The 57,671-nt window shown below is 62.2% G+C and carries 46 protein-coding genes (1 of these 46 running past the window's edge); 20 read left to right on the forward strand and 26 right to left on the reverse strand.

What is annotated here, in order from left to right:
* Positions 1-71: 71 nt before the first annotated feature.
* Both ASG92_RS24655 and ASG92_RS24665 read right to left on the reverse strand, forming a co-directional pair.
* A partial coding sequence (locus tag ASG92_RS24655) for a sugar ABC transporter permease (RefSeq protein WP_157372482.1) occupies positions 72-1,009 on the reverse strand: 938 nt, incomplete at its 5' end.
* 196 nt (positions 1,010-1,205) lie between these two features.
* Complete coding sequence (locus tag ASG92_RS24665) at positions 1,206-2,567, reverse strand: sugar ABC transporter substrate-binding protein (RefSeq protein ID WP_056634899.1); 1,362 nt, start codon at positions 2,565-2,567, stop codon at positions 1,206-1,208.
* A gap of 199 nt (positions 2,568-2,766) precedes the next feature.
* Between ASG92_RS24665 and ASG92_RS24670 the strand changes: the two genes are divergently transcribed.
* A complete protein-coding gene (locus ASG92_RS24670; protein ID WP_056634902.1) occupies positions 2,767-3,738 on the forward strand; it encodes a sugar-binding domain-containing protein in 972 nt (323 codons plus the stop codon).
* A gap of 349 nt (positions 3,739-4,087) precedes the next feature.
* Entirely contained in the window at positions 4,088-4,342 is a 255-nt protein-coding gene (locus ASG92_RS28770) for a hypothetical protein (RefSeq protein ID WP_157372478.1), read from the forward strand.
* A 141-nt stretch (positions 4,343-4,483) separates the two neighbouring features.
* On the opposite strand, the gene ASG92_RS24675 is transcribed toward ASG92_RS28770, so the two are convergent.
* From ASG92_RS24675 to ASG92_RS24710, 8 genes are all read right to left on the reverse strand, one after another.
* Positions 4,484-4,714: a hypothetical protein gene (locus ASG92_RS24675; protein ID WP_056634905.1), complete on the reverse strand. Its 231-nt coding sequence runs from the start codon at positions 4,712-4,714 to the stop codon at positions 4,484-4,486.
* Between the two features lie 459 nt (positions 4,715-5,173).
* Positions 5,174-5,755 carry an adenylate kinase gene (locus ASG92_RS24680; protein ID WP_056634907.1) on the reverse strand — a complete coding sequence of 194 codons (582 nt, stop codon included), beginning with the start codon at positions 5,753-5,755 and terminating at the stop codon, positions 5,174-5,176.
* A 190-nt stretch (positions 5,756-5,945) separates the two neighbouring features.
* Positions 5,946-6,722, reverse strand: a complete 777-nt coding sequence (locus ASG92_RS24685; RefSeq protein WP_056634909.1) for an enoyl-CoA hydratase-related protein — start codon at positions 6,720-6,722, stop codon at positions 5,946-5,948.
* Positions 6,723-6,754: 32 nt separating this feature from the next.
* Positions 6,755-7,576 carry an enoyl-CoA hydratase/isomerase family protein gene (locus tag ASG92_RS24690; protein WP_200952085.1) on the reverse strand — a complete coding sequence of 274 codons (822 nt, stop codon included), beginning with the start codon at positions 7,574-7,576 and terminating at the stop codon, positions 6,755-6,757.
* A gap of 3 nt (positions 7,577-7,579) precedes the next feature.
* The gene (locus ASG92_RS24695; RefSeq protein ID WP_056634911.1) at positions 7,580-9,163 is read right to left on the reverse strand and encodes an AMP-binding protein; all 1,584 of its coding nucleotides are present in this window, start codon (positions 9,161-9,163) and stop codon (positions 7,580-7,582) included.
* 2 nt (positions 9,164-9,165) lie between these two features.
* Positions 9,166-9,717 carry an OsmC family protein gene (locus tag ASG92_RS24700; RefSeq protein ID WP_056634914.1) on the reverse strand — a complete coding sequence of 184 codons (552 nt, stop codon included), beginning with the start codon at positions 9,715-9,717 and terminating at the stop codon, positions 9,166-9,168.
* 55 nt (positions 9,718-9,772) lie between these two features.
* Positions 9,773-11,137: an MFS transporter gene (locus ASG92_RS24705; protein WP_056634916.1), complete on the reverse strand. Its 1,365-nt coding sequence runs from the start codon at positions 11,135-11,137 to the stop codon at positions 9,773-9,775.
* Between the two features lie 441 nt (positions 11,138-11,578).
* Positions 11,579-12,463 (reverse strand): LysR family transcriptional regulator, encoded by an 885-nt coding sequence (locus ASG92_RS24710; protein WP_056634918.1) that lies wholly within the window; start codon positions 12,461-12,463, stop codon positions 11,579-11,581.
* A 321-nt stretch (positions 12,464-12,784) separates the two neighbouring features.
* On the opposite strand from ASG92_RS24710, the gene ASG92_RS24715 reads away from it, so the two are divergent.
* The 8 genes from ASG92_RS24715 (at position 12,785) to ASG92_RS24750 (ending at position 20,988) form a co-directional block, all read left to right on the forward strand.
* The gene (locus tag ASG92_RS24715; protein ID WP_277310739.1) at positions 12,785-13,915 is read left to right on the forward strand and encodes an iron-containing alcohol dehydrogenase; all 1,131 of its coding nucleotides are present in this window, start codon (positions 12,785-12,787) and stop codon (positions 13,913-13,915) included.
* Positions 13,916-13,934: 19 nt separating this feature from the next.
* Positions 13,935-14,954, forward strand: a complete 1,020-nt coding sequence (locus ASG92_RS24720) for an enoyl-CoA hydratase/isomerase family protein (protein WP_056634924.1) — start codon at positions 13,935-13,937, stop codon at positions 14,952-14,954.
* Between the two features lie 57 nt (positions 14,955-15,011).
* The gene (locus ASG92_RS24725; RefSeq protein WP_056634927.1) at positions 15,012-15,983 is read left to right on the forward strand and encodes a zinc-binding dehydrogenase; all 972 of its coding nucleotides are present in this window, start codon (positions 15,012-15,014) and stop codon (positions 15,981-15,983) included.
* 95 nt (positions 15,984-16,078) lie between these two features.
* A complete protein-coding gene (locus tag ASG92_RS24730) occupies positions 16,079-17,593 on the forward strand; it encodes a CoA-acylating methylmalonate-semialdehyde dehydrogenase (RefSeq protein WP_056634931.1) in 1,515 nt (504 codons plus the stop codon).
* 136 nt (positions 17,594-17,729) lie between these two features.
* A complete protein-coding gene (locus ASG92_RS24735) occupies positions 17,730-18,176 on the forward strand; it encodes a hypothetical protein (RefSeq protein ID WP_082579739.1) in 447 nt (148 codons plus the stop codon).
* The gene (locus ASG92_RS24740; protein ID WP_056634937.1) at positions 18,140-19,180 is read left to right on the forward strand and encodes an IS3 family transposase; all 1,041 of its coding nucleotides are present in this window, start codon (positions 18,140-18,142) and stop codon (positions 19,178-19,180) included. The genes ASG92_RS24735 and ASG92_RS24740 overlap by 37 nt, the downstream gene beginning before the upstream one ends.
* Before the next feature lie 147 nt (positions 19,181-19,327).
* The gene (gene trxA, locus ASG92_RS24745) at positions 19,328-19,651 is read left to right on the forward strand and encodes a thioredoxin (RefSeq protein ID WP_056634939.1); all 324 of its coding nucleotides are present in this window, start codon (positions 19,328-19,330) and stop codon (positions 19,649-19,651) included.
* Between the two features lie 863 nt (positions 19,652-20,514).
* A complete protein-coding gene (locus ASG92_RS24750) occupies positions 20,515-20,988 on the forward strand; it encodes a hypothetical protein (RefSeq protein ID WP_056634942.1) in 474 nt (157 codons plus the stop codon).
* A gap of 568 nt (positions 20,989-21,556) precedes the next feature.
* On the opposite strand, the gene ASG92_RS24760 is transcribed toward ASG92_RS24750, so the two are convergent.
* The 6 genes from ASG92_RS24760 to ASG92_RS24785 form a co-directional block, all read right to left on the reverse strand.
* The gene (locus ASG92_RS24760) at positions 21,557-23,632 is read right to left on the reverse strand and encodes a DUF4357 domain-containing protein (RefSeq protein WP_082579722.1); all 2,076 of its coding nucleotides are present in this window, start codon (positions 23,630-23,632) and stop codon (positions 21,557-21,559) included.
* 72 nt (positions 23,633-23,704) lie between these two features.
* Positions 23,705-26,929 carry a type I restriction endonuclease subunit R gene (locus ASG92_RS24765; protein WP_056634947.1) on the reverse strand — a complete coding sequence of 1,075 codons (3,225 nt, stop codon included), beginning with the start codon at positions 26,927-26,929 and terminating at the stop codon, positions 23,705-23,707.
* A gap of 1 nt (position 26,930) precedes the next feature.
* Positions 26,931-28,028, reverse strand: a complete 1,098-nt coding sequence (locus ASG92_RS24770) for a PDDEXK nuclease domain-containing protein (RefSeq protein WP_082579723.1) — start codon at positions 28,026-28,028, stop codon at positions 26,931-26,933.
* Positions 28,025-29,212, reverse strand: coding sequence for a restriction endonuclease subunit S (locus tag ASG92_RS24775; RefSeq protein ID WP_082579724.1), 1,188 nt, complete (start codon positions 29,210-29,212; stop codon positions 28,025-28,027). The genes ASG92_RS24770 and ASG92_RS24775 overlap by 4 nt, the downstream gene beginning before the upstream one ends.
* Positions 29,209-30,840 carry a class I SAM-dependent DNA methyltransferase gene (locus ASG92_RS24780; protein ID WP_056634952.1) on the reverse strand — a complete coding sequence of 544 codons (1,632 nt, stop codon included), beginning with the start codon at positions 30,838-30,840 and terminating at the stop codon, positions 29,209-29,211. Before ASG92_RS24780 ends, ASG92_RS24775 begins: the two co-directional genes overlap by 4 nt.
* Entirely contained in the window at positions 30,840-32,903 is a 2,064-nt protein-coding gene (locus tag ASG92_RS24785) for a hypothetical protein (protein WP_082579725.1), read from the reverse strand. Before ASG92_RS24785 ends, ASG92_RS24780 begins: the two co-directional genes overlap by 1 nt.
* Before the next feature lie 236 nt (positions 32,904-33,139).
* On the opposite strand from ASG92_RS24785, the gene ASG92_RS24790 reads away from it, so the two are divergent.
* The 3 genes from ASG92_RS24790 to ASG92_RS30165 all read left to right on the forward strand — a co-directional run bounded on the left by ASG92_RS24790 (position 33,140) and on the right by ASG92_RS30165 (position 35,841).
* On the forward strand, positions 33,140-33,841 hold the full coding sequence (locus tag ASG92_RS24790; protein WP_056634954.1) for a hypothetical protein: 702 nt from the start codon (positions 33,140-33,142) through the stop codon (positions 33,839-33,841).
* A gap of 56 nt (positions 33,842-33,897) precedes the next feature.
* Complete coding sequence (locus tag ASG92_RS24795) at positions 33,898-34,584, forward strand: DUF4352 domain-containing protein (RefSeq protein WP_056634956.1); 687 nt, start codon at positions 33,898-33,900, stop codon at positions 34,582-34,584.
* 354 nt (positions 34,585-34,938) lie between these two features.
* On the forward strand, positions 34,939-35,841 hold the full coding sequence (locus ASG92_RS30165) for a hypothetical protein (RefSeq protein WP_240987295.1): 903 nt from the start codon (positions 34,939-34,941) through the stop codon (positions 35,839-35,841).
* A gap of 548 nt (positions 35,842-36,389) precedes the next feature.
* Here ASG92_RS30165 and ASG92_RS24805 read toward each other — a convergent pair.
* A complete protein-coding gene (locus tag ASG92_RS24805; RefSeq protein ID WP_056634962.1) occupies positions 36,390-36,779 on the reverse strand; it encodes a hypothetical protein in 390 nt (129 codons plus the stop codon).
* A gap of 15 nt (positions 36,780-36,794) precedes the next feature.
* Positions 36,795-37,964 carry a patatin-like phospholipase family protein gene (locus ASG92_RS24810; RefSeq protein WP_056634965.1) on the reverse strand — a complete coding sequence of 390 codons (1,170 nt, stop codon included), beginning with the start codon at positions 37,962-37,964 and terminating at the stop codon, positions 36,795-36,797.
* Between the two features lie 393 nt (positions 37,965-38,357).
* Here ASG92_RS24810 and ASG92_RS24815 point away from each other — a divergent pair, with 393 nt between their 5' ends.
* From ASG92_RS24815 to ASG92_RS24825, 3 genes are all read left to right on the forward strand, one after another.
* Entirely contained in the window at positions 38,358-42,470 is a 4,113-nt protein-coding gene (locus ASG92_RS24815) for a TIR domain-containing protein (protein WP_056634975.1), read from the forward strand.
* A gap of 668 nt (positions 42,471-43,138) precedes the next feature.
* Positions 43,139-44,629 carry a histidine kinase gene (locus ASG92_RS24820; protein WP_240987296.1) on the forward strand — a complete coding sequence of 497 codons (1,491 nt, stop codon included), beginning with the start codon at positions 43,139-43,141 and terminating at the stop codon, positions 44,627-44,629.
* Positions 44,626-45,303, forward strand: coding sequence for a response regulator transcription factor (locus tag ASG92_RS24825; RefSeq protein WP_056634983.1), 678 nt, complete (start codon positions 44,626-44,628; stop codon positions 45,301-45,303). Before ASG92_RS24820 ends, ASG92_RS24825 begins: the two co-directional genes overlap by 4 nt.
* 38 nt (positions 45,304-45,341) lie before the next feature.
* On the opposite strand, the gene ASG92_RS28775 is transcribed toward ASG92_RS24825, so the two are convergent.
* The 3 genes from ASG92_RS28775 to ASG92_RS24840 form a co-directional block, all read right to left on the reverse strand.
* Complete coding sequence (locus tag ASG92_RS28775) at positions 45,342-45,581, reverse strand: hypothetical protein (RefSeq protein WP_157372479.1); 240 nt, start codon at positions 45,579-45,581, stop codon at positions 45,342-45,344.
* Between the two features lie 317 nt (positions 45,582-45,898).
* Positions 45,899-47,722, reverse strand: a complete 1,824-nt coding sequence (locus ASG92_RS24835; protein ID WP_056634985.1) for a glycoside hydrolase family 15 protein — start codon at positions 47,720-47,722, stop codon at positions 45,899-45,901.
* A 120-nt stretch (positions 47,723-47,842) separates the two neighbouring features.
* Positions 47,843-48,367 (reverse strand): DUF2087 domain-containing protein, encoded by a 525-nt coding sequence (locus ASG92_RS24840; RefSeq protein ID WP_056634988.1) that lies wholly within the window; start codon positions 48,365-48,367, stop codon positions 47,843-47,845.
* 83 nt (positions 48,368-48,450) lie between these two features.
* Between ASG92_RS24840 and ASG92_RS24845 the strand changes: the two genes are divergently transcribed.
* Positions 48,451-49,245 carry an APC family permease gene (locus ASG92_RS24845; RefSeq protein ID WP_056634993.1) on the forward strand — a complete coding sequence of 265 codons (795 nt, stop codon included), beginning with the start codon at positions 48,451-48,453 and terminating at the stop codon, positions 49,243-49,245.
* Between the two features lie 94 nt (positions 49,246-49,339).
* Entirely contained in the window at positions 49,340-50,308 is a 969-nt protein-coding gene (locus ASG92_RS24850; RefSeq protein WP_056634998.1) for a dienelactone hydrolase family protein, read from the forward strand.
* Between the two features lie 297 nt (positions 50,309-50,605).
* Here the strand turns inward: ASG92_RS24850 and ASG92_RS24855 are convergent, their stop codons facing one another.
* The 3 genes from ASG92_RS24855 to ASG92_RS24865 all read right to left on the reverse strand — a co-directional run bounded on the left by ASG92_RS24855 (position 50,606) and on the right by ASG92_RS24865 (position 53,995).
* Positions 50,606-51,499 (reverse strand): ribonuclease Z, encoded by an 894-nt coding sequence (locus ASG92_RS24855; RefSeq protein ID WP_056635001.1) that lies wholly within the window; start codon positions 51,497-51,499, stop codon positions 50,606-50,608.
* A 548-nt stretch (positions 51,500-52,047) separates the two neighbouring features.
* Positions 52,048-53,097 carry a glycoside hydrolase family 16 protein gene (locus ASG92_RS30170; RefSeq protein ID WP_240987297.1) on the reverse strand — a complete coding sequence of 350 codons (1,050 nt, stop codon included), beginning with the start codon at positions 53,095-53,097 and terminating at the stop codon, positions 52,048-52,050.
* A 520-nt stretch (positions 53,098-53,617) separates the two neighbouring features.
* Positions 53,618-53,995 (reverse strand): cupin domain-containing protein, encoded by a 378-nt coding sequence (locus tag ASG92_RS24865; RefSeq protein ID WP_056635002.1) that lies wholly within the window; start codon positions 53,993-53,995, stop codon positions 53,618-53,620.
* A 251-nt stretch (positions 53,996-54,246) separates the two neighbouring features.
* Between ASG92_RS24865 and ASG92_RS24870 the strand changes: the two genes are divergently transcribed.
* Complete coding sequence (locus ASG92_RS24870) at positions 54,247-54,891, forward strand: DNA alkylation repair protein (RefSeq protein ID WP_056635007.1); 645 nt, start codon at positions 54,247-54,249, stop codon at positions 54,889-54,891.
* 2 nt (positions 54,892-54,893) lie between these two features.
* On the opposite strand, the gene ASG92_RS24875 is transcribed toward ASG92_RS24870, so the two are convergent.
* Positions 54,894-56,273 carry an ammonium transporter gene (locus tag ASG92_RS24875; protein WP_056635010.1) on the reverse strand — a complete coding sequence of 460 codons (1,380 nt, stop codon included), beginning with the start codon at positions 56,271-56,273 and terminating at the stop codon, positions 54,894-54,896.
* Between the two features lie 379 nt (positions 56,274-56,652).
* Here ASG92_RS24875 and ASG92_RS24880 point away from each other — a divergent pair, with 379 nt between their 5' ends.
* Positions 56,653-57,144: a DUF1810 domain-containing protein gene (locus tag ASG92_RS24880; protein ID WP_056635013.1), complete on the forward strand. Its 492-nt coding sequence runs from the start codon at positions 56,653-56,655 to the stop codon at positions 57,142-57,144.
* A 377-nt stretch (positions 57,145-57,521) separates the two neighbouring features.
* On the opposite strand, the gene ASG92_RS24885 is transcribed toward ASG92_RS24880, so the two are convergent.
* Positions 57,522-57,671, reverse strand: partial view of a metallophosphoesterase gene (locus tag ASG92_RS24885; RefSeq protein WP_056635016.1) — the 3' portion only. It continues 357 nt past the right edge of the window; the window shows 150 of its 507 coding nt (coding positions 358-507); its start codon lies off the right edge, out of view; the stop codon is at positions 57,522-57,524.

Below are 57,671 nucleotides of genomic sequence, written 5' to 3' on the forward strand. Positions count from 1 at the left end.
GCGGCGAGAACCGGTGCTGGGGGCCGTCGGGCCGGGGACGGAGTTCTTGGGTGCGGCAGGAGTGAGCGTGCTCATCGTGCTGCCTCCTTCTTGAAGAGCGAGAAGACGGTGCGGAGCGCGAAGGTCGCCACGATGATGGTGCCGATGACCACCACGACGCCGGCGGCGGACGCCAGGCCGTATTCGTTGGCGAAGTAGAACGTTTGGTAGATGGCGTAGGGCAGGTTGGCGGTGCCGAGGCCTCCCGAGGTGAGGGTGAAGACGGCGTCGAAGTTCTGCACGATGTAGATGGCTCCGAGCAGGCCGCCGAGTTCCAAATACTGGCGCAGGTGCGGCAGCGTCAGGTGCCTGAAGATGTCCCAGGGGCTGGCACCGTCCATCTGGGCGGCTTCGACGGTGTCCATGGGCCGGGACTGCAGCCCGGCGAGCAGGATGAGCATCATGAACGGGGTCCACTGCCACACCAGGGAAACGATTACGGCCATCAGGGGCGCCTGGGACAGGAGATCCGGCTGGGGCGGCGTGTCGCTGCCGAACAGGGACCAGATCCAGGTCAGCGTGCCGTTGATCAGGCCGTAGGTGGGGTTGAGCAGGGCGTGCTTCCAGATCAGTGCCGCGGCCACGGGGACCACGAGGAAAGGTGCTATCAGCAGGGTCCGGGCCAGTCCCCGGCCGATGAACTTCTTGTCCAGCAGCAGGGCCAGTCCGAGGCCGATGACCAGGCTAGCCAGGACCACGGAGACGGTGAGGACGATGGTGGTGAAGATCGCCTGGCGCAGATCGGCGTTGGTGAGGACCTGGATGTAGTTCTCCAGGCCGGCGAAGCCGGTCTGGTCGGGRCGGAGGCTGTTCCAGTTCAGGAACGAAATGATCAGGGTCACCACGAACGGAAGCTGGGTGACGATGATGAGGAAGATCAGGGCCGGCAGCAGCGGCGCACGCCGGGCCCAGGCCAGAGCACGTTCACGGGATCTGGCGTTCTTGGAAGGTTTGGTTGCGCTGCGCCCGGNTGAGGAAGATCAGGGCCGGCAGCAGCGGCGCACGCCGGGCCCAGGCCAGAGCACGTTCACGGGATCTGGCGTTCTTGGAAGGTTTGGTTGCGCTGCGCCCGGKGCGGGAGATGCGCGCTGTTGCGGTAGTCATAGTAGTCTCCTGCGGTTCGGTGGCCCGCCCGTAAGCGGGCCACAGCACCGGGTGGTGGGTKGTTACTTCTTGTACTTGTCGCCGATTTTTTGCGCGGCTTCCTGGCCCTTGGCCAGCGCGTCGGCCACGGTGCCCTGGCCGGCGATGGCAGAGCTGACACCCTGGGAGACCGTGGTGCCCAGGTCGGCGAACTCGGGGATCCCGACAAACTGAACGCCGATGGCAGGGCGCGGCTGCAGACCGGGGTTGTTCGGGTCGGTGTTTTCAATGGCCGTTTTTTCGGCCTCGAAGAACGGCGCAGCCTTCTGGAACTCGGCATTCTGATAGGTGGAGGTTCGCTTGCCGGACGGGACCTTTGCCCAGCCGAGTTTGGACGCGACCAGTTCTTCGTATTTCTTCGAGCTGGCCCAGGCAATGAACTTCCCGGCAGCGTCCTGCTTCTTGGACGCGGCCTGCACGCCCCAAGACCAGGTCCACAGCCAGCCCGAGGACTTGGTCTCCTTCACCGGCGCCTGGGCGTAGCCGATCTTCCCCTTCACCGGGGAACTGGATGCTTCCAGCGACCCGGCTGCCGAGGTGGCGTCGTACCACATGGCGGCCTTGCTCTGTGTCACGTTGTTCAGGCACTCGGTGAACCCTGCCTGCGCAGCGCCAGCCTCGCCGTGTTCGCGCACGAGCTTCGTGTAGAACTCTGTGGCCGCGGTGAACTCGGGGGCGTTGACCTTCGCGTTCCAGTCCTTGTCGAACCAGGTGCCTCCGAAGGTATTGACCACCGTGGTCAGCGGGGCAAAGACCTGGCCCCACCCCGGCTGGCCGCGCAGACAGATGCCCTTCATGCCCGCGGCTGCACCGTCGGCCTTGGCGGCAAGATCGGCCACCTGGTCCCAGGTGGGCTTCTCCGGCATAGTCAGGCCCTTGGCGTCGAAGATGTCCTTGCGGTACATCATGAAGGAGGACTCCCCGTAGAACGGCTCGCCGTAGAGTTTCCCGTCCTTGCCCGTCAGGGATGCGGTGTAGGCCGGCAGGATGTCGTCCTGGTTGAACTCCGGGTTCTTGGCCACGGTGTCGTCGAGCGGGGCGAGCCAGCCGTTCGCGGAGTAGAACGGGATTTCGTAATTAGACAGGGACGCCACGTCGTACTGGCCGGCCTGGCTGGAGAACTCCTGGCTGATCTTGGCCCGGACGTCGTTCTCGGGCAGCACGGTGTAGTTGACCTTGATGCCGGTGTCCTTGGTGAAGTTCTCCGCCGTCAGCCTCTGCAGGTCCTCCATCTGCGGGTTGTTCACCATCAGGACGTTGATGCTGTTCTGGTCGCCGGCTGCCGTGCCGCCACCGGCACCGGAGCAGGCAGATAAAGCGAGAGCGCTGACAATTCCTATCGACAATGCAGACGCGATACGCGCCGACCGACCAAAAATGGCCATGGGATCCTCCTTGATTCCGGTGGCTACCGGAGCAGTAACAGAATGAGCGATTCGTTGTGACCTTGACGAGCACGCCCGCCCGAGCACTAGCGTGTTTTTCATGGTCCGCTCATTTGTGAGATATGCCTCACATGAGAGATTAGGTGCGTTTTTATATCTGAGCAACTATGCTCATATGAGCGACTTAGAAGGAGTGATCATGTCGGACAGTCCAACGGCGAACGAACCACTACAGCAGCGGGTGTTGATGGCCGACGTGGCTCGTGCGTACTACCTGGAATCACAATCCAAGGTTCAGATTGCCGACCGATTCGGCCTGAGCCGCTTCCACATAGCCCGGCTACTGGACAACGCACTGGCTTCCGGCATCGTCACAATCCAGGTCCACGATCCGCGCACCCCGGCCGCTCCCCGAGAACGACAGCTCGCAAAGATCCTAGGCGTGCAAACAGTGCGCATCGCGGGCGAGGAAGACGCCCCCGAGTTGCATGTGGAGCGCGTCGGAGGAGCGGTGCTGAACCAGCTGGCGGAAGACATCCGGCCAGGTATGACAGTTGGTCTGTCCTGGTCGAGGACCCTGGACAGGGCGGCCCACCTGCTCGCCGCACTTCCGTCATGCACTGTCGTACAGCTGACCGGTGCATTTGAGACCACGGGTGGCGGGACCTTTCGCCGGCTCCTGGCTCAACTCGATCGTCGCAGCGGTATCACCACGTACCCCTTGTACGCCCCGCTCGTCGTCGACCGGATCGAGACAGCACAGGACATCCGCCGGCAGCCAGTAGTGGCAGACGCACTGGCAAGGGCAGATTCCCTGGACATCGCCGTGGTGGCAATCGGCGCGTGGCGCGCGAAGGAATCGTCGGTGTGGGAGAAGGCAAGCCCGGCGATGCGGACCGCGGTCAAGGAAGCGGGTGCTGTAGCCGAGTTCTCTGGGCTATTTATCGGCAAATCAGGGGAATCCGTAAGCACTCCCCTGGACGGGCGGGTAATCGGCGTCAGCCTCCAACAGCTGCAAACGGCGCGCCAGGTCATTGGCTTTGCAACCGGAGCTGATCGAGCAGAGGCTGTCAGCGCTGCGGCATCGTCGTCGATATTCTCCTCCCTGGTTATCGATGTGGATTTGGCAAACGCCCTAATGAGAACAGCCGACTCGCAGGGGCTCATCTAAGGGTGTCGGGAGATAGCGTGCAGGCGAGAGGGGGCCAATAGTGTTAGCGGCCTCTTCGAAAAGGGTCAACTAGATTGGAAGAATGGGTTCTTCAAGTGATTGAAGATTTCCCGGCCACAGCGGGGTCAACTATGCGGAATGGTTCAGATAGCTCGGAATCTCACACGTCGTCCGCCGCGCGCCGTCGTCCTGGTGCCATCTCGTCATTGACCGCCGCCGCCCGTCAGTTGACCTTGTTCCGTTCTACTTGACGTGATTCCGATCTACTTGGCCATGTTCCGTCTTGGCCATGTTCCGTTCTAGTTGACCGTGTGAAGCCGCTCCCGCCGCCGCCCCACACGTTATGCTCATGGACCCGAAAATCCGCTTCCGCTTCCCGCATCCGACCGGCCTTGTCTACGAGGAGGATCAGCTCGAACAGATCGCCGAGTGGGGCGGGGCGCCGGATCTGGGTGATGTCCGACGTCTTTTGCTCGGACGGGTGCTGCAAGCACCCGTGCGGCGAGCCCATCCTTCCCTTTCAAGAAAAAGGAATGGAAAGGCTGGCCCTGCCCCCTTTATCGGCACATCAGGACAAGCCGCAGATGTGTGGACGACAAACTGACCGCTCTCAGAATCGCCAGTCGTCAGGCACGGCTTGGAACTGGTCGTATGCCCAGTCCTCCACGGCCTGCAGCGTGCCGAACTGCTCCTAAAACGCAACCCAGTAACAGCAACAGCAGCTATTCCGGTCGGCCTTTGGCGGTCACCCCACCAATATTTGACCCGACATTCCACGAGTATCGGCAAATACACGGTTACCGGCTGCCCGTTCGACCATTTCACGAGTGGCAGGACCTTCGGCCGCTATCCACAGAATTGAATTGTCAGGCATCACGGCCTCGACCGTCCCGGTGCGGAGGGTCTCGCCATGGAGGCGAATCTCGACAAACTGACCTACCGTGCGTTGCCAGTCTGGTTGCTCGTGGAATTCCATTGACTCCTGCTATTCCGATGGATGCGGCTGTGTGCGCCCTTCATCGATTCGTTGACGAAATAGCGCTACATGCGAGGGGGAGCGACGAGGCACTGAGTATTGTTGCGATAGATGGTGATCCGGGTGATCATCCAGTGCCTCGCCGCAGACCAGCGGCGGCTCTAGGCCGCGTCAAATGCCGCCCGTCAGGGCCGTTGTTGGCGTTTACTGGGGGACAAGGGAGTTGCCGCTTGCTGTTCCATGGCGTGTGCGGCCCTGCCGGGATCAACATGTCCGTGACCTCTTCGGCCATGCGTACTGGAACTGCGGCAACCTTCGCGATCTTGAATCCGCGTGGGTCTTCGCGGGCCAGGTTCTCGTCGCTCTTGTAGACGCGGACGTTGTGTGGGGCCGTCACAGGTTCCTTTCAATGGGGCCCTAATTACCCGTGGGAGCCGGGAGCGGCGCTCACGGGCAGGTTCAACGTGTCGAGGCGATGCTTGTCATGGCTAATGCGGTCATCGTTCGGTCGGTGATGTCGTTGACGGGGCCGAGTCCGTCGACGGTCGTCAGCAGGCCGCGTTCTGCGTACTCCGAGACGACGGCGTTTGTTTGCTCGTGGTAAAGATCCAGCCGATGGCGAATCACCTCTTCGTTATCATCGCTGCGGTCATCGGCGCGGGCGAGGAGTCGCTGAACTACCTGTTCGTCACTAACACTCAACTCAAGGACTGCGTCAAGACGCAGGCCACTGGAGGCAAGCATGCCGTCCAACGCTTCGACCTGCGCAAGCGTCCGGGGGTAGCCATCAAGCAGGAACCCATCCTCTACATCGGGCATTGCCAGGCGTTGCCGGACCATGTCGTTTGTCAGGTGGTCGGGTACGAGATCCCCGTTGTCCATGTGCCTCTGGGCTTCGGTCCCCAATACGGTCTGCTCCAAAACGTTCATCCGGAAGATGTCGCCGGTCGAGACGGGCACAATCTCAAGGTGCGCTGATAGCCGCTGTGCCTGGGTCCCTTTCCCGGATCCAGGAGGACCGATAATCAATAGTCTCGTCATGCAAGAATTCCTTCGTAGGGGCTGGTTAGGAAGCTTTGGTCTGTGTCGACTGGGCAACGCAAATGAGCAGTGTTTTTGTATCGAATCCACTCTGGCGGGGGACTGGATGGGCGGCGGCGGGCGGGTATCCGGATAGTTCCGCCCGCCGACCGCTTTCATCCCGGAGAGTCCCAGGTCTCTGCTGCTTGATCTAGCGGTTCGAAAACTTCGGCTTCCGCTTCTCGATGAAGGCTGCCATGCCTTCTTTTTGATCGTCGGTGGAGAACACGGACTGCGAGGAGCGGAGTTCGAACCTCAGCCCTTCCGAGAGCGGGCTCTGGAATGCGACGTTTATGGATTCTTTGACCATACGAGTGGCGATCTGCGACTTTCCTGCCACTTCCAGTGCGAACTTCTCGACTTCGCTCTCGAATGTGTCTGCAGAAAACACGCGTGCAACAAGGCCGTATGACTCGGCTTCAGTCGCGGAGATCATGCGTCCTGTGAGCATCAGGTCCATGGCCTTGGCTTTGCCGACGGCTCGGGTCATGCGCTGCGTTCCACCCATGCCGGGCATGATTCCGAGGTTAATCTCCGGTTGGCCGAATTTCGCCGTCTCACTGGCAAGGATCAGGTCACACATCATTGCCAGTTCGCAGCCACCGCCCAGGGCGTAGCCGGATACAGCTGCAACCAGGGGCTTGCGGATGTTCGCGAGGGCGTCCCATCCGGAAAAGAGGTTGATGGTGTACGCGTCCGCGAATGACAGAGTTGCCATCTCTTTGATGTCAGCGCCGGCAGCGAATGCCTTCTCCGAGCCGAGGATGAGAATGATTGACACGTTGTCGTCGTCATCCATCACTCGGGCTGCGTCGCAGACCTCGTTCATCACCGTGCGGTTAAGCGCGTTGAGTGCCTCAGGCCGATTGAGCGTAATGTAACCGACATTGTTGTCATCGATCCGGGTGATTATGGTCTCGTAGTTCATTGGTTTCTCCCGTGGTGTCTGAACGGACGTCATTAGCCTTCGAGGGACCCGTAGCGTTCGTCGCGCCAAGCCAGAGCAGCCCCCAGTCCCTTGGATGACACCAGCTCGGTGAACTCCTGGCGCTCGATGCTGTGCACAGAATTCAGAACCGCGGCGATGTCGAGGTTCGACTTGACTGCTTCCCTGAGCCCCATTGCTTCGTAGGCACGGTTCAGAGCCAACTTTGTAAAGCGCAGCACCGGCAGTGGAGTAAGCGCCACCTTGCGTGCCAGCTGTTCCACGACCTGGGTTAGCTGATCCGCCGGCACGACCTTGTTGACCAGGCCAAGGGCCAGCGCTGTTTCGGCGTCGATGACATCGCCGGTATAGAGGAGTTCGTTTGTCTTCTTCTGGCCAAGCACAAAGGGCATGAGCAGGGTAACGGGGCCGGATCCGAATCGGATTTCGGGCTCGCCGAACTGGGCGTCCTCGGTGGCGATCAGCATGTCGCAGGCCATGGCCAGTTCACAGCCACCCGCCAAAGCCCAGCCGGAGACTGCACCGATCACAGGCTTGGAAAGGGCCCATATCTGCATGGTGAGGCCTACGTTGTTTGTCAGGCCGGCGTGCCACTGTTCGGCTGTCGAAACCCCCAGTTCCACCTCTTCGGCGATGTCGTAGCCCACGCTGAAGGACTTGTCGGTTCCGGCGAGAACGACAACCTTTACGGAAGAATCATTCTCTACTTCAGTAAGAACGGCGGACAGCTCTCCCATGAGGGCCGTGGAGAGAGCGTTCAGCTTCTTCGGCCTCTCCATGGTGATCCATGCGATGCCATCGACGTCTTTTCGGGTGATGAATTCGTTGATTTCCACTACTTACACCTTTTCTTTCTGGGATTCTGCAATTTTCCGGAGGGAACGCTTGTCGAGTTTGCCGACCGCCGTGATGGGAAGTTCGTCCACAATGACGATTTGGTCCGGAAGCCACCAGCGTGGGAAGGCATGGGCCAGGTGCGCGGTGAGGGCTTCTTCAATCAATTCCCCAAATTCGGGTTCTCGGTGGAGGACGACGAAGGCTCTGGGCCGTTCGATCCATTTCGGGTGGCTTACCGGAATGACTGCAGCCGCGACCACATCGGGATGTGTGCAGAGATGCTGTTCAATTTCCGCGGGCGCGATCCACTCGCCCCCGGATTTGATGAGGTCGTTCTCCCGGTCCCGAAGTGTCAGTGAACCATCTTCGTCGATGGTCGCTATGTCTCCCGTCGTGAACCAGGCGCCGGGTTCCGTTGTGTTGCCGATGACGAAGGGCCCCCTGACCCGCAGCCGACCCGGTGGGGTATCCAGACCGGCCGTCGATGCCACTGTTTCCTGAAGATCGAGTTCGACCAGCGGAATTGGTTTGCCGGCGCGTTCGTGTGGGCGCTCCCGTTCATAGGTGCTGCAGGCCATGGTTTCTGTCATTCCCCAAGCGGTTGCGACGCCAGCGCCCAAGGTTGACCGGATGCTCTTCCAAACAGACTCCGGGAGCGGGCTGCCGCCCGTAAGAACTTCCCGCAGAGCAGAGGGTCGAGTTGCTTCGCCGCGCTCAATGGCCGCGCAAACATCGAACCAGACGGTTGGCACAGCAGCGGCCACGGTGACGTTCTCCTGTTGCATGACCTTGGCTATCCGGGCCGGATTGAGATCCCCGCCGGACAGCACCAGGGATGCGCCCGTGAGTGCAGCCGTGAGGGGCAGCCCCCAGCCGTTCACATGGAAGAAGGGCGCGAGGGGGAGGACACGGTCCCGGCTGGACAGTCCGGTTGCTTCTACTGTCGCCTGGCTGAGGCAATGTAGAACAGCGGCCCTGTGCGTGACCTCGTAGCTCTTGGGCAGACCCGTTGTTCCGCTGGTGTGGAAGATGAACGCAGGAGCATTCTCATCCTCCAGGACTTCTTCCCAGCGGCGGCCAAGATTGGCCTGGATCAGCGACTCGTAGGAGATCGTGTCAGGAGCCGTTGGCCTTCCACCTGGCGGCGTGATAGCAACAGTGATGACACCGGTGCTGCGCATTTCTTCAACCAGGGCTTGTATGGCTGATCCAACAGCAGGATGGTCAAAGAGGTCGCTGCTGACGACAACCGCTTTCGGCCGGGGGTTGCGGGCTAGGTGGGACAGGGTTTCCCCTCCGAGGCGGAGGTTAATGCTGTTGACCTTTGCGCCGGTCAGTGGAACGGCCAGAAGCAGTTCCAGGTGCTGCTGGTCGTTCCAGTCAAGTACGGTTACCGTGTCGTCAGGGCCGAGTTCGATCTCGTCCCTGAGCCCGTGAGCCAGAGCTTCCATGCGCCATGCCAGCTGTTCGTAGGTGCATCTGGTTGATCGAAGGTCGTTTGCCGGGCCCGTGACTGTGACGACCTCTGACGTCGGGTGGACGGTCAGCATCCTCCACAGCAGGTGATGAAGAGTCAAAGGGAGCATGGTCAGTGCTTTACCAGCGTCGTCTGGACCTCGACGGGACCCATCAGCGTATCCCGGATGGGGGAACGTTCCTCCACAATCCTTGTTAGCTCCTCCAGTCGTTCCTGGGAGGCATTCGGAGAAGTCGCGTGGACCTGGATGCGGATCTGCTGCAGACCTGGACGGACGTCGGCGTTCAAGTTGAGGAAACCCCGCAGATCAATGTCCGTAGTCATTTCAAGGCGGAGTGAACTGAGCTCGATGTCGTTGACGGTTGCGTTCGCGGCGTATGTCACCGCGTAGCAGCCGGCCAGCGCGTGGAGGATGAACTCCGCCGGGCTTGCAGCCATGTCCGTGCCGAGCAGGGCCACTGGCTCATCAGATTCGAGAACGTAAGTCGCCTCCCGGGATTCGACGACATTTCCGTTCTGGATGACGTCGCCGGTGGTTGCGCGTTGGCGGCAACCCTGGAGCCACTCGGAAGTGAGGTTGAAGGAAACCTGTGCAAGTTCCGGCTGGTTCTTCACTGCGTCGATCGTGGCAAACAGGGCATCTTGGTCTACGCCGTTGATCATGTGTATCTCCTGAGTTTGATTGTGGTCGTTCTTAGGTCTTGGTGGGGTGGGCCCGTCAGTGTGCTGTCTGGGGGGATGGTTCTTGCACAGTTCTTCCGAGATCCGTGTCATCGTCGATGTCTCGGAGGTTTGTTTCCGGGGCCAGATAGGCGCAGACGACGGTGATGCAACTAAGGAAGAGGAAGTACACGACAATCAGCCAGGGGTTCCCGCCGCCCAGTGCCAGCAGCGCCGTTGCGATGAGCGGGGAGAACCCGCCGCCGAACACAGATCCGAGCGAGTAGCTAATGGATGCCCCGCTGTATCGGACCCCTGTTGAAAACAGTTCGGAGAAGAAGGCCGCCTGGGGTCCGTACATTGCGTCGTGGAAGAAGTTGATTCCCAGCACCATGGCGGCAATGATGAGCACCGGGTTGCCGGTGTCTGCCAGCATGAAGAACGGCATGACGAACAGTCCGCTTCCCACGGATCCGAAGATGTATAGACGGCGTCGTCCGAAGCGGTCCGACAAGGCGCCCCAGATCGGGGTGGAAATGATGCCCAGCGCGGAGGCAATCATCACTGCCACTAGTGAGGTGTTGCTGTCTGATCCCAAGGATCGGCCTATGTAGGCCACCGCGAAAACGGTGTAGAGGTAATAGACGGCGTTCTGGGAGATTCGCATGCCTGTGGCCAGCCACATGTTCCGCTTTTCGTTGCGGTACATGTCGACGATGGGCCGGCTCGATAGGGTGTTTTGCTCCTTCATCTCCTGGAACTTCGGCGGATCCTCGAGCTTCAACCGGATAAGCAGCCCCACGACAATCAATAGGGCGCTGGCAAGGAACGGCACTCTCCAGCCCCAGGCCAGGAATGTTTCGTTGTTGAAGACCGTGCGTGCGGCAGCAAAGGAACCGGTTGCCAGGAGCATGCCGATGGGGACACCGATCTGGGTGAAACTTCCATAGAATCCACGCTTCTTCGCGGTCGCGTGTTCCACGGACATCAGTGCAGCTCCGCCCCATTCAGCACCTGCCCCGAAGCCTTGGATCAGTCGAAGGAGGAGCAGGAGTGCCGGGGCCCAGAAACCGAGTTGGGCGTAGGTGGGGAGTAACCCGATGAGGGTTGTGCTGGCACCCATGATGAGCAGCGAGGCAACGAGCATCGCTTTTCGGCCGATGCGGTCGCCCATATGGCCGGCGACGATGCCTCCAACCGGGCGGGCCAGGAAGCCGACTGCGAGAGCCCCGAATGAGGCCATGAGACCGACCAGCGGGTCGGCGCCGGGGAAGAACAGCGGGCCAAAGACAACGGCGGCCGCGGTTCCGTACAGGAAGTAGTCATACCATTCAATGGACGTACCGATCAGGCTGCCGATGGCAGACCTGCGGGCAATCTTCGTGCTCTTACCGCTGGGTGCGGGATTGTATTTTTCAGGCATTACCCCTGCTTTCAGTGAGAATGCGCGCCGGGGGAGCGTGGTCGGGCATTCAGGGAGTGACGGTGGTCCGGATAGAACGGCATTGTTCTTTTCCGGCCGTGGGCCGTGTGATCGGGAGTCCGAACAACATCGGCAAGTGGAGCGTGAGAGAGCTTGTGAGTTGAGTCTCATGCCTTTGGCGGCTCAGGACAAGAACCAAATGAGCACTTTGCTGTGCATTGATGCACACATCAGTGACAATCGCCTTGCGGTGGTCGTGGATGCGCGGGGAGCACGGACGGATTGTTTTGGCGGGCGCGTTTAACGATTCCGGTGCGCCGGTGCGGCCATCTCCCTGGTCACGGCGCGCCGCTGTGGGTCTCGCGTCGTTACCGTGACGTCTGTCGGCGGAATGCTTGCGGCGGCGCTTTGTGGGGCGCTATCGGGCTGGTCTCCGGGCGGTTAGTCATCCGTTGAATGTTCCAGGGCTATGGCCTGGATCAACTCTGCTGCCGCCCGTACCCTTGGCAGCCGGAGAAGTCCCCGCGGTACGACAATCCAGTACGTTCGGCGTACTTCGACTTCGCCCGGCAGTACCCGAACGAGGTTCTCATCGACATCGCCTATGTAGCTGGGCAGGGGTGCGATGCCCAGGCCGGCGGCGGTGGCTTTCCAGTGTCCTGTGATGTTATTGATCTGAATCATTGCCGTATAGCCTGGAAGGATTTCGCTCATTATCCTCAGGGGGTCAATGTCCAATGTCTCATCGACGTAGAAGATGAGTGTATGGGCGTGCAGGTCCTCAATCGTTTTGATCTCCGGGTAGCGCGCAAGGTAGTCGCGAGAAGCGTATAGACCCAACGTGTACCCGAGAAGCGGCCGGCTCCAGACAGAGCGGGGCGAAGGTTCCAGCAGGACTACGGCAATGTCGAATTCGCGGGTCGTAAAGGATGACTTCTGGCTTGAGGTCATGATTTCCAGCGTCAGGTCCGGATGCTTGCTGCGGAGGGGACCGAGCCCCGGCGCCAGTAGGAACGCGCCAAAACCGTCGGGTGTGACGATGCGAACGGAACCGCTCAGGGAAGCGTGCTCCTGTTCGGAAACATTGGTTGCTGCGTTGAGGGCATCCTCGATCGTTTCGGCGTGAACGAGGAGCCGGTCGCCGGCCTCCGTCAACGCCCATCCGCTGCTTCGGCGACTAAAAAGCCGTACACCGAGATCAGACTCCAGCTTTACGATGCGTCGGCCGACAGTCGTGTGATTCACTCCCAGGGCATGACCAGCGAGGGTCAAGCGTTGGTGACGGGCGACCTGGAGAAAGTAGCTCATGTCGTCGGCGGAAATCATGGGTCAGCCCCACCTTCGTTGGAGTCAGTTCGTGCATTGACCCTGGTCTCTTCATTGAGGCCGGGCTCGGAAAGCTGGTGATCAAGCATAGATCCCACGTGTGCATATTTGCACTGCACTGTGGCAACTTGGTCATTGTAATCGGAATGCGTTCAGAACAGACTCGCTGTAGCGAATATCACGTTCTGAAGAGTCGCAGTGACCTTTACGGCACGCAGCGGCTCTCCGTAGGTGCCCTCAAAGGCTGCACCCAACACCCAGCCAGGGCCCAACCAATCTGGAGGTTCTTAGATGATTTCTGCCGTTACTCTTCCCCGCGCCATGCGCGTCGGCGGAGGCTCCGTCGCCGAATTGGGCGACGTCATACGGAGCATGGGCTACCAACGGCCCCTGTTGGTGACGGACGCTTTCATGGTCCAGATCGGAGCAGCTGAGAATCTGATCTCCTCACTGTCTGGCCGCGGACTGGAGCCTTGTCTATTCTCTGAAACGGTGCCGGATCCCACGACGGACTCGCTGTGGGTAGGAGTCTTACTGGCGCAGGACCACAACGCTGACTGCGTGATTGGCTTCGGCGGAGGCAGCCCCATGGACAGCGCCAAAGCGATAGCACTGCTCGTGGCCCAAGGCGGCCAAATGAGCGACTACAAGGCTCCGAGAATCAACTCCGGGCCGGCGCTTCCAATATTTGCCGTCCCGACCACCGCGGGAACCGGTTCTGAAGCCACTCAGTTCACCATCATCACCGACAGCAAAACAGATGAGAAGATGCTCTGCATTGGGCCTGCTTTTCTACCTGTAGCCGCAATCGTCGACTTTGAACTAACCCTATCCATGCCCGCGCGGCTCACAGCTGACACAGGCATCGACGCACTGACGCACGCCATCGAGGCGTACGTAAGTCGAAAAGCCAACAATTTTTCAGACCTGCTAGCACTCAAGGCGGTCAACTCGATTGCGGGAAACCTGGAACGTGCCTATCTCGACGGCCAGGACCGATCTGCCCGGGAGGCCATGATGTTCGCGTCCACGCAGGCCGGCATGGCATTCTCCAACTCGAGCGTCGCGCTGGTTCATGGGATGGCCCGTCCATTGGGCGCTCATTTTCACGTGGCGCATGGGATGTCGATAGCCATGCTCCTTCCTGCGGTCACGGAGTTCTCTGTTGGCTCCGCGATCCCCCGGTATGCCGATTGCGCTCGGGCATTGCTATGTGCATCCGACTCAGACCCGGATCGACTAGCAGCTGATAAGTTGGTTGATCGATTGAGGACCCTGGCCACTGATCTGGCCGTGCCCACACCGCGCTCCCATGGCATCAGTGAGCAGGAATGGAAGAAGCTGACCCCTTTGATGGCGCAGCAGGCCATTGATTCCGGATCCCCTGGGAACAACCCCGTCGTTCCCGACGTCGCGGAAGTGGCTGCCCTCTTCGACCAGGTCTACGCCTGATCGCGGCCGGAACCCTGCGATGCCGACAAACGAGCTCATCACCTCTTCGCTGGCGGAAGGCCTGGGCCACATCGTCCTGAACCGTCCAGCAGCCTATAACGCCCTGAACACAGCAATGGTAACTGCCATGCACACGACGCTAAGGGCCTGGGAATCGGAGAACCTTGATGCCGTTCTTATCCGCTCGGACAGCGTAAAGGCCTTCTGTGCAGGCGGAGACATCAAGAACATTCGCCAGCAATCCGTGGACGGCGACTTCACCATGATTGAGGACTTCTTCGCCCGCGAATACGCGATGAACGCCTGTATCGCGACATATCCGAAACCCGTAATCTCGCTGATCAACGGTCTTTGCATGGGCGGGGGGATGGGCCTGGCAATCCACGGCAGTTTCCGGGTGGTGTCGGAACGAGCCACACTGGCCATGCCAGAAACGGCCATCGGCTTCTTCCCTGACATTGGCGCCAGCTACTTCCTTCCGCGGTTGCCAGGGTCCCTGGGTCTGTATCTCGGCCTCACCGGCTACCAGATGGACTACCGGGACGCCCTCTACTGTGGCCTCGCCACTCATTACGTCCCTTCTGACATCATCGACGCGGTTCCGGACATGCTGGCCGAGCGGCGAGGCACTCCCGTAGCGACGGTACTGGCAGGTCTCAACAAGACCCGACCGGAAGCCGGGGGGCACTTGGCCGATCAACGGTCCGAAATTGACTGGTGTTTCGGAGCGCCGACTCTGGGCGACATCGAGAGTCGCCTAGTAGCGATTGATACGACCTGGTCTCGATCCGTCGTGGAAAAGATGCGATCCCTGTCCCCTCAAAGTCTGGAAATAACGGTTCAACTGCTTCGCTGGGGCGGCCAGCGATCCTTGGCCGAATGCCTCCAGACTGAGCTTCGGATGACGAGGATCATCACCGGATCCGAGGACTTTATCGAGGGCGTCCGTGCGGTCTTGGTCGACAAGGACCGGAACCCGACGTGGGCGGAGAACACAACCCAGTCGTTGGATCGCCTCCTGGAACCGATGCAAGCATAATCACAACTTTCGGACGTGACTCAAATCGATTCAGTCCACCAACAAAAAGGAGCCTCAATGCGTGCCGTTTACGCAACTTCCCTCTCGGCGGAGGATCCGCTGTCGGGATTAGTGGTTGGAGAACTTCCGCTGCCTGACGACAGTGGTCCTGCCGGATTCGTGCGCGTAAAGCTAAAGACTTCCGCCCTGAATCACCACGATATTTTCTCCCTTAAGGGTGTCGGATTGGCAGCGGATAAGCTGCCGATGGTCCTGGGCGGCGACGGAGCCGGCGTTGACGATGACGGGAACGAAGTCATTATTCATGGCGTGGTATCGACCCCTGATTGGCGCGGCGACGAAACCTTGGACCCGAAGCGCTCTCTGCTCTCTGAGCGCTACCACGGCACGATGGCGGACTATGTCTGGGTTCCAGCCCGCAACCTTGTCCCCAAGCCTGCAGAGCTCAGCTTTGCCGAAGCGGCAGCACTTCCCACGTCCTGGCTTACGGCGTACCGAATGCTGTTCAGTGTCTCGCAGGTGCAGCCCGGATCAACGATCCTGGTCCAAGGCGCCGGTGGTGGCGTCGCCACGGCCCTGATTTCGCTTGGCAAGGCCGCCGGTTTCCGGGTTTGGGCAACCAGCCGCAGCGATGAGAAGAAAGCGAAAGCACTGGTCCTGGGTGCCTCGGAATGCTTTAGCACCGGGGAGCGGCTACCCGAGCGGGTTGACGTCGTCTTTGACACCGTCGGGGAAGCCACCTGGTCCCACTCCCTCAAGTCCTTGAATCCCGGCGGGACGATTATCACTTGCGGCGCCACCAGCGGGGCAGCCCCCTCGGCTGACCTGACGAGGGTGTTCTTCATGCAGCTGCGGATCATTGGATCCACCATGGGCACACGGGAGGAACTGGTCAGGCTCAGCCAGTTCCTGGCCAACACAGGTGTTCGTCCCGAAATCGACAGCATCTATCCGCTGGAAAAGGCCAGAGACGGGTTCCAAAAGATGCTCGAGGGCGACATCTTCGGCAAGGTCATCTTCCAGCATTGAACACTCGCATGCGGCGCATCCTTGCGTCCCCTTCTGACACAAAACACAGACGTACCGCCCGCGCAATCCGGGGCACCAAAGACAAGGAAGTCACCATGACGACAAACACAAAGACCGTCACCATCATCAATCACTTCATCTGCGGGGTTGAGACCAGCGGCCAAGGCCAGGACACGAAGCCCGTCTACAACCCGGCAACCGGTGAAATCACGGCGGAACTCCGGCTGGCGAACGCGGCCGACCTTGAAGCGACAGTCGCAGCCGCAAAGACAGCGGCCAATACTTGGGGTGACACATCGCTGGCGAAACGCACTGCTGTGCTGTTCAAGTTCCGTGAACTTGTCGCTGCCCACGTTGACGATCTTGCTGAGTTGATTACGGCCGAACACGGCAAAGTCCTCCTCGACGCCAAGGGAGAGATTGCGCGGGGCCTCGACGTCATCGAGTTCGCGTGCGGCATCCCGGAACTGCTCAAAGGAGACTATTCAGATCAGGTGTCCACGGGGATCGATGTCTTCTCGTTCCGGGAACCGCTGGGCGTAGTCGCCGGCATTACCCCATTCAACTTCCCGGTGATGGTGCCGCTCTGGATGGCACCCATGGCCATCGCCACGGGCAACGCCTTCATCCTCAAACCCTCCCACCGGGTACCTTCCGCAGCGATGCTGCTGGCCAAGCTATGGAAGCAGGCCGGCCTTCCCGACGGTGTGTTCCAAGTCCTGCACGGCGACCGAGAGGTCGTCTCCGGACTTCTGACCCACCCAGACGTGGACGGCATCTCCTTCGTCGGTTCCACGCCCGTGGCAAAGCACATCGCCGAGGTCGCCGCGAAGCACGGCAAGCGAGTCCAAGCCCTGGGCGGGGCGAAGAACCATGCGATCGTCATGCCAGACGCTGACCTGGACCATGCGGCCGACCATCTGGCAGCAGCCGCTTTTGGCTCCGCCGGACAGCGATGCATGGCAATCTCCGTCGCCGTAGCCGTCGGCGACGCAGCTGACCTGTTGGTTAAGAAGGTTGAACAGCGCGCGGTTGCCATCAAGGTCGGCAATGGTACCGAACCGGGAGCGGACATGGGCCCAGTCATCAGCCCGGAATCACGGGAATTCATCTGCAAGACTGTGGCTGCAGCGGAAGCTGCGGGGGCCGCAATGATCGTGGACGGCCGCAATGTCATCGTCCCGGGCCATGAAGAGGGATTCTGGGTCGGCCCCACCGTCATCGACCACGTTAACACGGAGATGTCCGCATACACCGAGGAAATTTTCGGCCCTGTTCTGGCCGTCGTCCGTGTCAAGGATCTTGACGCAGGCATCGCCTTGATCAACGCCAATCCTTACGGCAATGGCACCGCCATTTTCACCTCGTCAGGAGCCGATGCCCGCAAGTTCCAGCGCTCCGTCGACGTCGGCATGATCGGAATCAACGTGCCCCTGCCCGTTCCGGTGGCGTACCACTCTTTTGGCGGCTGGAAGGCATCACTGTTCGGCGATAAGCACATCTACGGACCCGAGGGCGTGTCGTTCTTCACCCGTGGCAAAGTCGTCACTTCACGCTGGCCGGAGCCTGCCAACGCATCAGGAGCTTCGTACAACTTCCCCTCCAACTAGATAAGAGCGCGTGGGCCGGACCCGGTGCAAGAAGCTGCACCTGGTCCGGCCCAGGCCAAAACCCCTGTGTGTCAGGCTGTTGTGTGACAGGTTCGCTGTCGCTGCGGCCGGTGCTCAGAGCGGGGAAAGGTCCATCATGGATTTCGTTATGCCGGTCCGCGCTTCGAACCGGCAGCACTTCACGACCGACCAGAAGCACGCGATTCTGGATGAGTACGACAAATGCCTCGAGTGGGGCTCCAAAGCCGCATTCATCAGGGCGGTGGGCATCACCGAAGGCACCATGAACCATTGGTGTCGCCAGAGGGAGTCCGGGGAACTCAAGTCCAGATCCGACAACGTAAAGGAGGACCAGCGATTGAACGCAGGCGATAAGCAGTTGCTCAAACGGGTACTGAAGGAAAACGAAATCCTCAAGGCCAAGCTGGCACGGTCCGAGGCTGCCGTGGACATTCTGGGAAAAGCTTCCGCGCTCTTGGACGCGATGGCCAAGAGCGCGGCGGCGACGGATCCAAAAGTGGAGGAGCCGGAGCCGCAGCGGCCGGAGTGGCTGACGCCAAAACCTGGAAAGACATCGCCCTGACCTTTGCCGGGAAACTGATCACGGCCGGCTGGTCCGCGGTGAAGGCCTGTGCCCTGGTGGGCGTTCACCGCACGGCCTGGTACCGGCGTATGAGCCCGACTACGCCGCCGGGGATCCTGGTGCCCCATGCCGACCGGGCCTACCCGAACCGGATCACCGATGCCGAAGCCGACGCATTCATGGAGCTGCTGAACTCCAGGGAATACGCCAACCTCTCCGTCACCCAGGCCTACTACCGGATGCTCGACGCGGGGCGCTGCTTCTTCTCCATCGCCGCGGCCCACCGCATCGTGGCCCGGAACGGGCAGAACGGCGACCGCCGCGAACAGCGCACGGGAACCGGCCCCAAACGAGCCAAACCCATCGTGCACGCGACCGCCCCGAACCAGCTGTGGAGCTGGGACATCACGATGCTCCACGGCCCGGGGAAACACACCTACCGGCTCTACACCATGCTGGACGTGTTCTCCCGCAAGGTCGTCGGGCACCGGGTCGAACAAGCCGAAACAGCATCTCTAGCCGCCGCACTGATCAGAGACGCCGTTACCGAAAACCGGCAGCGCCCCGACGTGCTGCATGCCGACAACGGCTCGCCCATGCGGGCGGGCAGCACCCTCCAACTTGCCCAGTCCCTAGGCATCGCGCTGTCCTTCTCCCGGCCGCGGGTCTCCGACGACAACCCATATTCAGAATCCTTGTTCAAGACCGTCAAATACGACCTGGACTTTCCCCGCCGGTTCCGGGATATCCAGCACGCCCGGGACTACATGGCGGCTTTCTTCGCGGACTACAACGCCAACCACCGCCACAGCGGTCTGAACTACTACACGCCCGATACCGTCCACGAAGGAAGAGTGCACCAGGCACGCCGGCGGCGGCAGGCAACGCTCGACGCCTGCCACGCACGAAATCCTCACCGGTACCGAAACAAACCGACAGCACCGGCCCCACCGTCCCACGCCGGCATCAACCACAAAACCAACCCGCTGTCACAAACAGCTTGATATATACCGAAACCAATAGATGATCGCGCACAATCCGGACAATTCTTGGTCGTCAGTCACACAGCGGGAGGGCGAGCACAGTGTCCAATTCACACCATTTGCACAGGAGCTCCGAACCGAGTAATCCTCTCTGAAAGCGAGAACGAAATGTCTGCACGCACCACCACAACTTCGACGTTTAAGGCAGATGTGCTCCGAAACGAACGGCCAGTCTTGGTCGACTTCTGGGCAGCATGGTGCCCGCCCTGTCGGGCAGTCGGCCCCGTGCTAGACGAAATCGCACGACACCACAGAGAAAAGATTGACGTCGTAAAGCTCAATGTGGATGAGAATCCCGAGCTCGCCCGGAAATACCAGGTAACTTCGATCCCGGCCTTTCGAGTGTTCCAGAACGGTGAAATCGTCGATTCATTCATGGGAGCCATGCCGAAGGAAGCTTTCGAAGAGCGCTTGTCCCCATATCTCGGCTGAGACGAGGACGACCTTCAACAGACTGCAACGGCGGACGCGGCCCGGCTGGCACCCTTCGAGGGTGGCGGGCTTCCGCCGGGCGCCGCCACGCCCTTGATGACGACCCTGCCCAGTCAATCCTGCCATCCGTGATGGGCGGACCCGTTCCCCTTAGGAAACGGAAGTTGTTTGCCATGCGCAAGGGACTGCCCCAACTACCTCCCCTTGAGTTCGGCCCGGACGTCATGGTCGACCGTCTCTGAGAAAAAGGGCCAACTAGTTTGGAGCAGCGGCAAAATGGGGTGATCGAAAGCTTCGCGCAAACAGTGAGTTCAACTTCGCGGAATGGTCCAGATAGATCGGAATCTCACAGTGGGGGCCGTTCCTTCCGCCCATCGCAATACTTGGCTTTTACGCGCATCTCACAGTCTTGCAGGAGAATCATGGCCTACTCGTCACTCACACTACAGATGCTGATTTCGTGTCCTGGGGACGTGCCCGCGGCGGATCGACAACTCGTCGAACGGACGGTCAGCCAGTGGAACACACAATACGGTAGGCACCTGGGTCTGACTGTTGTCACGACACATTAGTCCGTAAACTCGGGCAGCGCTTTTGGGCGCCCCGCTCAGCAGATCCTAAACGACACACTGGTCCGGGACTGCGATATCGTCGTCGCGTTGTTCGCTGACCGCTTGGGGACCCCAACGAGTGACGCCGATTCAGGCACTGAAGAAGAGATACTCGTCGCTCACTCAGCTGGGAAGCGCGTAAGTGTTCTGCGAAATGTCGGACTTAGAACTCCGGTTGCGGGTTGGGAGGCTACCGCGGAAAAGTTGAGACTGGAAAGGAAGTTTGATGAATGGCGCAGGAACGCGTTGATAATGGAGTATCAGTCCGAGTCCGAACTCGCTGCACATGTTCACCACATTTTGAGCAGTCAGGCTGCCGCGTATCAAGAGAGTCTGAAAGCCGGCGCGACTGATATTCCCTCTTCTACTCATGCGGGCGACGACCCAGCTAAACGGGTGTGGCCGAGGATCGAAATATCTGAGAATCCTACGTCTGACTCGAAGGGCCGTTTGCGCACCGAACGCCGCTATTATCTCGTACTGGACAATCAGACCGGAGTCGTCGCGCGAAACGTTTCGTACGATTTTTCGATTGGAGACGGGGACGATGAGGTCTTCGCAGTCCACGACAACCATGAACCTATCGATGTCATTCCCCCGGGGCAGTCCGCTCGATTTGCCCTGTACTTTTCGATGGCTTCGTCGGAGCGCGCAGTCTGCACCGTGCGGTGGCAGGGCGATGATGGCGCGCAGCGCGAACAGTCCGCGACAGTCCGGAGGTACTAGCTGGCCAGCGACATGTGGCGCTTGGGGGCCCGCCGCAGGAACGCTAAGCCGATGCCTTCGCAGCTGAACTCCTGACACCGTCGGCGGAGATCGGCCCGCTCATGCCGAAGACGCTGCGGCTCTCTGAGCTGGACCGCCTTGGCCGTACCTGGGGCGTCTCGCCGGTGTCGCTGATCAGGCGGATGCAGGAACTTCGGTCGTACCCGATACGGCTGTGCGGCGTGCTTACCAGCGTCTGTGAAGTGCCAACGAATTCCAAGCGGTTGAACCGGTGGCAGCTTATCGTGGTGACATGCCATCCCTGCTGTCCGAAGGACAACGGCTGGCCGAGAAGCATGGCTTCAGTCTCGTCGAGTTGGCTAATGAACTCAGATGGCCAGTTGCGCGCGTTCGCGAAATTCTTGGCGCAGAAGACACCCGCCCCCAAGTGCGGCTGGTGCCCTAGCCAGCCCAGCTACTGCACTGCTCGTCGGCTGGTTCCGACGGGCAGTGCAGTCGGTCGGTTCGACCCGGGGCTAGTGATGCCCCGTAATTCGAACACACGAGACTTAATGGGGACGGACATGCCTCATCGCACCGGAGGGGATGACATATCCGTCAAATCTTGAAGAGGAACACCTGCTTCACTTTTCCATTCAGTACGGCCGTTACTGGAGCGGCCGAGGACGAACATGGCGGCGGCACTCGAGGACGTGAATGTTTGGGGCTCCCTCAGTACGAAATGGTTCGGTCCGTCGTCACTCAGAACGGCCTTCGAGATCAAATCGTCTCGAAATGCCAGGAGACTATTTCTCATAGATATCTTTGTGGTTTTTAGGAGCCGCGCCTCGGTGACGATAAATTCGCCATGCATGTAGGTGGCATGACCATACGCGCCCTCAGCCCCGTATATCCACAGATGTAGCGAAGAGCCATCTGTCGCGGCTTGTCTTGGACCTTCCCGCAGGGGTGCCAACGCCCACTCCTTCGCTAAGAGAGAAAGTAGTTTCTCTTGCCGAAGTCTAATTGTTTCTGCAGTCCAATCAGTTTCGGTAATCACTTGCGTAGTCACGGAGAAGACAGAAACCCCTTTAGTCGTCTTGAAATAATTTTCCTTCTTTGCTACGAAATCCGCGTTGCCAGCCTGTGAATTCTTTCGGCGATTCAAGAGCACAAGGTTGCCCAAGCGGTTGACTAGCGTCGAACGCTCATCGTCTGTAAAGTTACGCCGCCATTTCGAGTCCAGTCCTGGGCGCTGCGGGAGGACGTGCTCGACCGTGATGATCTTATGGTTGTAGCTGACTCCCGATTCCCCTGCGAGGATCTCATCGAGGCGTTGCAAAACGTACCTTGCGACGGGATTTGCCCGATATATTGGGCCGTCGAGGAAATCCAGCGTCGCGGATTTCTCCTGCTCATTCAATTGGAGCGCCCTAGATTCCAGGCCGTTGCCGCTCTCAAGGTGCCTTAGAAGCTCGGCATATCGTTGCGCACGAGGCGTCGCATACTCACGTCGGATGAGCATGGATGCTGCGAGGCGCTCGAGCGCGCTGAAGAACTCGGCCAGGAAGATTTCATCTTCACTGTGATGATGCATTGCCCATAACGCCGGCGGTAACCAGTCCTTATTATTGAGGGCGTTTAGTCGTTTGAGAAAAGCGTTGACTTCGGCAGTGCGAGATTTTCCTTGGTAGGAGGCGTCTGTGACTGTTGAGTACGCCTCGGCGTATGGAACTACAACCTCATCGACAAATATAGCTGCCCTGTTAGGTAAGAACTGCGACAGTACGGACTCCTGGAATTCCTTGAGGAGCGACGACTTAGCCCGTTCCTGCATAAAAATCGTGCGTAAGTGCAGAAACAGGTCGGCAAAGGCGGAGCGTGTGATGTCTACTTCGGCCTGCTCCCATTTTTCAGAATATTTCTGTCTGACCGCATCATCGGAGATTGCCCCAATGACCCGGGACTTGAAGATGTCTGCTGGCGAAAGTTCCAGCCCACGTGAATTCATCACACTGAAGATTCGGTGGGCGCTCTCCGTGGAAGGTGTGCTGACAACTACCAGGAAGGTGCGCTTCGACAGTAGAGCAGCGATCTGTTTTCGGCGATCCTCGCTCCAGGCTTCCAATTCAGTGTAGAAATGCTGAAAGTTATCGAAAATCTTTTGTTGTGATTCTGACGCAGCAGCGCCGAGAAATTTCCTGTCCAACAGCTTCCCAGGACCGTCAGCGGACTGGATGTACTGAAAGAAGAAATCTTGGTCTCGATTGCGCAGAATGATTCTGGGTTGGGATGGTGCGTCATCGAAAGGATCGATTGGGGCGTGAATCCAGCTTTCAATCCTATTGACGACTTTTTCGTCGGATGCCAGTGCACGAAGAGCCGAGAACAGAATTGTGAGTGTCGTCAATCGCTGCTGACCGTCAATAACGTCAGCAGCCGGGCTACCCTTGGACTTGACGAGAACTACGGAACCCAGAAAATATGGCTCGTTGTCTTCCTGATCCATGGCGTCTTTGAGATCGTCGAGCAACTGACCAGATTGATCCGTTGACCATGAGTAAGGACGCTGATAATCAGGAATGGAGAAGGCGAAGTCACTCGAAAAAACCTTCTCCAAGGCTAATTCGTGGGCCTCAAGCGTGGGTGCAGCGTTGGGGTTCATGGATTGCTCTCTCGGAGGGGGTTGGCAACTTTTTGATTCCGCGACTGAAATTTCAGAGCTCTCGTCCTGGGCTCAACCTCGTGCCTCGGCAAACCGCGGCGCCATGGACTCCATCTGTTCCATAACAAGCTTGATCGCCTCCGGCTGCTTGTCCGGCGGATACCCGAACCGCACCAGAAGCCGCTTGATCGACGAGCGTAGCTTCGCACGGACGTCGTCGCGGACGGTCCAGTCAGTCCGCACGTCCCGGCGCATCACCGAAACCAGCTCCCTCGCGATATCAGCCAGGACGCCTTCGCCCTGCACCTCCACCGCCGACTCGTTCTGCGCCACCGCATCGTAGAACGCCAGCTCGTCCGAATTCAGAGGGGGAGTGAACTGCAAGCCGCGTTTACCCTCCGCGGCCACCTCTCGCGCCAACTCCACCAGCTCCGCGATCACTTCGGCTGACGTGAGCTGCTGGTTGGTGTACTTCTTCATCAGCTCGGTGATGCGCTCGGAGAATGCCCGCTGCCGGATCACGTTGTTGCGTGTCGTCTTCGCAGACTCGTCGGCGATCAGCTTCCGCAGCGCTTCAATGGCCAGCTGCGGATTCCGCGCCTGCTGGGTCTTGGCGATGAACTCGGGCGTCAGGTCATCCAGCGACGGTCTCGGCATGCCGGCAGCATCGTAAATGTCCAGTACCTCGCCGGAGGATGTCGCCGAAGCGATTAGATTGCCCAGCAGACGCTGGATCTCTTCCGGCACGGGCTCGCCGCTGGCCTGCCGGTCGGCGGCGTCGTACTTCGCCATCCAGACGCGGATCTCCTCGTACACCTGGATCTCCGGCCGCAGCTCAGCAAGAGTTTCAGAACCGGAGCACAACGCCCAGGCCCGTGAAAGCTGGCTGGAGAACCTGCGGTATTTCGCGGCAAGCGATTCTTCGCCGTCGGCCGGCTGGTTGCCGGGCGACCCAGGGTTGCGCAGGTAGCTGACCGCGCCAGTTACTGCGTTCAGGAACGCCTTTGGCCCGCCCTTCATCAGCACGGCCTTCCAGTCGTAGCCGGCGAGCAGACCACGCAAGGAATCCACCAGTGAAACCGTCAGACCAACAGCCTCGTCAATGTTCTTACCCACCGGCTTGTTCGTCCGGTCGTCCTTCGTGTATTCGCCCAGCGCCTTAGCCAGGTTCTCCGCCAGCGGAGCGTACGCCACCAGCAGTCCGTCCTCCTTGCCACGGAATGTCCGGTTCACGCGGGCTAGGGTCTGCATCAGCAGCGCTCCCTTGAGCGGCCGGTCCAGGTACAGGGTATGAAGCGGCGGAGAATCGTAGCCGGTCAGCATCATGTCCTTGACGATCACCAGCTCCAGTTCGTCATCCACGTCCTTGAGCCGCTCCTTCACCACAGCGTTGGCCGAGTCGCGACGTACATGGTTGGACACCGGCGGCACGTCGGACGCGGTGCCCGAATAGACCACCTTGATCTTGCCTTTGGTGAGGTCGTCGGAATGCCAGTCAGGCCGCAGCTCCACAATCGCTGTGTACAGCTTCGCGCAGATTTCCCGCGTCCCGCCCACGATCATCGCCTTACCCGGCGCCTCGATGAACATGCCCATCCGTGCGCTACGGTTCTCCCAGTGCGCCACCAGGTCCGCGGCCAGCGCGGCGATCCGTTGCGGCGCACCGTAGACGGCGTTCACGACGGCGACGCTCGCCTCGATGCGCTCCCGCTCCGTTTCGTCCAGGCCCAGCGTTGCCTCGTCGGCCGCCTGATCAAGGATTTCCTCCGTCACGTTGGAGGCCAGCCCCACCTTGATGAGCCGCGGCTCGAAGTACACAGGTACGGTGGCGCCGTCCTCGACTGCCCGTGAGAGGTCGTAGATGTCGATGTACTCGCCGAACACCTCCTGGGTGTTGCGGTCATCGAAGGAGATCGGCGTCCCGGTGAACGCGATCAGCGTGGCGTGCGGCAGTGCGTCGCGGAGGTGCCGGGCGTAGCCGTCGAGGTCGTCGTAGTGAGAGCGGTGCGCCTCGTCCACCACCACGATGATGTTGCGGCGGTCGGACAGCAGCGGGTGGTCCGAGCCGGCGTCCTTCTCCGACTTGCTGCGGCCGAACTTCTGCAGAGTGGTGAAGTAGATGCCGCCGGTAGTACGGTTGCTCAGCTCCTCCCGAAGCTCCGACCGCTTACGGATCTGCTTCGGTGACTCGGCCAGCAACAGGCTGCGGTCAAAGCCCTCGAACAGCTGGCCGTCGAGTTCGTTACGGTCCGTGATGACCACGACTGTGGGGTTTTTGAGCTTGGGGTGTCTTGCCACGAGGTTGGCGTACAGCTCCATTTCCATCGACTTGCCCGAACCCTGCGTGTGCCAGACGACGCCGGCCTTGCCGTTGCTCTCCACGGCCTGGACGGTGCTACCCACCGCTTTGGTCACGGCGAAATACTGGTGCGGCTTTGCAATGCGCTTGCTGAGGCCGTCCGATCCTTCGTCGAAGGCGGTGAAGTTGCGCGTCAGCTGCAGGAAGCGTTCCTGGTTGTAGAGACCCTGGAGTGCGGTCTCCAGCGCAGTCACGGCCTGGCCGTCTTCCATGTACCCCGGCGCAACCGGCACACCGTCGTCGTCCACATTCCACGGCGAGAAGTGGTTGAGTGGCGTGAAGGGCGTTCCGAACTTGGCCTGGATCCCGTCCGAGGCGAGCGTGAACACGCAGAAACGGAACGCCATCGGGAACTCGCGGAGGTAGGTCTGCAGCTGGGCGTGCGCCGAGGCGACGTCGGCGGTGGCGCTGCCGGCCTTCTTGAGTTCGATGACGCTCACCGGCATGCCGTTGCAGTAAAGCACGACGTCGAAGCGGCGTTTGTAGTCGCCCTGCACCAGCGTGACCTGGTTGACGGCGAGCCAGTCGTTCTGGTCCGGGTCCGAGCTGAGCAGGTGGATGGTGGGGTTGGCCTCCCTGCCGTCCAAGTCGATGTAGCTGAGCCGGTAGCCGCCCGTGAGGCAGTTGTGGATGCGGTGGTTCTCGGTGATGGCGTCCTGGGACTTTGGTGACGCGATCTCGGCGAGGGCCTGCTGTAAGTACTGGGCGGGGACAGTCGGGTTGAACCGTTGCAGGGCCGTGAGCAGCCGGGGCCGGATCAGTAGCTCGTCCCAGGAATCGCGCTCTCCCCGGCCGGGAGCGATGTCCTGTCCGGTGGCGGGCCGCCAGCCGAGCGGCTCGGCTAGGAGCTCAAGGGCAACACCCTCCCAATCAGCTTCGGAAAAGGCTACTGCGGGTGCTGTTGTCACGGTGGTTCCCCCTGATTGACCGGATGTCATGCTAGATGTCGTGTGAAAGTTCGGCTTCGAGTTCGCTGATGCTGGGCAGGCTGGCGGCGAACTCCTCGGGGAGCGACTCGACGATCTCGGCCTTCCACTCGGAGACGCCGATGGGCATCGACGTGGTGCGCAGCGCGTACTCGGCCACTAGGTTGTTTTTGGACTTGCAAAGCAGCAGGCCGATTGTTGGTTTGTCATCAGGATGGGCCAGCAGATCGTCGACGGCGGCCATGTACATGCCCAGTTGGCTGAGGAAGCCCGGTTCGAACTTGACGGCCTTTAGCTCGATGACCAGGTAGCAGCGGAGTTTGAGGTGGTAGAACAGCAGGTCGGCGAAGAACTCGTCGCCGTTGATCTCCAGCCGGACCTGCTCGCCGACAAAGGCGAAGCCCTGGCCCAACTCCAGCAGGAACTTCTCGATGTGCTGGACCAGCTGCGTTTCGAGCTCGCGTTCGCTGCGCCGGTCCGTCATGGCGACGAAGTCGAAGACGTAGGGATCCTTCAGGGACTGCTGGGCAAGGTCAGAGTCCGACTGCGGCATGGTCGCCGAGAAGTTGGTGATCGCCTTGCCACTGCGTTCGTGGAGTTTCGTCTCAACGTGGTGGACCAATACCGCCCGCGACCAGCCGTTTTCGACGGCGGCTGCCGCGTACCAGAGGCGGGTGTCCGCATCGTTGAGCTTCTCGAGCAGGGCGATCTGGTGGCCCCACGGCAATGTTGCAATGCGTTGCAACATTGCCGGATCGGGCCACGCTTCGGCGAATGACTTCATGTACCGGAGGTTTCGGGGAGAGAACCCGCGCGCGCCGGGAAATTCACTGGAAATGTCGGCAGCGAGACGCACTACAACTTTCGCACCCCAACCTTCGGAGGTTTCGCGTTCGAGCAGATCATTGCCTATGGCCCAGCTTGTGGTTGCCAGCTCTCGATTCATAGCTTGAACGGCTTGGAGACGTCCTCTGGCGATCCTCTGGGTGACGGAGGCTAGGAGTTCCGGGTACCACTGAGGCATGGAGCTAGCCGCCGGCGTGCCGGGAAACGACGCCCTGCTGGCGTGCTTCCGTGCTCCAGGCTGAATCTCGCCCCCGTTCTGGCTCATACCTCTGCGGTCTCCAGTACATTCTCGGCGTCCTTGACGCGCAGCTGGCCGGACATGAGCTGGGGCAGGAGAGCGTCGCGAATAGCCGACAGCGTGCGGTTTTCGATTGCAAGGCCTACCCGCTGGGAGTAGAGCACTTCAACAGAGGCCTCGAACAGAGCCAAGCTGTCAGAGTCCGGAACCAGAACCTCGGCCTCTTGCAAGTCCTTCTTGTTCAGGTGAATCACCGTGGTTGCCGTTTTGTAGCCTTCGATCCGCCCAAGCGGTTCCTTGAGAGTTTCACGGACAAAGGCAGGGCCTGTCGATTTACCGCGCGCTCGGCATACCCGCTGGTTCAAGAGCCCCGGCTCGCCCAGCCACGACGTCGGCCTGAACTCGGCATCCATCCCCACAACGACATCCCCGGGCTGAACGAGGATTTCCCGAGAACGACTTTCTGTTGTCCAGACCTGACTGGTGAATGTCTTCAAGTCTCGAATACGGATCAATGGCCGCCCGGTGCCGGGCTCGGAGAAGTTGATTCCCTGGAAGGGTTCCCCAAAGTCGATGTCAATAGCGTCAAAGAGCGGTCGAGATGCGGTGCCCTCTGATGCAACGGCATGCCGAAAATGAAGTGCTATCAAGTCGTCAGATGTGGCGGCCAGCTTTGTGTTGACGGCGATCTTGTCGTCGAATGCCCCGAGCACCTCCGCAATCGCTCGCTGCTCTTGTAGAGGCGGCAACGGTATGGTCAAACGATTCAGAATACCCAGATTGATATGCGGCACACCCGTGCTGATCGCGTTGTCATCGATCTGCTTCATGAAGGCGTCAGAAGCACACGCATAGTACACATAGGCTGGCGCAGCCTTGGCTGGATCTACGCGCAATCGCATCTGGCTCTGCGACACGACAAAGAGAGGGTATGCGTTCGCGGGAACAATGGCGACTTGTCCGAGGGTCCCACGTTGGGTGAAAATTACGTCGCCTGTTGTGGCCGTGTTTCGCGCGAGATCCTTGACGACCTTTTCCTCTGAAACGAAGGCATATGGACCCCCCAAGTACCGTCCGAATCCTAAGTTCGTGCCACGGATTACGGGTACGCCGGCCGACGCGTAGTCACTATTCACCAAGGAAGAGCCGAACGGGCCGCCGACTAACCCTTTGGGTACGGCGAGGTCGGACAGCGGAGCGGATCTAGTCATCGTGAAACCCGGCCCAACTGCTCGCGCACAACATCAGCGAGCCGTTCGGACTCGTCGAACTGCACGAACAATTCCTTGGACAGCCTCGCGATCTTCTCTTCGATCGGTTCGCCGTCATCCTCTACAACGGCGGCGCCGACGTACCGCCCCGGCGTCAGCGCGTAGTCCGTTCCCTTGACCTCCGCGAGGGTCGCCGAGTAGCAGAAGCCGGCCTCGTCGACGTAGGTCTGGCGGGCCTCGACCGCTGACGCGGTGCCGCGCCAGGCATGGTAGGTGTTGGCGATCTTCGCAATGTCGTCGTCGGACAGTGCGCGCTCGGCGCGGTCCACCATGTAGCCGAGGTTCCGGGCATCGATGAACAGCACCTGCCCGGTGCGGTCCACGGAGCCGTTCTTCCCGGCGGTCTTGTCCTTGGCGAAGAACCAGGTGCAGACGGGGATGCCGGTGCTGCGGAAGAGTTGCGTGGGCAGCGCCACCATGCACGAGACCAGGTCGGCTTCCACCATTTGGGCGCGGATCTCTCCCTCGCCGCCGGAGTTGGAGGACATGGAGCCGTTGGCCATGACCACGCCGGCGCTACCGCCGGGGGCGAGCTTGGAGATGATGTGCTGGATCCAGGCGTAGTTGGCGTTGCCGGCCGGGGGTACGCCGTACTTCCAGCGGGGGTCGGACTCGGAGCGGGCCCAGTCCTTGATGTTGAAGGGCGGGTTGGCCATGATGAAGTCGGCGCCGTTGTTCCCGCTCAATTCGGGGTGCTGGTCCCGGGCGAAGGTGTCTCCCCAGCGGGAGGCGAGGTTGGCGTTGAGGCCGTGGATGGCGAGGTTCATCTTGGCCATCCGCCAGGTGCGCTCGTTGAGCTCCTGGCCGTAGACGGAGATGTCCGAGCCCTCCATGTTGTGGGCCGCCAGGAACTTCTCGGCCTGGACGAACATGCCGCCCGAGCCGCAGCACGGATCGTAGACGCGGCCGCTGTGCGGTTCCAGGACCTCGACGAGGACCCGGACAACACCGGCGGGGGTGTAGAACTCGCCGCCGCGCTTGCCCTCGGCCTTGGCGAACTTCTCCAGGAAGTACTCGTACACCTCGCCCAGCAGGTCGCGGGCCTTGCTGGCGCCCTGGCCGGTGAAACGGGCGGAGTTGAACAGGTCCAACAGCTCACCCAGGCGGCGCTGGTCCACATTGTCGCGGTTGTAGATGCGGGGGAGCGTGGCAGCCAGGCTCTTGTTGTCGGCCATGATGAGGTCCATGGCTTCATCGATGAGCAGACCGATCGACTTGGGCTCGGCGCCGTCCATAGCCGGCAGGCCCTTGGCGTTCTCGGCCAGGTAGGACCAGCGCGCCCGTTCGGAAACCCAGAACACGCCGCGGCCGGTGTACTCGTCCACGTCGTCGATCAGCTGGGCGATCTGCTCCTCGTTAAGCCCCTCGGCTTCCAGTTCACCCTGGATCTGTCCACGCCGCTCCTCGAAGGCGTCCGAGACGTACTTCAGGAACACCAAGCCCAGGATCACATCCTTGTACTGGGAGGCATCCATAGAGCCGCGCAGCTTGTCCGCGGCCTTCCAGAGGGTGTCCTTGAGTTCCTTCATGGTGGACGGGGCGAGGTCCACCTTCAATTTCGGGGGCATTATCTGGTTCCTTCTGCTGGTGCTGCGGCGTGGTTGGAAATTGGGTCTGTCAGGGTAAGGCTTCCGCCCGCTACGCCGTCCGTAATCAGGGTAGCGAGTTCCTCCAGCTGTTCGAGCCGAAGCAGGGTTTCCTGCTGCCCGTGTTGCAGCTCGGCGAGGACGCTCTGCAGTGGCTGCCGCTGCGCATCCGGCGTGCGGCGGAGCCGCCACTTACGCCAGTCCTTATCTGACGGAGCCATTCTGTTGATGTCGACAGCGACGACGTCGGCCATCAGACCGCCCGGGTCACCGGCGTCGATCCTCAACACCCTGGCCGGGAAGACGACGATGGCTCCGCCTTCGACGTCGACCCTTGCGGCGGGCCGCGGGCTGGTACAGAACACGACATCGCCGGGCTCGGTGAGACGGCCAGCGGGGTAGGCCGCGGCGAAGTCGAGAAGGGCGATGCGGCGTGGTGGTGCTGCGTGCGGGTCGAGCAGCTCCGCCGGGCCCAACGCCTGTGTTCCATCCTTTGCCGTCAGACGGGCGTCGTCGAGCCGGTTGCCCTTGATGTACCTGAGGTTGCCGGCGGCGATCAGTTCCTGGACGGAGGTGGCCTGAGCTTTCGCGGTTGGCGCTCCGGGGAGTACCGCGACGGAGCGGGCTTGCTCGGTTTTTGAAGTCTGCAGGAGGCGCACGAGTTCTTCCACCCGGAGGACGGCCTCCGCGACGCCGGGCTCCGGAACCGAATCGCCCGATTGAACTGCCACCAAGGACTGTCTGCTGGCCAGCAGGAGACGGGTCTGCACCAGCCGGGCGAAGCGGAAGGAGTGGGCGCGCACCGTGGCGCGGTTTCCCATGGATGCGACGATGTCGCTAACCAGGTCCACCCTGGCGCCTTCGCTGAGGCCCTGGGTGCTGAGGTTCGCCACCATGGTCCAGCGCTCGGCGATGGGTACCTCAGCGAACGACGGTCCCAGAACCCAGAGTGCCTGCGCTTCGCGGGGCTTGGAAACCAGCAGGCCTTGGGGCAGCCGTACGATGGCGCGCACCCGGCCCGTTCGCAGAAGCCCCGAACGGAGCCCTGCAGCATCGGCGGCCAGCGGCACATCGCAGAGAACCCGTGCCGGGGCGAGGATGACAGCCCGCTGCTGGTCGTCCATCTGCAGGACGAGGTGTTCCACGGCTGAGAGGATCTGCATCGCATCCATGCCCGGCGCGCCAAGGGACGGGTACTGCGCCACGTGGACCACAGGTCCCTGGATGGCGAACTCGCCGCTGGGGTCCACCCTGATCTGTCCTCCATCCACGCCGTGTACCCGCAGGCGGCGACGCACCAGGCGGCCGCCGCCGCCGTCGTCGTCCGGTACCAGAAACTTGTGGGAGGCACTCTCGCCGGAAGCGTGCACGACGCCCATCAGAAGGTCGCTGCCGCCACGCGTGGAATCGGCAACCATTGTGTCGCCGTCGAGCGTCGCGGCCAGCTCGACGGCGGCCGACGAAATCAGCGCCACCGCCGACTCCGCGAGGGCGGTATCCGTATGCTCCCGGAGCCCCAGCCGGAATCGGGCGGCCAGCAGCTGCTCGAAAGCGGCGGGCGCATTGTACGCACTGTCCACCAGCCGGTCCGCGAACGATGCCGTCGAAGCAAGCGATGTGCCCAGGTTCTCCAGCTCTGAATACAGGAACAAGTCATCCGGATCGCACTCGTCTGCCACGTCCAGCAGTTCATCCGGGCCCATCCGCCCCAGCGCCTTGCCGGTTATTGCCTTCAGCGTCAGTAGGGCTGTGAGACCGTTCAGTGTGTCTCGCTGGACGCCGCCGCTTGCGGCGCCGGGCATCCGCGCGAAGGCGGCGACGTCGTTCAGGGCCTCAGCGTTGTTGCCGCGCCCGGTCGCAGCCAGCCAGGCCGCGACCTGGTCGGCGTCGAACAGTTCACGGCCGCCTTCGAGCGCTGCGCGCTCGGGAAACGGGTGGGCTGAGCCGGCGCTGCGTTTTCGCCACATGGACACGACGGGGCGCTGGACCTTCGCCAGGGCGGCGACGTCCGAGAGCGTCATGTGCAGGGCTGCTGCTTCGTTCACTTGCGCCTCCTTACGACGTCGACCCCCAGCCTAACGGCAGGTGCAGACATTTCCGGTGAGGTGCTGATAACGGGGGTTATCAGTTCAATTGGGTGTTTGCGCCGCCGCCCCGCCGTAGCTTCGTTCTGCAGCTAGGAAGGAATCGTCCGGGGCTGCGGCGGGCGGCGGGGAACCACGCATTGGGGGATCGGTATCCCGCCGCCTGTCCTACCGCGATTGAGAACTGGGGAGAAACCATGAACACCGAAAGCAGCACGCCGGGAACGCCCGTCACCGAGGACGTCGCAGACGTCGCAGATCCGGCGGAGACGCCCGCGGAAGAAACATTCGGAATGGGCTCCGCACCGGGCTCCGCCCCCCGCCGTCCGGGCGGCAAGAAGCGAGCTCTCGGCGTGCTGGTGGCCGTTGCCCTGCTGGCCGGCGGAACCGCCCTCGGAACCACACTTCCTGACCCCAAAGCCAGTGACGCCTACCGGTCACTGGCGGACGCCAGGGCCGGAGCAGAATCAGAGCGGGACACCCTCAGGTCCGATTATGACTCCCTGAAATCAGACTACGAGGCCCTTCAGGCAGGCATGGCTGATAAGGAAGCGAAAGTGCAGGCCCGGGAAACCGAGGTCGGCCAGGCTGAAGCCGCTGTGAAGTCCGCAGAGGCCGCCGTCAAGAAGCGCGAAGAGTCGGTGACCGCCGCCGAGAAACAGAAGGCGGCCAACACCGTATCCGACGGCACCTGGACCGTAGGGAAGGACATCACTGCCGGAACCTACCGGGCCACGGCCGACGTCGGATCCAGTTGCTACTGGGGCATCTATGAGACCGGCAGCAACGGCGGCAACATCATCGAAAACGACCTCCCGGGCGGCGGGCGGCCCTCGGTTGCACTGTCCGCCGGCCAGGACTTCAAGTCATCGCGCTGCGGCACCTGGCAGAAGCAGTAACAGCTGCCCGCATCGTGTTCCATCCTCACTATTCACCACCTATGAAAGGCATACCCATGACCCACCAGAGTTTCGAACCCCTTCCTCCGGCTCCTGCCGGCCCCGTCGCGTCCAAGCGTCCCTTCTACAAGAAGAAGCGCTTCGTGATTCCCGCCGGCGTTGTGCTGCTGGGGATCGTTCTTGGTTCCTGCTCCGGCGGCGCCAAGCCCGCCGGGGATGTCAGTTCGGCGTCGAGCCCGGCTGCTTCCAGCGCAGCGGCCCCGGCTACCAAACCGTCCGCCGATGCTGACGGCACGCCGGCTGCGGCCCAGGCGCCCGCAGCTGAGCCGGCGCCTGAGGCACCCAAAGCACCTGCTGCGCCGACTGTAGGCAAGCCCTTCTCTATTGACATGGGGAACGGCAACGTCGCAAAGATCACGATCGTCTCTGCTGTCCGGACCCAGTCCGTGAGCACAACGGCCTTTGCGACCCCGCCCAAGAGCGGCTCCTACCTGCTGCTGGACATCCTCTGGGAAACATCGGAAGGGGAGACCAGCTCCAACCCCTTCTACTTCACGGCCAAGGACAAGGCGGGACGAAAAGCCGACCAGAACCTGTTCGCGGACAACCAGCTCGGCTCCGGGACCGTCGTGCCCGGTGACAAGTCCCGCGGCTTCATTGCCTTTGACGTGGCGCCGGGTGCGGTGACGGTCATGATCTCCGACCCGCTCATGCAGGGAGCTGCACGGATCCAGATCCCTTGAGGGATTAGCGCTTGCAGGTGAAACGGAGGTGCACGGAAGATTGCAGGACTGGAGGCGTTGTTCGAACGTGACACGGAAGTTCGTTGAAAATGCATATATGGCAAGTCCCGGCCTGAGGCTTCCCACCGGGACTGTCTAGTTGTTCGACTGAGAGCACGGACAGACCCCGCGCATCCGCGCGGAGTCTGTCCGTGAAGACACGTAGGCAGGCGGCATCCTGGGAAATGTCGCAAAACTACGGGAGCCGATCGGGCTGTCGGCGAAGGCCCTGCCCTCTGTCGCAATCCGTACCGCGGGAGATAAGTCAGGGCCACAGGTAGCTCGACTGAAGTTATAACCAAGCACAATGAGGCCATGGGAAGTAACGTTCTGCGCGCTGTGCATCGGCTCAGGGATGCTCTTCACCGTGCGGGGGACCTTGACGACACCGCCCGCATCTTCCTCCCTCTGCAGGCGTCGGGAATGGTGGAGTCCGTCAACAAAGCCCAAGTGCAGATCGGCCAATTCGTTAATGTAATCAAAGTGGGGCCGCTGTCGTGGGTTAAGGGCCGCGATAAGGGCTGGAGGAATGCCGTGATTGGCGTTGCCCATCAGGGTGGAGCTGCCATTGGTGGTGTTGTGGCCGGATTTTTTGGCGGTGTCAGGAATACAGCCGAATGCGCCGTCCTCGAGCAGGCAAAGCGGATCCAGGCGGTCCGGGAGAAACAGGAAAGGCCCGAAACCCAGGACAAGATTTGGAACTCTCAAGCCCTGACCGTCACTAGAATCGGGGAAATATTAGGGTTAGGTAGCCTGTCTGCACTTCCCCCGGGTGAACTCCTCGAAGACTCTATGATCGAGCACATCCCAGCGGACTTTGGGTCCTCCGGGAGGATTCCCGGGGGCCCTATCCAGATGAACGCCGCATGCCCTATCGTGGTGGCTGACAAACGACGAGCGAAGGGAACAATGATGTTCACGCTGCAGGTAAGTTATCCGGTCCGAGACTACGCCGCATGGAAGCAGGCGTTCGATAGCGATCCCGCAGGCCGTGCCGCCTCTGGCGCCCGGTCGACCCGGGTCTACCGAGACGCAGATGACGAGAACGATGTGGCCGTGCATCTGGACTTCGATACGAAGGACGCCGCGGCTGCGTTTCTGGAGCGACTGCGCGCCAACGTGTGGGATAACCCGGATATTATGGAGCCGCTCATGGCCGCACCGCCGACAGCCAGGATCTTGGAGCAGGTGGCCAGCGAAAATCCGGTCTCGGGCTGACTGGCTACCGCCACAGAGAGCAGTAGGGCCACTGACAAACGCGCATAGCCACTACTGACGAAGAAGGGTTCGCACCTGGTCTGAAGGGTGCCACCCTTCAGTCAGTTTCCGTGCTTGAACAGTATGGGCAGGCGCCACGGCATTCGACATCGGGACGGACGGCGCCCTGTACTCCGTTCTTTCTGCGGGCAGGCATTCACGGCCGATGCGTTGCGCCGCGAGCAGGTCAAGGGTGCGGTGGGCTCGGCACGCCCGGTTCACCAGCGCCGTATCGTTGATCGTTGAGAATGAACGGCGCACAGCGGTCCGGGTGAAGCAATCGAGCACGCAGCAGTAGATCTTTGTTTCCCTCACGGGTCCGATGCTCGGTGACCGCGGTAGGCCACAGTCTCCGTCCTCTGTCTGGTGGTTGAGCCTGTCGAATCCCCGGTGATCGGCAGTTTCGAGATCCGCTCTGCCTCATGAAGTCTTGGAAACCCGAGGGTGGCCCAAGCTGACAAGACCCCGCTCGCTTTTGCGAGCGGGGTCTTCCGCATTCGGTCAACTCCCTATTCGTCCGGTTCGTAGTGTGATTCGAATCTTTCGGCGGTCATCGCGTAGCCATCGGTGCCGTCTTCGTTGTTGAACACCACAAAGTCGCCCCTGTTGTAGTGGGTGCGGCCTTCCTTGGTGGTCACGCTTCCGGCTTCCGAGGCAACTTCAGCCCAGACAGGCGTGCATTTCACATAAGTACCCCGGTGGATCTGCTGGTACGTGGCAGCGAAGACGTCCGCGTCGACGGTGTGGATGTCGCCGTCGTCGTCCACCAGCCAGTCCCCAGGTTTGCACTTCTGTTCACCGCCCCACTTGCGATAGCTGAACCCCTCGGTGTCCAAGCGCAGCGGTACGGCTACTACGTAGTGGTCCGGCCGGCGCCTGTAGCGGCGGAACTCACTCATCAGCGGTCCTTCCCTTCAGACGCGCGGCAGGTCAAATACGGTGCCAAAATCAGTGTCCCGCACATCCCGTGTCGCGGCCAGCCTGCCCAGCCGGTGGAGTGCCTCCATATTTCCCGGGGCATCCATGGCGCTCAGCGCGGTGACGGCTTCCGGTGCGGCAAGAGTCTCGTCCAGGGCGTGGACACTCTCCGGACGCAGGTCCACGTTATACCGCAGGTAACTCATGAGTGGGGCACCGTTGAGGAGATCACCGGTCAGCTCCCCAAGTTCTCTGTCGATCATCCTCGCGGTGGGGCTGGCGGACATCCACTGCAGCATCGTCTCCTGCAGCACGGCGCAGTCCTGCAGCACGGATTTCAGTGCCCGCAGGGCGTGGCTTGCGGTCAGCTTTGCCTGGCTGACGGCAGGATCCGCCGCGCCTGTGCCGACCGATACCAGCATCAGCTTCTCCCCACCGGTCTCCCAGCCCACGCGGTAGCCCTCCAAAGAGGCGTACATGAGCGCCTGCAGGGCAGGATTGTTGAATGGACTGACACCACCGTCCACGAAACTACCGGTCACAGGGCTCAGGTTGCGACCGCCCATAATGGTGATGGTTTCCGGTTCGAAAAAGGACGGCGCAGCGGTGGAGGCCCGGACAACCTGCCAGAGAGGATAGTCTCCGTTACCCATCCTGCCGTTGGCCCCGGCAACAAAATACTTGCCGCGGGGGTTGTTGCTCACCGGCCACGGACTGCCGCTGTCCAGGCGTTTGATGACCACCAGTAATCCGGTCAACAGCTCGGGGCCGCCCAAAGTGGTGTCCGTACCGAAGACATCCTTCAACTCCGCAACCAGGGCCTGTTCGTTGTACCTGGCGCGCAGAAGAACTTGGCGCAACAGGCTTTTCTCAAACACCCGCCATCCGAGGCTGAAATACTTGTCGGTGAGTTCGCCGACGCTCAAGCCCTGGGCGAGAGCCGCCGCGATGATGGCCCCGGTGGACGTGCCTGCAATCAGGTCAAAGTAATGGCAAAGACGAAAGTCATCACCGCTGCCGTGGCGTTCCCGCAGGAGGTCCTCTATCTTTTCCAGAATTCCGAGGCTCAGCACGCCGCGCAACCCGCCGCCGTCAAGTGCAAGAATGCGCTTGGGCCTGCCATCACAGCGGAAGTGCTCGTCCCGGGTAAGTATGCGATAAGGCATCTGGACGCCTCTTCTCATGTCGAGCTGCGTAACACCATGCTAGCTGGACACGATTTGCTAGTCAGGGCCCGTGCGCTTGGCTATCGGGCGGAACCGTCGTCAGGCCTCGGGCTGCTGATCCGAGAAGGTGCGTTCGGTACACGCTTGTCGCCCCGAAGCCGCCCCCGGGTCCTTCCATTGGCACCGTGCTTTGGGATCCGGAGATCGTCCACCGTACGGATCCATGACCCTTGAAGTGCGCGACACGCGGGGTGGACTATTGATTGTGTACGCAGCACAGGGCGGCCGGCGCCAACTTCGTGAGCGTGGAGTTCTCCAGCGGTGCCGGCGGGATCATGGGGCGTTTCTGATGCGAAGCCGTCCGTCTTTACAGCAGTGGATTGTGGTGCAGGCATGTCACGTGTTTTCCTGAGTCATTCCAGCCGGGACACTTGGCAGGCGGTCGCCTTAAAGCGGTGGCTGGTGGAGCAGGACCCGGGTCTTGCCGAGGAGATTTTCCTGGATCTTGATCCAGTGACGGGTATTGCGCCCGGTGAGCGGTGGAAGGAGGCCCTGCTTCGGGCCAATGAGCGGTGTGAGGTGGTGATCTGCCTGCTCTCCGCCAGCTGGGAGGACTCCCGCGAATGCATGGCCGAGTACCGGACCGCGGAGAATCTGGGAAAGCTGATCCTGTGTGCCCGGCTAGAGCCTCTGGAGCAGGAAGGTGTCACCGGGGAATGGCAGCGCTGCGATCTCTTCGGCAACGGCCCCACCACCGAAATTCCAATCGACGGCACAGCCAGCCCTGTTGTTTTTCTCACGGAGGGCCTGCGGCGGCTGCACCAGGGGCTGCGCCGTACGGGGATCGGGGCGGAGCACTTCGCCTGGCCGCCGCCGCACGATGCTGGCCGGTCCCCTTATCGGGGTTGGGAACCGTTCGAGGAGGCGGACGCGGCGGTATTCTTCGGCCGCGACGGACAGATCGTGCGCGGCTTGGATGCACTGCGCACGATGCGCAGCTCCGGTGTCGAGTCAATGTTCGTGATCCTGGGTCCGTCGGGTGCCGGCAAGTCCTCCTTCCTGCGGGCGGGGCTGGTGCCGCGGCTGCGACGTGAAGACCGGCAGTTCCTGGTGCTGGACACCGTGCGCCCGGAGCGCAACCCACTCACCGGGGACCGTGGCCTCGCCTGCGCGGTCCACGCCCAGCGCACCCGTCTGGGGCTGGCCACCCCCACGCTGGGGGCCGTCAAGGATGCCTGCAGTCGGGTGGACACGGCACAACTGCGGGAGTGGCTGGCCGAAGCCCGGCAAGCTGCCGCCGAACGGCTGCTGGAGGTGCCAGCCGGGACACCGCCACCGACCCTGCTCCTGCCGCTGGATCAGGCCGAGGAACTCTTCAGTGCCGATGCCGGCCCCCAAGCCCCCCGGTTCCTGGAACTGCTTGCCGGCCTGCTGGACCACGAAGACGGGACCGTGCCGGCGTTAATTGTTGCCGCAACGGTACGTGCGGATTTCTACGAACCATTGCAGACCGCACCTGAGCTGGCCGGACTGAAGAGTGTCGTCTTCGACGAGCTCAAACCGATGCCGGTCGTCCGGTTTAGGGAGGTCATCCTTGGCCCCGCAGCCCGTGCCACCGGGGCCGGGAGACCACTGGAAATCGAGCCTGTTCTGGTGGATCGGCTGCTGGAAGAAAGCGTTCAGGGCGCGGACACCCTGCCGTTGCTCTCACTGACCCTGGCACGCCTGTACCAGGACTACGGCGGCGACGGGGACCTCCGTCTGGCCGAATACCATGCGATGGGTGGAATGCAGCAGGTGGTGCAACACGAGATCGACACCCTGCTGTCCCCGGACCTGGCAGTGCGGCGGAGGCAGCTGGAGCTGCTGAAATCTGCGTTCATTCCTTGGCTGGCGACCATCAACCCAGACAATGACCAGCCGGTCCGCCGGATCGCTCGCCTGTCCGACCTACCGGCCGACGCCCGGCCACTCATAGATGCCATGGTGGGCCGGCGTTTGTTGGTCGGGGACGAGCGCGGCGGCGAGACCGTGATCGAAGTAGCTCTGGAGAGCCTGCTACGCCAGTGGCAGGATCTGGCCGGGTGGCTGGCCGCTGAGCAGGAGGACCTCAAGGAGGCCGACAACCTGGAACGCGCCGCAGCCGCTTGGGAACGCAGCGGCCGCAATGAGGCATGGCTATTCGAAGGAGAAAGGCTGAGTGGTGCAGAGACACTGTTCGGAAAACCCGGATTCCGGGATCGGCTGGACCCTGCCCGCGAGTTCCTCCGCGCCTCCCGAAGCCGGGAAGAGGAACGGCTTGCAGCTGAGAAGAGACGGCAGGATGCCGAATTGCAGGCTGCCCGCGACAAGCAGGAAGTGGCCGAAACGCACGCAGCGGATTTACGGAAACGCTCTCGCGTACTCAAGATCGTCCTAGCATCAGCGGTTGTTGTCACCATAATTGCAGCGGCTGGCTTCCTGTGGGCCTCCCTTGCAGAGCGCGAGGCCACCGCGCGCGACCGCGAAGCCACAGCTCTTCGTCTTGTATCGGAAGGCCTGTCCATGCTCGAAGGGACCCGCAACGGCGGCGATGTAAACGGTCTAAAGCGCATCCTCGCCGCACAAGCGATTGCCTCGACCGCAGGAGGCGAAAGCGCACTACTAAGCGCTGTCAATATGAAGCGCGACCTGCAAAAAATTATAGAAACGGCGACCAAAATTAGCAGCATAGCGTTTAGCCCGGACGGCAACCGGATCCTCACCGGCGGACCAGACGGTACGCTGCAGCTGTGGGATGCTGAGAATGGCCAGGCTCTCGGCGAGCCGATGACCGGACACAAGGATGCGGTGACGAGTGTCGCGTTCAGCCCCGACGGGCGCCGGATTGTTTCCGGCGGCGACGACGGCACATTGAGGTTGTGGGACCCGCAGACGGGGCAGGCTCTCGGCGAGCCGATGACCGGACACAAGGATGCGGTGAMRAGTGTCGCGTTCAGCCCGGACGGCAGCCGGATCCTTTCCGGCGGTAGCGACGCCACATTGAGGTTGTGGGACCCGAAGACGGGGCGGGCCCTCGGCRARCCGATGACCGGACACAAGGGTGCGGTGACGAGTGTCGCGTTCAGCCCCGACGGCCACCGGATCCTTTCCGGCGGTAGCGACGCCACATTGAGGTTGTGGGACCTGGAAACGGGGCGGGCCCTCGGCAAACCGATGACCGGACACAAGGGTGCGGTGACGAGTGTCGCCTTCAGCCCCGACGGGCGCCGAACTGTTTCCGGCGGTGGCGACGGCACGGTTCGGGTGTGGGACCCGGAGACGGGCCGGGCTCTCGGCGAGCCGATGACCGGAAACAAGCGTGGTGCGGTGACGAGTGTCGCGTTCAGCCCGGACGGGCGCCGGATTGCGTCAGGCGGTAACGACGCCACATTGCGGCTGTGGGACCCGGACTCGGGCCGGGCCCTCGGCAAACCGATGACCGGACACAAAGATGCGGTGACGAGTGTCGCGTTCAGCCCCGACGGCCACCGGATCCTTTCGGGCGGTAACGACGGCACGCTTCGGGTGTGGGACCCGGAGACGGGCCGGGCGCTCGGCAAACCGATGACCGGACACAAGGATGCGGTGACGAGTGTTGCGTTCAGCCCCGACGGCCGCCGGATCCTTTCCGGCAGCGCAGACGGCACGGTGCGGCGGTGGGACGCGGAGACGGGCCGGGCCCTCGGCGAGCCTTTGACCGGACACGAGGATGTGGTGACGAGTGTCGCGTTCAGCCCCGACGGCCACCGGATCCTTTCCGGCAGCGCAGACGGCACGGTGCGGCGGTGGGACGCGGACACGGGCCGGGCCCTCGGCGAGCCTTTGACGGGCCACAAGGATGCGGTGACGAGTGTGGTGTTCAGTCCCGACGGGCGCCGGATCGTCTCCGGCGGTACCGATGGCACGACAAGACGGTGGGATGCGGAGACGGGCCGGGCCCTCGGCGAGCCTTTGACGGGCCACAAGGATGCGGTGACGAGTGTGGCGTTCAGTCCCGACGGGCGCCGGATCGTCTCCGGCGGTACCGATGGCACGGTGGAGCGGTGGGACGCGGAAACGGGCCAGCCCCTCGTTAGACCGATGACCGGACACGAGGGCCCGGTGTACAGCGTGGCGTTTAGCCCCGACGGGCTCCGAATCAGCACCGGGGGTAACGACGGCACAGTTCGACTGTGGGACGCTGAGACGGGCCAGCCCCTCGTTAGACCGATGACCGGACACGAGGGCCCGGTGTACAGCGTGGCGTTCAGCCCTGACGGCCGCCGAATCGCCTCCGGGAGCGACGACAGCACAGTGAGGCTGTGGCCCGTATCCCTGACCCCGTCCGACACGTTATGCACCAAACTTTCCCAGAACATCAGCCACAAACAGTGGCGTGATTGGGTGTCTCCGGGCATCGACTACATCAAGATCTGCCCCGACCTTACGGTTCCTCCTGACACACCAGGCAACCGGCGGAAAACTACTCCCGCAAGCCGAGATTGAGACCAGACGGAAGCAAAACCACCACTGGGCAGAGCGTGGTCAGAGGACGAAGGAGCACGAATATCCGTGTGTATTGCCCTGGCCAGTGCACAGTGCTACAACGGAGGCACGACTCCGAGTATGAAGGATGCTGTGGTCAAGTTGAGGCATTAGCCCGGGCTTGGGTACAGCGAATGACGACTCCTTCGCCCTCTGGCCGCCAGAGGGCGTTCCCAAATTCGACCCACGGGCTGGCGTGCTACTGACCGTGGCTGAGGCTGTAACACATGTAGCTGACAGGGACATCCCAGCCGCAGAATTGCCCTGGGACGGAAGTGCAAATGACTCCGCGACAACTCACTTCTGTAATCGGTGTGACGACGGGCTTCATAGTCCTAATCTTGGTCTGCGTCGATTGGTCCCCCACAGCTCTACAGGACCCTGCCCGAACTTTGGCTTTGAATGCCCAAGGGGTACTCCGGTGGGGGGAGAATCCGAATCGGATTCCGTTTACAGTCTTTGAACTGACACTGTTCTTGGGCGTGGGCTTAGCATTCGTTCTGGCTGGTGTGACGGCTTGGCGGAGCCGACCGTCGCGGAATCCGGGGCTGCTGTTGGTCGTGGCGGGTTGGCTCTGGTTGGCGTCCGGGATTCGCCGTTCTAGCGACCCGCTGGCGTTTACACTCGGCGTGGCCCTTACGCTGATGTATCAGCCTCCTTTGCTGCAGTTGGCGCTGGGCTTTCCGTCAGGGACGCTGCGCAGTCGAGCTGAAAAAGCTGCCGTCGCGTTCTTCTACGCTTCTTGGCTGTTTGCTCCCATAGCAGGCTGGGCCTTCTTCGATCCACGCCTACATGTCGCGGCAGGGGAGTCAACGTCCCGGAATCTGTGGCTTCTCTCGGACAGCCCGTCTCTCGTGACCGCTCTCGGGAACGCAATCCGCATATTTCAGATCTCGGTGGGAGTCGCGATCGTTGCGGTCCTGATCGCCCGTTGGCGCGCAGGGACAAAGGCCTACCGGTCGGCATTCCTGCCACTATGGCTTGCCGTAATCGTAAAAACAGCGGCCACCGTATGGGTGTCACTCGCGGTGATCCAACTGTCTGGATCTCTGTCCTCGGAAGCGCTGCTCTGGCAATACCCGGCGACCGCAATAGTGCCGCTGGCAGTATTGTTTGGTCTGTGGCGCTACCGGTTCGCGCGTGGCACCTTGGGTGATCTCATGGTGGAAGTGGGCTCAGCCCCGGTTAGCGACAGGCTCATCGGCGCGCTTCGGCGATCAGTCCATGACCCCACCCTCACTTTGCTGCGCTGGTTCCCCGATCAGGCGTCTTTTGTTGACAGCAAGGGAGTTCCCCAGGCGTTGCCGGATGGTTCGACCGGACGCGCCTCCATGGTCTTGGAACGCCGCGGAACACCAGTAGGGGCCCTGGTTTTTGACGAAGCACTCCAGGACCAGCCGCAGTTGCTCGCCGCGGTGCGCAGCGCAACGTCCCTGGCGTTGGAAAACCAGCAGATGGAACAACAGCTCCGGGACCAACTCATTGAGGTCCGTCGCTCCAGGGAGCGAATCGTAACGGCTGGGGACTCCCGGCGTCGTCAGCTTGAACGGGATCTTCACGACGGAGCTCAGCAACGCTTGGTCGCCGTGTCGATGGAGCTGGCGCGGGCCCAGCGGACGACGGATTCCCAGGAGGTACAAAGCCTGGTCGGGCAGGCAAGGGCCGAGCTCTTGGATGCACTTGACGAGTTACGCGAATTGGCAAGGGGCGTGTACCCTCCCTCGCTTCAGGAGAGGGGTTTGGCGGGCTCCCTGACCGCGTTAGCGGAGCGGTCATCGCTGCCTTTGGAGCTGGATCTCAGGATGGACAACGGGCCCCCGGCCCACGTGGAGCTGGCTGCCTATTTCATCTGCGCAGAAGCCGTCACCAACGCTACGAAGTATGCCAAAGCGGCCTGGGTACGAATCTGCATCGACGGAAACGAAAAGGAGTTGCGAATGGAAATCGTGGACAACGGAATTGGCGGTGCCCGGCCGGGACCCGACGGCGGGCTGCTGGGGATCGCTGACCGCGCAGCGGCACTGGGCGGCTCATTGTCCATCGACAGTCCTGCAGGCATAGGGACGACGATACGTGCCGTTCTTCCCTTCTCCACGGACCCGGAACGCGACCTGCCATGACGCTGCGTGTTGCCATCGCTGAAGACTCGGCATTACTCCGCCGGGGGTTGTCCGCCCTGTTGCAGTCCGAAGGGCTGGAAGTCGTAGGTGAGGCTGCTGATGGCCCGCAGCTGCTGGAAGTGATTGACAAACATGGGGCGGACGTAGCCGTCGTGGACATCCGGATGCCCCCCAGCTACACCATTGAAGGCATCCAGGCCGCCGAAACCATAAAAAGCAGACACCCCGAGACAGGCGTACTCCTGCTGTCCCAGTACGTTGAAACGGAAAACGCGATGTCCCTATTGAAGAACGGGGCCAAAGGCTTGGGCTACCTGCTTAAAGAGCGGGTGTCCGATGTTGACGAATTCATTGACGCCCTGCATCGCGTTGCTGCGGGGGGAACGGCCATCGATCCGGAGCTTGTTACACGACTGGTGACCCGTCCACATAAAGGTCACGATCGAGGCGATGACCTTACGAGCCGGGAGAAGAGCGTCCTTGAGCTCATGGCCGAAGGGCGCACAAACCAAGCAATAGGGAAGTCACTGTTCTTAGGGGAGCGAACCGTAGAGGCCCATATTCGGAGCATATTCCTTAAGCTCGAGTTGAGGCCTGAGCCCGAGGACCACAGGCGTGTGCTCGCCGTACTCACGTACCTTCGAGGCGTCGGACAGGGCCGGAGTACTGAATAGTCGGCCGGGACCGCGGATCCTGCCAGGAGGGCGCATAGTTAGGCGGCTATGTCCGCCTCGGCTGACGCGACGTCGGTGGCCATTTCGGCTGCCTCCAGCGGGGCTGTCAGGAGTGCCCGCTGGGTGGCGGACAGGGTTTCTGGGAACGTGAGGGCCAAGTGGGCGAGATGCAGGGCGGCGACGATGTAGTACGTGCCCGCCGTCCCTCCCAGCGACCGCGCTACGCTGGCCCTGATGCGTTCGAGGCTCAATGCATTCCCCTGATTGGCCAGAGCCATACGCGCAATCATGTGCTGCGGATGCCTTTGGACCTTCCTGTCCATTTCTGCCGCGGCCTGTAGTTGTCTTCTGGTCCAGCGACGATCCAGCAGATGAGCGGGGTCGTCTGCACCCGAGCAATCTGCCCGGCGGATCGTGTTCGCCGATTCAGGTGTGGACAACATTGGCGTGCTCCTTCGGATTCCTGCGAGGACGGTCACGGATCCTGTCGGTTGATCCGCGCGATTCGATAGATCCATTGTGCGTTCGGGAGTACGCGGTCAGCATCCGTGCCAGCACGCATTCCTGGGATCGGGAGCTGGCGGCCTGTCTGGTTTTAGCCTGTGGCGGTGCCGGCCATGCGAGTCGCTCGGTGAAGGGCGTCGGCGGCCCTGATCAAGGCCAAGTGGGAAAATGCCTGCGGATAATTTCCTGCCATGCGGTTGCCGGTCGTGTCGTATTCCTCGCTCAGCAGCCCCAGGTCATTTCCGAAGCCAATGAGCCTGTCCATAAGCATCTTTGCTTCGGGAACCCGGTCCGTCCGGGCGTACTGCTCCACGAGCCAAAACGAGCATGCGAGAAAGGGATGTTCCCCGGGGTCAAGACCGTCCAGACAGGCGTCCGTCCGGTAGCGCAGCAACAGGCCGGTCCTGTCGAGAAGATCGTGTTCCAGGCGGGACACCGTTCCTAGAATTCGCTCGTCGTCGTAGGCCAGAAAGCCGACCTGCGGCAGAACCAGCAGGGATGCGTCCACCTCGGTGCTTCCATATGTTTGGGTAAAGGAGTTGATTTCCCTGTTGAAACCTAGCGCCAGGATCTCTGCCCGGAGCCCGTCCCTAATCTCCGCCCACCGCTGGGCCGGGCCCTCAAGTCCGTGTTCCTCTACAGCCCGCACTCCGCAGTTCATGGCAGCCCACATCATGACGCGGGAATGAGTGAAGTCACGTTTTTCGCCTCGCATCTCCCAGATGCCGTGATCCTTGCGTTGGAGATTGTCTTCAACGAAGTGAAGCATGTTCCGTTGCAGCGGCCAGGAGAAATGGTCCTCATGCACGCCCCGGTTGCGCAGCTTCGCCAGCGCAACCATCACTTCACCCACAACGTCGCCTTGGTACTGGCTGACGGCGCCATTGCCTACACGCACGGGGACGGAACCTTCGTAACCCGGCAAATGACTCAGAATCCGCTCATTCAGTTCACGCTCACCGGCCATTCCATACATGATTTGCAGATCGTGGGGGTCACCGGCAACAGCCCGAAGAAGCCAGTTCCTCCAGTAGAGCGCCTCCTGTTGGAACCCATGCGTCATCATGGCTTCCAGCGTCAGGGCGGCGTCACGCAGCCAGCAATAGCGGTAATCCCAGTTACGTTCGCCGCCGAACTGCTCCGGCAGCGAGGTGGTGGGGGCGGCAACAATTCCGCCGGTCTTCTCATGAGTCAGTGCCCGCAGGACGAGCAGCGAGCGTTCTACCTCCTTGTCGTAGATTCCTTGAGGAATGTAATTGCTCGACCAACTTGTCCAGTAGGTGCTCGTCGCCTGCAAAGCCACGTCGACGTCGATTGCCGCCGGCGGCACGTTGTGGGATGAAAATGCGTGCAGTTGCAGGTCGATAGTCTGACCGGCTTCCACCATGAACTCACCCACGTGCGAATAATCAGGCCCAGCTTGGGGGAGAGCGTCCGCTCGTAGCATCACAGCTTGCGGCCCGGCGACGGCGAGCAGCGCCTCTCCGTCATCGTCGTGAATCCGGCGAACCCAGGGGACGATTTTTCCGTACCCGAACCGCAACTCCAGTTCTTGGCGCATCAGGACTTGCCCATGTAAGCCTTGTACCCTGCGTATCAGGAAATTGCCGCTTCCACCGATCGGCATGAATTCGGTGACGAGGACTTCCCCGCTTTCGGTTCGCCAACGCGTCTCCAAAATGAAAGTGGAGGGCCTGTACCGGCGATCTACCACAGCGGGTCCGGAGGTCAGTTGGTCGCCGTGAGGTGGTTCGAGGAGCCATCGACCGTGATCCTTGGTTCCAACCAAGGCTCCGAAAACCGATTCAGAGTCGAACCTTGGCAGACAGAGCCAGTCGATGCTGCCTTCTCGTGAGATCAGGGCGCCGGTGCGAAGGTCCGATATAAAAGCGTATTCCTCGATCCGTGAGGCCATGTCCCTAACTCAACCACACAGATTGATCGGAATCTCACAGTCGATGACCTAGTCGTTGGAAGAATCGCTCCCTATCTGGAAGAAACGAACCGCCGAGTTGGAAGTCTTCCAAGTGGACGGCTATGTTTCATCCTGCCGGGAGTAGGAGGAGCCCGACGGCGTCCGTTCCAATAGTCCGAAGTCGATCATGTAGCGGCGCAGCATCACGACATCATCGGTATAACTGAGGAGCCGTTCATTGACCTGCTTTTCCGTTAGGTGTTCGCCCGGCTCGATGGCTTCGCTGACAATCCAGGCCAAGAGCTCCCGCCGTTCCGCCATGTTGGCTGGATACCTTTCGATCCTGCCCAGGCGCATGAAGCGGGCCAATCCGGTCTGCGCCAGTCGCCGGGGCTGTTGCGTGAGAAGGTTGCGGAAGATCGCCTCAGACGCCTCCAGCTCGTTGGCAGCATTCCGTTCGACGAGCCCAGACTCAAGCAGGGCGGCGATGGCCCGGTTTCGCCGTTGGTCATTCAGATCAGCAACCACGTCGGGGATCTTGGCGCCGAGCACTATTTGCGCGTAGGCGGTCCGCGCGTCGTTGTTGGCAAGGGCTGCCACCACTCGCCGCCAGTGCGGCCCGCTCAGCCTCGTCCCTCCGGTCACAGCGTTTTCCTCACTCTGCGTCTGCCCCCGCCTGTGCTGATCACAGTGTGCTTGGTCAACATCTCACAGTCCACCTCTGTCTGGTGGTTGAGCCTGTCGACGCAACGCCCGAGGGCGACGTACCTGAGCTCAAGCGGGTCCTCGGACCCAAACTCCTTCTCCTCTTCATCGTCGGTCTCCTTTTCATCGTCGGTGACATCCTCGGCGCCGGCATCTACGCTGTCACGGGAACGATGGCCGGCACGGTCGGTGGCATCGTCTGGCTGCCCTTCCTGCTTGCCTTCATCGTCGCGACGCTGACCGCATTCTCATACCTGGAGCTGGTTACGCAGTACCCCCAGGCAGCGGGTGCGGCGCTTCATACCCATAAGGCGTTCGGGATCCATTTCGTGACCTTCCTGGTCGCGTTCGCCGTCGTCTGCTCGGGCATCACGAGCGCCTCGACATCCGCCGGCATAGCGTTCTCGACCGTCCTCGCGCTGGGGCTCATCTGGTACGTCACGAGCGACCAGGAGAGCAACGTTGTCGCGAACCTTTCCGGCACGACGGCGTTCCTGCTGTTGTGCGTTTTCACTGTGGTGAACGTGGCTTGCGTCGTCCTCCGCGGCAAGAGGGACCGCAACCGCAAGGTGTTCTTCACCTCTCCGGGGCCACTGCCGATCGTCGCGGCGCTGCTGTGCGCCTTCCTCGCCGGTCCGTGGGTGGGGCGGGACGCCATCCAGTACCAAGTCGCTGGTGGGCTGATGGCGATCGGCGTCGTGCTGTGGTTCATCACCTGGTTGATCAACAGGATGACCAACAAGGGGCCAGCCGGACCGGTCGGCATGCAGAACGTCGGCAACGACGACGGGGGACCGCCGCTGTCGCCCGGCAAATGACCGCCGCGGGAGTGAAATCACTGAAATCACCGAGAGTCTTGTCCGACGACGGACTTCGGAGGAGGATATGCGGCAAAAGTCCAGGAGGCCCGCCATGACCCAGCTTGGCAAGTTTGAGAAATACCTGATCGAGGAATTCTTTGACGACTACCGTGCGGGGGCCATGAGCCAGCGCACGTTCACGCGCCGGGTGGCGTTCATCACGGGCAGCATGGCCGCAGCAGCGGCCGCGATGACGCTGGTCGGCTGCACGCCGAATGAAGTTCCGCGCGCCACCGACCCCATGCCGACACCCACGCCTTCTCCGGGTACCGGCACTGCATCTGCGGGCGCCGTTCCGGGGGCCAAGAGTCCGCTTTCCGTGCCGGAGGGTGCGGCAGGCCTGTTGACGGCGACCGTGAAGTTTCCTGCCGGCGGAACCGACATCAGCGGTTATCTCGCCCGGCCCGAAGGGGACAAGCCCGGACCCGCCGTGTTGGTCTGCCACGAGAACCGGGGGCTGACTCCGCATATCCAGGACGTGGCGCGCCGCTTCGCCAAGGAAGGCTACGCGGCCCTCGCGCTGGATCTGCTCAGCAGGGAAGGCGGCACCGCCAGTCTCGACCGGGACGCCGTACCGGGTGCGCTGACCCAAGCCGGCGCGCAACGCCATGTCTCCGACTTCAAGGCCGCCTTCGACTACTTGAACTCACAGGACCACGTCGATGCTGGCCGGATCGCCATGACCGGCTACTGCTTCGGCGGCGGCATCACCTGGCAGGCGGCGACGGAGCTGACCGGGCTGAAGGCAACCTCGGCGTTTTACGGGCCCGCTCCCGATCTGGACAAGGTCACCACCATCAAGCCGGCGGTTTTTGGCGTCTACGCCGAACTCGACGACAGGATCACCGGTCCAATGCCGGAACTCCGGGCCGCCTTGGACGCCACCGACGTCCGCCACGAGCTCAAGGTCTATCCCGGCGTCGACCACGCGTTCCACAATGACACCGGAGAGCGCTACAACGAGGCGCAGGCCACCGCCGCTTGGAACGACACACTGGCGTGGTTCCGTAAGTACGTCTGAGGTTCGCATATTGACGGAGCGGGCTTTGCCCTCTATAGCCTCTTCGCATAAGCAGCCTTGGCCAAGGCCGACTTGGTCCCGCCGCGCGCCAACAGTGTTGACCCTCGCTGCCCTCTACCGTTCCGCCCCCTTACGATGAGCGGCTAGGGAGTGGCTGAGCCTTCCTCCGCCTTTGGGGTGAACCTTGTTCGGGAGAGTCGCCGGCCAGGGTCTTACGCCGGCGGTAGACCTGGGCCCCGACAAAGAACGGATGAGGGTATTCAGCGGCCGCTTCCGGATGGGGCCCAATGCCAAACCTTACGAGGAGGCCCGCTCGCGTTTGGGAAGCGCGATCCAGTCCAGGTCGTTCGCTGCGACGACGACGGCGCCACCTGCGCGGGCCCTCGCCTGCTCGGCGAGCACCCCGATGTCCGCGTAGCGAGAGGAGAAGTGGGTGAGGACGAGAGTGCCGACGCCGCCGCTGGCCGCCAGGGCACCAGCCTGCCCGGCGGTCAGGTGAGCGTACTGCGTGGCGAGATCGGCGTCGTCGTCGCTGAACGTCGACTCGGCCACCAGCATGTCGACGCCTTCGGCGAGTTCCTCGGCACCCGCGCACGGCGCCGTGTCCATGACGAAGGCGAAGCCCTGCCCGGCCCGGGGTGCGCTCACGTCCTCCAGGCGCACGCCACGCAGGCTTCCCTCGCGTTGCAGCCGGCCAACGTCCGGACCCCTGATGCCGGCCGCCGCCAGACGGGCCGGCAGCAGGGTGCGGCCGTCGGGCTCCACGAGTCGGTAGCCGTAGGTTTCGACGCGGTGCCGGAGCGGCCGCACGTCCAGCCCCGGCGCGATCTCCCCGGGGCCCGCGTGCGGGAGCATCCGCAAATCAAGGCCCGGCGAGGCGACGGACACGAGTGCCTGCACCACGTCCTCGCCCGAGGCCGGATAGTGCAGGTAGACCGGGTGGGTCACGCCGTCGAGCACCATCCGCGACAGCACCCCGGGCAGTCCGAAACAGTGGTCACCGTGGATGTGCGTGAGGCAGATACGGGTGACCTGGCTGGCGGATACGCCGGCGTGAATCATCTGCCGCTGTGTGCCTTCCCCCGGGTCGAAGAGGAAGCCCTCGCCATCCCAGCGCAGCAGGTACCCGTTGTGGTTCCTCGTGCGCGTCGGGACCTGGGAGGCGGTGCCGAGGACGACAAGTTCACGCATGAACCTGAGTCTCTCACCCGCCCGGGGAGTTCGACCATGGCGCTCAACCATGGAGCAGGGGAATCTGCTCTTGCCCGGAGCCCTCTGCGGGCGGCCATCCTTGTCGGAGACCGACCCGTGCCCGGCGTCGGATGCCTAGTACGGGAGCCATCCGGACGCCTGGATGTGGTCGCCTGGGAGGAGGTCGACCGCGTTCGAAACGGTTCCGGCGACGTGTGCCCACATTCCTGGCAAGCAGCCAGCTTCGGACACCCAGCTGCAGGCCGCCCAGCTTCGCGAGTAGAGCCCAACGCCCCTCTTAACCACGAGCACCGCAGGGTGGCCGCGTGTTGCGGCCACCCTGCGGTGGTCATAGTGATGCGTCCGTCGGTAGGCGACCAACGTTCAGCGAAAGCCAGCGGTCAGTACGGGCGTTGAGTTCGTCGTCGTGCGTGTTGGACGCCGGGCCGGGCCGTGATTAGCCGGCGGGGCCCACTCGCGGAGTGCTCGCGCGGTTCCCGCTGGGCCAGCCGGTTTCACAACCGCCTATGCGGTTAGCTGACGCGCTGTTACTTGTAGACGCGCACCCAATCGACCTGCATCTGCGAGGGTGCGGTCTGGGAGCCGGTCGGGAACCAGTCGAGCTGCAGCGTCTGGTGCATGCTGCCGGACGGCTGGTGTGCCGGGTTCGTATCGGTGAAGGTCTTGACTCCGTCGATGTATCCGGTGATTCCGGCAGGGGTCCATTCCACGGCGTAGTTGTGCCACTGGGTGGTATCAACGGGCTTGGCTGCCGTGGTCTGGAAATCTCCGCCGCCACAGGCGTAGTGCAGGAAGAACTTCATCTGCGCGGTGTCCGAGGTGCCCTCGGCGTAGTCAATCTCGGCGCACTTGGAGTCTTCGTTGTCGGGCCACAGAATCAGGACGGGGTGGTACTGCGGGTCCCGTGCATTGGTCTTCATGCGCGTTTCCCACTTGCCGTACTTTTGATTCGCAAACTTAGCCGACATGCCGCCGGTGGTGCCGGCGGAGTCGCCGCTGACCGTGGCGACACCGTTGGCAACCGACCAGGCCTGGGGACTGCGGACGCCCTTGCCCGCATGGCCGGAGCCGTCGTAGACGCCCCACTTTGTGCGGTCCGGCGCGCCGGTGTTGGAGAATTCGTCGCCGGCGACGACGGGTCCCCAGCCGAGCGCGGCGGCTGCCTGCGTACCGCTGCCAGTGGGGGCGGGTGCCACGGGGGCAGGGGCTGGCGCGACCTTTGCCGGGGCAACGGCCTGGGTAGTGACTGCGGCCGGGGCGGTCGCGGGCGCAACTGCGGCCACTGGCTTGGCGTCAGCAACTGGTGCGGCTGCCGCTGCGGCGGCTTTCTGAGCTGCCGCTGCCTTCTGCGCGGCTGCCTTCTGTGCTGCGGCCTTGGCCTTTGCGGCCACGGCCTTCGCCTCAGCGGCCTTGCTGGCGGCGGTAGCTGTTGCCGACGACTGGGCTGACGCGGCGACGGAGGCGGCCGCCTCCGCGGGGGCCGGGGCTGCGGCTTTTTGGGAGGTGGGAGCGATGCTGCATCCGGTCAGCGACAGAGCACCGATGCTAATGGCTATGGCTATGTTCTTCTTTATCAAAAAACCCTCCGGGCATAGGACTGCCACACGTGCGACAGCCACAACGATGGTGATGAAGAAAGCGCTAAGCGTTTCTGGGCCCCCGTCGGCGGGGCCGGAGCGGCATCGTGCCGCTCAGCGCATCCGGGCCCAGCGTTCAGGCATCCGGGGCCCGTTCGGGCCAGCCCTTCAGGGCCAGGCGCCAACGTTACTTGATTGTGATCTTTGTCCGCAAGCCGCCGGGGCCGTGCGGATCACCGCCACGCCGCCGGCGGCGCATCTGACCTGCGGGAACACCGAATTGTCATAATTCCAGTGCGCGCCCGGTCAGTGGGCACAAGACTCTCGCTCATGAGTGCACCAAGGCTGCGGAGGCGCGCTGAGTACGTCCGCACCGAAGCGTGCGGACTCGGAGGGGCCGATGCATGCTGAAGAAGTGAGTTTGGAGGACCACCGTACAGAAATGGGTGGTGTGGAGATGCTCGTCAAACCGTGCCCGCCGGGCCGGGTGCCGGCAGGGTAACCTGCCGGCACCGTTCGTCTATTCCGGGGCCTTCGCGAACGTGGCAGCGCTCAAAAACTCGATGCCTGTGAAGGACTCGTTCCCCTCAACCCACGCGTCGTGGCCCGGCGGGATGGTGTAGGAATCGCCTTCGTTAATGTTTATCCGGTTTCCCTCCGACGTCTCGACGACGAGGCTGCCGGAAACACAGAAGCCCACGTGGCTGTTCTGGCATGAATCGGTCTTAACCAAGGGCTTGATGGACTCGGACCAACGCCAGCCGGGCTCAAACTTGAACCGGCCGATGGTGTAGTCCCCAACCGTGACGACGTCCACTTCGGCCTTGTCCGGGCGGCGTCGTTCGTCGGGGGAGTTGTGCGACTTCACGTTCAGCTGAGTGACAATGTTCTGGGACATTTGCCCTCCTTCTTCTATGGCGGGGTAGGGATGGCACTGGACGACTTCCCTAAGGAAACCGGCCAGCGGGATCGGCAGGCGCTGTCGCAGAATTCACGCCAATCCGGACTACGAATCGCGTACGGTGAAAGCTTCCTCCGTTGGGGCATGCTTGTCGATAGCCATGCCTGTCCCAAACTCCGTTCCCCTCCTCCGAACCGAAGTCGCGAAATGAGTCGACGGGCGGCCGCCTGGGCCGAAAGAATGAGGAGGTGAGTGCGGCTGGAGAATTCATCGACGACTCGCTGCAGCGCGAGGCGTCGTGGTACCGGGCAGACGAGATGCGCCGCAGGCTCGGCGGCGAACTGCAGTTCTATGGTGCGTCGGTGGGAGCAATCCGCGGCACGGTCCGCGACGCCCTCCGCCGCCACGCCGGGTTGACCCACGACGACGTCACCGCGCTCAGTTCCGAGCTGTGGTCGGTGCCGGTCTACGAGCGCCGCCTGGCCGCCGTCGTTCTCCTGCAGTCCAGGGTTGAGCTGCTGACCAACTCAGACCTCACGCGGATCGAAGGCTTCGTTCGGGAGGCGGGCGTGCAGGCCCTGGTTGATCCGCTCGCGGTTGATGTCATCGGTCCGCTGATGGAGGGACTCGACGCCCAGGGCAGGGCCCGCGCCGACGTTGTGCTGGACCGGTGGGCATGGCAGCCGGACGTCTGGCTGCGCCGCGCGGCCCTCATGGCACCCCTGCGGGCACTCCGGGCTGGCGGCGGCGATTGGGACAGGTTCGCCCGTCACGCGCGGACGATCCTGGCAGAGGCGACGGACACCGGAACGGACGGATCGGCTGCCGGTGAGGCGATCCGCGTAGTGCTGGACGAAGTGGCGAAAGTCCGCCCGGAACTGCGCCTGGGCTAGTCCTACGCCGGGGTGGCGACCCGGAGTTCGTCGGCTTCCAAGGCGTCTTCCAGAGGCTCGTCCGGCCGCAGTGCCGAGTGATCTGCCGCGCCATCTGCCGGCGGCGCAGGCGGGGCCGTGTGGACGTGCTGGCGCAGCGGGTGGAACTGGCTGGGGCCCAGTCCGCCGAACTCGTAGGCGGTCTCGGCATGTTCGGAAAGATCCACGCCCGTGACCTCGTCCTCGTGGCTGACGCGGAACCCGATGGTCTTGTGGATTCCGACGCCGATGATGCCGGTCATCAGGCCGGACAGTGCGAGGGTGATGAGGACGGCCACGGTCTGGGCGATGAGCTGCTGGAACCCGCCGCCGTAGAAGAGTCCGCCGCCTTCGCCGTTGACGGGGAGGGCGATGAAGCCCAGCGCCAGCGTGCCGACCAGCCCGGAGCCCAGGTGGACGCCGACAACGTCCAGGGAGTCGTCGTAGCCGTACTTGAACTTCAGTTCGACGAAGAGCGCCGAGGCCACACCGGACACCAGGCCCAGGCCTACGGCGGCGAGCGGGCTGATGTTGGCGCACGACGGCGTGATGGCCACGAGGCCAGCGACAGCACCGGACGCGGCGCCCAGGGAAGTGGGGTGGCCGTGGCGGATCTTCTCGGTGAGGAGCCAGCTAAGCATTGCGGCGCACGGCGTCACCAGTGTGTTGACCCAGATCAGTCCTGCCTGCTCCGCCGTGGTGGCAGCGCCCGCATTGAAGCCGAACCAGCCGAACCAGAGGAGGCCCGCGCCGAGCATAATGAACGGGACGTTGTGCGGGCGGTGCCCCGGGTCCTTCCCGAAACCATGGCGCTTGCCGACGATGAGCGCAAGAACCAGCGCGGCGATGCCGGAGCTGATTTCGACGACGGCGCCGCCGGCGAAGTCGATGACCTGTCCGAAGACGGCAGTGACGGCGCCGCCCTGGCTCATGAGGCCGCCGCCCCAGACCATGAAGGCGAGGGGGCAGTAGACGGCGGTGATCCAGAGCGGCACGAAGACAACCCAGGCGGTGAACTTGGCGCGGTCGGCGATGGCGCCGCTGATCAGGGCCACCGTGATGATGGCGAACGTTCCGGCGAAGCCGGCCTTGATCAGTTCGGGGGTACCCATAAGGCCGTTCATGCCGAAGCTGGCAAACGGGTTGCCGAACAGGCCCAGAATGCCTTCACCGGTGCTCATCGAGTAGCCCCACAGCACCCAGACGACGCCTACGATGCCCGCGGACACGAAGCTCATCATGATCATGTTGAGGGAGGCCTTGGCGCGGGTCATGCCGCCGTAGAAGAGGCCCAGTGCCGGGGTCATGAGCAGCACGAGTGCCGCCGACACCATCATCCAAACGTTCGCCGCAGTGATCTCCACGCGCTTTCCCTTCGCAACAAGACATCCGTACAGGAGACCGCTGCTGCCGGTCCCAAGCCCCTCATCGATATTCGTGGACGTTTGTTTCAGGTCTTGGCGAGGGAAGTTTCGCTGGCGTTTCAAAAAACGCCGTTAAGTAAAGCCCGCATGACCGTTCTGTTTCCGGCTTGTTAACGGGGCCTCTTGGGGGTCGCCGAAAACGGTGTCGCGTGCCGCCGGAGGCGCCAATCTAAGCGCAGTGCCCCGCCTGTCACCGTGAAAGGGGCGTTTTGAGTGCGCGTTACGGGCCAGTGAACGAAACATAACCGCTGAAGGCGACATCCCGCCGTCGCACATCACGGATCTTGACCGCCGGAAGAAGCCCCGGTCACCATGGGGTATGAGAGGCGAACCTGCCGGGCCGGCCGTGAATGAAAACAATGACCCGTACAACCTGGAGCGGTTCCTGGCCGCCCAGAAAGACGGCACCTACGACGCTGCCGTCGCCGAGCTCCGGAGCGGGAGCAAGCGGAGCCACTGGATGTGGTTCGTCTTTCCCCAGATTGCCGGGCTGGGCCAGAGCGCCACCTCCCGGATGTACGCCATCGCCTCCCTCGACGAAGCCCGGGCCTATCTGCGGCATCCGGTGCTCGGCCCGCGGCTCGTTGAATGCGCGGACATTGTGGCCGGCCTCAACGTCCGGCACGCCAACCAGATCTTCGGCGGCATTGACGCCTTGAAGCTTCATTCGTCCATGACGCTCTTCCTGCGCGCAGCACCGGGCGAAGCGGCCTTCCACCGGGTGCTTGATAAGTACTTCGAAGGGCAACCGGACTCGGCCACCGACCGGCTTCTGGCGGCCAGGGGCCCGGGCTGGAGTCCTTGGAGCTGACCGGGCGGGTCCCCGGGCCGTGGCCCGGCGAGCGCGGCCTCTGCGCGGGAGGGGTGTAGCCGGGTCCGGCGCTTTGGGGGGAGTGCGCCCGGACCCGGCAGTCCTGCAGTGAAGGTTCGCGGCTACCTGCAACTTCAGGACACCGCAACTCTCGCCTGCACGTCTTGGGAAAACCCGGTCTTCAGACCAGAACGGGTGGTTTTTTCCGGACCCCCCAAATAGGGGGTCTGCCGGGCGCGCGCTTCATTGAACCCCAAGGTTTCTGTGCCTTCACGCGGCCGGCCGACTTTCCTGCACTGGGAACACGAGCCAGCCCGCAGTCTGCGGGCCGCGCGGACGGAAAGGCGGGGCTCCCCGCTTTCCGGGGGCAGCCGCGCTTACGGCCGCTTGACCTCCACGAGTTCGACGTCGCCGAGCTGGCCGTTCCCGACGACGGCGGTCATGTACGTGCACACCGGCTGGCGCCGGCGGTCCGTGGGGGAGCCGGGGTTAAGGAGGCGCAGCCCGCGGACCGACGTCGTGTCCCA

This window comes from Arthrobacter sp. Soil736, assembly GCF_001428005.1.
Lineage (GTDB): Bacteria > Actinomycetota > Actinomycetes > Actinomycetales > Micrococcaceae > Arthrobacter.

Coding starts and splice junctions, on each gene's coding strand:
- ASG92_RS24665 (WP_056634899.1), bottom strand. CDS start 2,567: ATGGCCATTTTTGGTCGGTCGGCGCGTATCGCGTCTGCATTGTCGATA.
- ASG92_RS24670 (WP_056634902.1), top strand. CDS start 2,767: ATGTCGGACAGTCCAACGGCGAACGAACCACTACAGCAGCGGGTGTTG.
- ASG92_RS28770 (WP_157372478.1), top strand. CDS start 4,088: ATGGACCCGAAAATCCGCTTCCGCTTCCCGCATCCGACCGGCCTTGTC.
- ASG92_RS24675 (WP_056634905.1), bottom strand. CDS start 4,714: ATGGAATTCCACGAGCAACCAGACTGGCAACGCACGGTAGGTCAGTTT.
- ASG92_RS24680 (WP_056634907.1), bottom strand. CDS start 5,755: ATGACGAGACTATTGATTATCGGTCCTCCTGGATCCGGGAAAGGGACC.
- ASG92_RS24685 (WP_056634909.1), bottom strand. CDS start 6,722: ATGAACTACGAGACCATAATCACCCGGATCGATGACAACAATGTCGGT.
- ASG92_RS24695 (WP_056634911.1), bottom strand. CDS start 9,163: ATGCTCCCTTTGACTCTTCATCACCTGCTGTGGAGGATGCTGACCGTC.
- ASG92_RS24700 (WP_056634914.1), bottom strand. CDS start 9,717: ATGATCAACGGCGTAGACCAAGATGCCCTGTTTGCCACGATCGACGCA.
- ASG92_RS24705 (WP_056634916.1), bottom strand. CDS start 11,137: ATGCCTGAAAAATACAATCCCGCACCCAGCGGTAAGAGCACGAAGATT.
- ASG92_RS24710 (WP_056634918.1), bottom strand. CDS start 12,463: ATGATTTCCGCCGACGACATGAGCTACTTTCTCCAGGTCGCCCGTCAC.
- ASG92_RS24715 (WP_277310739.1), top strand. CDS start 12,785: ATGCGCGTCGGCGGAGGCTCCGTCGCCGAATTGGGCGACGTCATACGG.
- ASG92_RS24720 (WP_056634924.1), top strand. CDS start 13,935: ATGCCGACAAACGAGCTCATCACCTCTTCGCTGGCGGAAGGCCTGGGC.
- ASG92_RS24725 (WP_056634927.1), top strand. CDS start 15,012: ATGCGTGCCGTTTACGCAACTTCCCTCTCGGCGGAGGATCCGCTGTCG.
- ASG92_RS24730 (WP_056634931.1), top strand. CDS start 16,079: ATGACGACAAACACAAAGACCGTCACCATCATCAATCACTTCATCTGC.
- ASG92_RS24735 (WP_082579739.1), top strand. CDS start 17,730: ATGGATTTCGTTATGCCGGTCCGCGCTTCGAACCGGCAGCACTTCACG.
- trxA (WP_056634939.1), top strand. CDS start 19,328: ATGTCTGCACGCACCACCACAACTTCGACGTTTAAGGCAGATGTGCTC.
- ASG92_RS24750 (WP_056634942.1), top strand. CDS start 20,515: ATGGAGTATCAGTCCGAGTCCGAACTCGCTGCACATGTTCACCACATT.
- ASG92_RS24760 (WP_082579722.1), bottom strand. CDS start 23,632: ATGAACCCCAACGCTGCACCCACGCTTGAGGCCCACGAATTAGCCTTG.
- ASG92_RS24765 (WP_056634947.1), bottom strand. CDS start 26,929: ATGACATCCGGTCAATCAGGGGGAACCACCGTGACAACAGCACCCGCA.
- ASG92_RS24770 (WP_082579723.1), bottom strand. CDS start 28,028: ATGAGCCAGAACGGGGGCGAGATTCAGCCTGGAGCACGGAAGCACGCC.
- ASG92_RS24775 (WP_082579724.1), bottom strand. CDS start 29,212: ATGACTAGATCCGCTCCGCTGTCCGACCTCGCCGTACCCAAAGGGTTA.
- ASG92_RS24780 (WP_056634952.1), bottom strand. CDS start 30,840: ATGCCCCCGAAATTGAAGGTGGACCTCGCCCCGTCCACCATGAAGGAA.
- ASG92_RS24790 (WP_056634954.1), top strand. CDS start 33,140: ATGAACACCGAAAGCAGCACGCCGGGAACGCCCGTCACCGAGGACGTC.
- ASG92_RS24795 (WP_056634956.1), top strand. CDS start 33,898: ATGACCCACCAGAGTTTCGAACCCCTTCCTCCGGCTCCTGCCGGCCCC.
- ASG92_RS30165 (WP_240987295.1), top strand. CDS start 34,939: ATGGGAAGTAACGTTCTGCGCGCTGTGCATCGGCTCAGGGATGCTCTT.
- ASG92_RS24805 (WP_056634962.1), bottom strand. CDS start 36,779: ATGAGTGAGTTCCGCCGCTACAGGCGCCGGCCGGACCACTACGTAGTA.
- ASG92_RS24810 (WP_056634965.1), bottom strand. CDS start 37,964: ATGCCTTATCGCATACTTACCCGGGACGAGCACTTCCGCTGTGATGGC.
- ASG92_RS24825 (WP_056634983.1), top strand. CDS start 44,626: ATGACGCTGCGTGTTGCCATCGCTGAAGACTCGGCATTACTCCGCCGG.
- ASG92_RS28775 (WP_157372479.1), bottom strand. CDS start 45,581: ATGGCTCTGGCCAATCAGGGGAATGCATTGAGCCTCGAACGCATCAGG.
- ASG92_RS24835 (WP_056634985.1), bottom strand. CDS start 47,722: ATGGCCTCACGGATCGAGGAATACGCTTTTATATCGGACCTTCGCACC.
- ASG92_RS24850 (WP_056634998.1), top strand. CDS start 49,340: ATGACCCAGCTTGGCAAGTTTGAGAAATACCTGATCGAGGAATTCTTT.
- ASG92_RS24855 (WP_056635001.1), bottom strand. CDS start 51,499: ATGCGTGAACTTGTCGTCCTCGGCACCGCCTCCCAGGTCCCGACGCGC.
- ASG92_RS24865 (WP_056635002.1), bottom strand. CDS start 53,995: ATGTCCCAGAACATTGTCACTCAGCTGAACGTGAAGTCGCACAACTCC.
- ASG92_RS24880 (WP_056635013.1), top strand. CDS start 56,653: ATGAGAGGCGAACCTGCCGGGCCGGCCGTGAATGAAAACAATGACCCG.